This is a genomic window from Enterocloster aldenensis (assembly GCF_003434055.1).
In the GTDB taxonomy this organism is placed as follows: Bacteria; Bacillota; Clostridia; order Lachnospirales; family Lachnospiraceae; genus Enterocloster; species Enterocloster aldenensis.
The window spans coordinates 115,344-173,014 of the sequence record NZ_QVEX01000006.1 but is presented as its reverse complement, the minus strand read 5'-3'; the positions used below and the strand labels follow the sequence as shown (position 1 = coordinate 173,014).

The window sequence follows — 57,671 nt, the reverse complement described above, 5'->3', positions numbered from 1 at the left end:
TGATTTTGTCAATGCACTTTTTAACGTACAGAAGAAGACAGCAGGGTAATGGTGCCCAATCAACCTTGAATTTAATGAATTGACGTGATATAGTAAAGGGTATTACTGGTACGGCACTGGGCAGGGGCACAGCAACAGGTACTAAGGGAAAGAAGGACTGATTATGGAAGAACTGACATTAGAGAAATTTGAGGAGGCGTCCGACCTTGTAAGGGAAGTGACGACAGAAACAAAGCTTGTATACAGTGAATATTTTTCATCCCAGACCGGCAATAAGGTATACTTTAAGCCGGAAAACATGCAGTATACCGGCGCATACAAGGTTAGGGGCGCTTATTATAAAATCAGTACCCTGAGCGGGGATGAGAAGGCCAAGGGCCTGATTACCGCCTCAGCCGGCAACCACGCGCAGGGTGTTGCATACGCGGCCAAGCTGGCCGGCGTCAAGGCAACGGTGGTGATGCCTACCACAACCCCCCTCATGAAGGTAAACCGCACCAAGAGCTACGGCGCGGAGGTGGTCCTGGAAGGGGATGTGTTTGATGAAGCTTGCGACTATGCATATAAGCTGGCAGATGAGCAGGGCCTGACCTTTGTGCATCCGTTTGATGACCTGGCCGTTGCCACGGGACAGGGCACCATTGCCATGGAAATCATAAAAGAACTGCCCACCGTGGATTACATATTAGTACCCATTGGCGGAGGCGGTCTGTGCACGGGCGTGTCCACCCTGGCCAAGCTTCTGAACCCCAAGATTAAGATTATCGGTGTGGAGCCCGCCGGTGCCAATTGCATGCAGGAGTCCCTGCGCCAGGGACAGGTGACCACGCTTTCCGAGGTCAATACCATTGCGGACGGCACAGCGGTCAAACGGCCGGGTGAAAAGCTGTTCCCTTATATCCAGGAAAATGTGGATGATATCATCACCATTGATGACAGCGAACTGATTGTGGCCTTCCTCGACATGGTTGAGAACCATAAGATGATAGTTGAGAACTCGGGGCTTCTTACCGTGGCTGCCCTTAAACATATGGATGTCCAGAAAAAGAAGATTGTCTCCATCTTAAGCGGCGGCAACATGGACGTCATCACCATGTCCTCCATTGTACAGCACGGCCTGATCCAGAGGGACCGTGTATTCACCGTATCGGTGCTGCTTCCGGATAAGCCGGGTGAGCTGGCAAGGGTTTCTGCCCTGCTTGCCAAGGAACAGGGCAACATCATCAAGCTGGAACATAACCAGTTCATCAGCATAAACAGGAACGCTGCCGTGGAGCTGCGCATTACCCTGGAGGCCTTCGGCACGGAGCACAAGAATCAGATTGTGGCTGCCCTTACAGGCGCAGGCTACCGTCCGAAGCTGGTTAAATTTAAAGGCACATACAGCGAGATGTGATTGATTTCAGGACGGATATACAGGGGGGAAATATTATGCAGCCGGAACAACATACGGTTACCCACACTATTAACCGGTACCGGAGTTTTCGTTATGAATTGATTTTGGAAGGAGTTGCGGTTGGAGCCATTGCGGGCGCCGTGGTAGTGGCGTTCAGGTATCTGATTGGATATGCGGATACTCTCTTAAATACCATATTGGATTATGGAAAGGCCAACACCTGGTTTATTCCCGTTTGGTTCCTCATCCTGGCAGCGGCAGCCTTTGCAGTGGCCGGTCTGCTTAAATGGGATTCATTGATTTCGGGAAGCGGTATACCGCAGGTGGAAGGCGAAATCATTGGGGAGATTGACGAGTGCTGGTGGCGGGTGCTGATTGCCAAGCTGGGCGGCGGCATCCTGTCCCTGGGATGCGGTCTCTCACTGGGACGGGAGGGCCCCAGCATCCAGCTGGGAGCCATGGCTGCCAAGGGATTTTCCAGACTGACCAGGCGTGTCAAGACCGAGGAAAAGCTGCTCATTACCTGCGGGGCCAGCGCCGGCCTTTCGGCTGCCTTTAACGCGCCCATTGCGGGTATCCTGTTCTCCCTGGAGGAAGTACATAAGCACTTTTCACCGGAACTGCTTTTATCTTCCATGGCAGCGTCCATTACTTCAGACTTTGTCTCCAGGAATGTATTCGGCCTGAAGCCGGTCTTTACCTTTACCATCACTCATATGATGCCCCTGAACACATACGGGCACGTGCTTCTTCTGGGCGTGCTGATCGGGACCATGGGAGTGGTGTACAACACGGTCCTGTCAAAGACCCAGGACCTGTACGGGAAGATTCCCTGGCCCGTGGTACGGGTGCTGATTCCATTCATGTTTGCGGGTGTGTTCGGCTTTTTGTACCGCGGCGTGCTGGGCGGGGGGCATGCGCTGGTGGAAGAGATGTCTGCCGGTGATTTTGTACTTGGTTCCCTTTGCCTGCTGTTGGTGGTCAAATTCTGCTTTTCCATGGTCAGCTTCGGTTCCGGGGCGCCGGGCGGCATATTCCTGCCGCTGCTGGTGCTGGGGGCCATCATCGGGAGTATCTATTACCGTGTGGCAGAACTGATAAGCCCATCGCTTTCAGGGCTTCTGGTCAACTTTATCATACTTGGCATGGCCGGGTATTTCTCAGCCATTGTGCGGGCCCCCATTACGGGAATCATCCTGATTAGTGAGATGTCCGGTTCCTTCTCCCATCTGCTGACCCTGTCCATGGTATCCCTGGCAGCCTATCTGGTGCCGGATATGCTGCGCTGTGCGCCTGTATACGACCAGCTGCTGCACCGTCTGCTGGCCAAACAGAACCCGGATAATAAGGCCACGCTCACAGGGGAAAAGGTACTGGTGGAAGGGATGATTTATCACGGGAGCGCTGCCGAGGGACAAAAGGTGGCTGCCATTGCGTGGCCCAGGACCTGTCTGGTGGTTTCCCTGATGCGTGGCGATGCTGAGTTCGTACCGCGGGGGGATACAATCCTGCGGGCCGGGGATAAGATAGTCGTATTGTGTGACGGGACTTCAGAAGGCCAGCTGCACCGGACCCTTCAGGAGTATTGTGAGACAGTTGGGCTAGAGCGTGTATGAAAATTCATTCCCGCCATCTGCACGTCCCACTTCGCGGTATATTTAGCCCAAATTCACTTAACGTAGCCCGCTACGCCGCGCTCATTTGGGCCAAATCTCCCACAAAGTGGGACGCACATCTGACGGAAAGCAATTTTCAGGCACACTCTGGAACGCGGTTAAGTTTGCATGGAAGGGAGAAATGTATATGGATTTTTATAGGAAGACCGGTAAATGGGCAGTCCTGCTCACAGCAGCCCTGACAGCGTGCATGATTGGCGGGTGTGGGGGAAAGGAACCTGCGCCAAGTGCAGCCACACCTGCTGAAACATCCGCCAAGGCTGAGGAATCCACTGGGAATCCGGGCATGCCCAACCCCATGGAAGAGGTGGATGATGTCCTTGCCTTTGAGAAAATCGGGGTTCATATGGTGCTGCCAGAAGAAGCAGTGGATTCCTCCTATTTTATTATTAATGGAGAGGTGGCTGATATTCATTTCACCTTCAATGATATAGGGTATACCTACCGTGCATCTGATACGGCAGAGGATTTTGCGGGAATATTTGAGCGTTTCAAAGACGGCGTCATAAACGAGACAGCGGGCAGCGGCGGACAGGTGGCTGAGATACAGATTAAGACCACGGAAAGCGGCGGACGCCTGGCTGCCTGGGAATGGGGCAGTACCAAATATACCCTGTACACGGCCAGCCAGGTGGAGGACGGGGAGATCAGCAGTCTGGCAGTCACCTTGGCAGAACTGGGTGAGAATGAGAAATAATCCCGATTACTTCAGACAGGCAGGTGTGTTATATGTTGGAATTGAAAGATTTCATGCCTATTAATTTCCTGAAAAAGGAAAAGTTTACGGGCAGCTATCAGGGAATGCGTTTCCGGATGGAAAAAACAGAAGCGGAAGGTGAGGAAAAACCTAAGCTGGGGGTCTGCGTGTGGCCGGAACCATATGGATACGACGCCACCCCGGAAGAGGAAAAAGAAAAAATCCTCCTGGAATTTGATGCGGATGGGATTGCCAAAGGCGTGGACTGGCTGAATGAACAGTTCGTGTCCCAGGCCGGCCGCTGGAAGGCAGTGAGCAGAAGATGATTTCCGCGTGTCTGGTTTCTGTGTATCTGATTTCTGCGTTTTGCTGAAAATAGGATATATTTTATAGGAATTTTATGATTTATTAACAAACTGGTAATTAATGGTTGACTTTTAAAACATGGAATACTATAATAAGCCACATAAGAAAAGCGCCGGTGCTTACGTCCGGCGCTTTTTCTGTTCTTACGTGAGTAACAGGCTGCACAAAGGGGTGTATTGCAATCGTCAGGTACCGGCGGCAATACACCCTTTTGTATTCCAGACATCCCCATCATCAAACATAAGGAGGAACATTATATGGAATTTTCAGCTGTAAACACAATCTGGGTCCTGCTGGGCGCAGCCCTTGTATTCTTCATGCAGGCAGGTTTTGCCATGGTAGAGACCGGCTTTACAAGAGCTAAGAATGCAGGCAACATCATCATGAAGAACCTGATGGATTTTGCCATCGGCACCCCGCTGTTCTGGCTTACGGGATTTGGCATCATGTTTGGCGGCGCGGGCGCCTTTTTTGGAGGATTTGACCCCTTGGTAAGGGGGGACTACAGCGGCATCCTTCCTGCAGGGGTCCCTCTTCCGGCTTTCCTGATTTTCCAGACGGTTTTCTGTGCAACGGCAGCAACCATTGTTTCAGGTGCAATGGCAGAGCGCACCAAATTCATATCATACTGCATCTACAGCGCAGTCATCAGCGCGGTTGTATATCCTATATCCGGACACTGGATCTGGGGCGGAGGCTGGCTGGCCCAGATGGGCTTCCATGATTTCGCAGGTTCAACCGCAGTCCATATGTGCGGCGGCGTGGCCGCGCTGGTGGGAGCCAAGATTCTTGGTCCCCGTATGGGAAAATATGATAAAGACGGAAAGCCCAAAGCCATCCTGGGCCACAGCCTTACACTCGGTGCCCTGGGCGTGTTCATCCTCTGGTTCTGCTGGTTTGGGTTTAACGGCTGTTCCACCGTATCCATGGATAGTGACGCATCTGTTTATTCAGCCGGAACTATTTTCGTGACAACCAACCTGGCTGCCGCAACCGCAACCGTCGCAACCATGATCATCACCTGGCTGCGCTATAAGAAGCCGGACATATCCATGACACTGAACGGTTCACTGGCAGGACTGGTAGCCATCACAGCCGGCTGTGACCTGGTAACGCCGGCCGGCGCGTTCTTTATCGGTCTGATTGCTGCTTTTGTGGTTGTATCCGGCATAGAGTTCATTGATAAGGTGTGCAGGATTGACGACCCGGTTGGCGCCATCGGGGTCCATGGGATGTGCGGCGCGGCAGGTACCCTGCTGACCGGGGTGTTTGCAGCGGACGGCGGCCTGGCGTACGGGGGAGGCTTTCATTTCCTGGGTGTACAGCTGATTGGCGTGGCGGCGGTGATTGTCTGGGTGGCAGTTACCATGACCTTTACCTTTACCGTGCTGAAAAAGACCATTGGGCTTCGCGCCAGCTGGGAAGAGGAGACAAAGGGGCTGGATGCAACCGAACACAATCTTTCCAGTTCTTATGCAGACTTCATGCCAATGGTATTCATGGGTAAGACAACGGAAGAAGGAAAAGGTGATGTGTCTGTTGAAAAGGCTATTACAGTGGAACATTTCCCTGACTCTGAACCAGTGCCTGCAAAAACAAAGCTGACCAAGATTGTGATGGTGTTTAACCAGGCCAGATTCATTTCACTTAAGGATGCCCTGTCGGAGTTGGGCGTCACCGGAATGACGGTGACCCAGGTCATGGGATGCGGCACCCAGAAAGGCCATATGAATTATTACAGGGGTGTTCAGGTGGAGGAGGTGGCCTTGCTGCCAAAGATAAAGCTGGAAGTGGTTGTCAGCAAGGTTCCCGTGGATCAGGTGGTTGAAACTGCCAAGAAAGCTCTTTATACGGGAAATATCGGAGATGGCAAGATTTTCGTATACGATGTTGAGAACGTGATTAAGGTGCGGACGGGAGAGCAGGGATTTGATGCGCTCCAGGGCGAATAGCGAATAGGAGATTGGCTTTGGGCAGGGCCGTACAATCGTCGGGTTGTACAGCCCTGCCTGTCCTGGCCTCCTCATTCATCGGATACCGACCAGAACATCCGGTTCCCTTCCACGTATGCAGTAAGCCTGCCTTCATCCTTCAGCCAGGAAAGGTAGGAGCGGATGGTGGAGCCTACCAATACATGCTGCTGGAAGGTCATGGTCAGGCCATAATCATCAAATACCGTCTTGAGGACGGATTCAAAGGTCTGGGGAGTGGTACAGATGTCAAGGAGCTTAAGGGCAATTTCATGGACACATTGCTTATTGTACATGGCAAGGTCCTTGATGCTGTCCGTTGCTTCGGCGTGGGCCGGGACAAAAAGCGGGGCGTCCATTTCCATGACCCGGTCCAGGGTCTGAAGATAGGAGGACACGTCATAGATAAAGGATACCTTGTATTTGTCAAGGGTGGCCCGGCTGCTGAGGCAGTCTGCCAGGAAGACGGTCTGGTCCGGCGTCCGCACCCCAATCATCTCAAAAAAGTGGCCTGGCAGCGGGATCAGTTCCAGTTCTGATAATGCAGCATCTTCCGCCATGGCGCTTATGTCACATACCTGGCTTTCCGGGGCCATGAGGAATTTGTGCCGCAGGTCCTTGAAGGGATAACCTCCGTACAGGAAAGCGGGTTCCAGTTGGGGATGGCTTGTGAATGCCGCCTCCACGCCTTTGGCGTAAATCTTACAGCCGGTCTGCTGCTGCAGGTATTTATTGCCGCCGATGTGGTCTGCATTGGAATGGGTGTTGATGATGGCGTGCAGGCTCCATCCTTCCCTGTCCATAATCTGACGTACTTTCCTTCCGGCGTCCTTGTCGCTGCCGCTGTCAATCAGACATATCCGTGAACCATCTATCCGGAATACGCCGATTTTGGCAGGACAGTTAATGTAGAAGCTTCTGTTGCCGGTCTGTATCAGTTCATACATACTATACCTCCTTGCTTTTATGGGTTAAATTAGCACTATGATATCACATAAAAGGGTAAAATGAAATACAGGTTTATATTTTACTTGAAATTCCCCACATTTCATGTATAATTGTGGGGAGAAATCGACAGGAGGGAATTTGTGTGCTTTTAAACGGAATCAGGGGGTTCTGTATGGCCATGGCGGACAGCGTGCCGGGCGTGTCAGGGGGGACCATTGCTTTTCTACTTGGATTTTATGATGAGTTCATTAACTCATTAAATGATTTGATGGGAAAGGACAATGCCAGAAGGAAACAGGCATTCTTCTTTCTTTTTAAATTAGGCGTTGGATGGGTGGCAGGATTCTGCCTGTCCGTGCTTGTGTTGTCAGGGCTGTTCCAGGAACATATATATGAGATTAGCTCCGTGTTCATGGGGCTTACCTTTTTTGCGGTGCCTATGGTCATACGGGAAGAGAAGGATTCCATCCGGGGAAGATATGGGAACCTGGTGTTCACGGTTCTTGGCATCGGGCTGGTGTTCTGTATCTCCTATTTTAATCCGGCGGGCGGGCAGGGCATGAATGTCTCGGTGGAACATTTGTCAATGGGCCTTGTGGCATATGTGTTCCTTACTGCCATGGTAGCCATCACCGCCATGGTGCTGCCCGGCATTTCCGGTTCCACGCTGCTTCTCATATTCGGTATCTATGTGCCCATTATCGGGGCCGTGAAGGAACTGCTTCACATGAACCTGAATTACGTACCCATACTGTTGGTGTTTGGCATGGGTGTCATCACCGGAATCGTGGGAATCATAAAAACCATTAAAATGTGCCTGGAGCGTTACCGCTCCCAGACCATCTATGCCATCCTGGGCCTGATGATCGGTTCGCTGTATGCCATCACCAAGGGACCGACTACCCTGGATGTTCCCATGGAGCCTTTGGGGCTTCAGACATTCAGCATCCTGTTCTTCCTTCTGGGCGGCCTGATACTGGCCGGGCTGGAAGTGCTGAAGACAAGGCTGGAGAAGTAAACAGATGTCCGTGTGATTGGAGGGGGATACATGGGAAAGATTGTCCTGCTGGTGCCAAGGGAAGAAATGCTTTACCAGGCCCATAATATTCTTCAGGAAAAAAAGTATGCGGTCAGCGACATGCGCGTCATCCAGACTGAAAATGCTGTGGTGGAGGCCAGGAATGCCATTGCGGCCGGAGCCACCATCCTGATTGCCAGAGGCCTTCAGGCCTCCGTCATCAAGCAGTACACGGACATACCCGTGGTTGAGATAGTTGTCACGGCCCAGGAGATGGCCCTGCTTGTGGTGAAGGCCAAACAGATTGTGGGAAAAGAAATGCCGGTCATCGCGGTGGTGGGCGTGAAGAACATGTTCTGCGACATGTCATACTTTGAGACTATCTATGATATCAGGCTGAGGACCTACTTTGCCTCCAACGGTGCAGGACTTAAGGAACAGTCCAGGCTGGCCATTGAGGAGGGCGCCGACCTGGTGATTGGAGGGGATGTGGCGGTGGGAACTGCAAAGGAGGCCGGATGCCCGTCCCTGTTCCTGTCCATGACAGAGGATTCCCTGCGCACCGCATTTGCCATGGCGGAGAACATGGACTTTGCCATGGGAGCGGAAAAGAGGAGCAATGCCCAGATTGAAACGCTGTTGGATTATTCCTTTAACGGCGTGGTCAACATGGACAAGGACGGCGTGATTACGGCCGTGAATCCTGTGATGAAGGATATCCTGGGGCAGGACGGGGAACAGGTGGCCGGCAGGAGGATGGAAGATGTATTTAAGGATATTGACCATGGAAGGCTGACAGAGGTCCTGGAAGGAAGGCAGGAGAGTTATTCCTCCTTCATGCAGGCCGGCAGTACGGCTGTTTTTGCCATCCTGGCACCGGTAAGGGTGGGGGATGAGACAGAAGGCGCCATCCTGACCTGCCATAAAGTCAAACGCCAGAGGTTGGCCGGGGAACGGCAGAACAGCGTGAAGGACAGTCAGTTAAAACCTCCTGGTCTGATTGCCAGGCGATGTTTCCAGTCCGTGCTTCAGCACTCAAAAGCAATGGAGGACTGTGTGCATCTGGCCAGACTGTATTCCCAGTCAGAACTGCCTGTACTGATCCTTGGTGAGACCGGCACGGAGCAGCGCCTGCTGGCAGAAAGCATGCACAATGCGGGATTATATAATGACGGGGCATTTTTCTCCCTTTCCTTAAGCGGGCTTTCAGGGACAGAGCAGCACAGCATGATATTCGGGGATAAGGGCGCCGTGTTCCTGGCTGGCCAGGGCACCATCTATATCGAGGACGTGGAACAGATGTCCCTTTCCAACCAGTTTAGCCTCTGCCAGCTGATACGGTATAAAACCAGCAGCAGGGATTTTGCCAGGACCGTGCGCTTTGATGTTCGTATCATGGCCTCCAGCACCATGGACCTGGAGGGATTATGGAACCTGGCCGGGGCAGGCAGGTTCAGGAAGGATCTGCTGTATCTGCTCAGCGGGCTGACACTGTGTATCCCACCCTTAAGGAAACGCCCGGAAGACATGGAATTCTTGGCAGATGCACTTCTGAAGGAATGCTGTGACAAATACGGCAGGTACCATGTGCTGACCAGGGGAGCCCTTAAGTGCCTCATGGAATATGACTGGCCCGGCAACCGGGTGCAGCTGGAAGCCTATATGAACCGGCTGGTGCTGACAGCGGAAAAGAGAAGCATTGATGAGATAATGGTGCGCAGCCTCCATGACCGGCTTTACCCGGAACAAAGCAGGATACAAGAGGACAGTGTGCCTTCCGGCCTGTCAGGACCCATCCGCGGAGAAGAGGAACGGCTGATACGCCAGGCCCTTGCAAGGTTTAATGGGAACCGGGAACGCACTGCTGACAGCCTGAACATAAGCAAGGCAACCCTCTGGAGGAAGATGAAGAAATACAATATCGATTCGTTTGAAACGAAAACGAAATAAATATTTCAACTATGAAATCATATTTGAAACAATGGGCGGCTTGTATAAAATAAGCCGCTTTTTTCATTGACAATGCCAATTGTGGGAACAGGCAGGCTCCGCTATAATGTGTTCATAGGTCACTGATAGTGTTAAGTCGCTAATAATTCAATCTGAAAGGTGAGGTAACGAGATGAAAGTAGGTTTTATCGGATTAGGCATCATGGGCAAGCCAATGAGCAAGAATTTATTAAAAGCTGGTTATGAACTGGTTGTTTTTGATTTTAATAAGGACGCTGTGGGCGAAGTGGTGGCATGCGGCGCCGCTGCCGTGAACAGCGGTAAGGAGGTTGCAAAGCAGTGTGAGGTCATCATCACCATGGTTCCCAACTCCCCACACGTGCGTGCGGCCGTATTAGGCGAGAACGGCGTTGCCGACGGCGCAAAGCCGGGCACGGTTGTAATCGATATGAGTTCCATCGACCCAACGGAGAGCAAGGCCATTGGCGCGGAGCTGGCCAAGAAGGGCATTGACATGCTGGATGCCCCTGTATCCGGCGGAGAGCCAAAGGCAATTGACGGAACCCTGTCCGTTATGGTGGGAGGCAAAAAGGAGCTGTTTGACAAGTATTATGACATGCTGATGGTAATGGCTGGCTCTGTTGTTTATGTAGGCGAGCTGGGAAGCGGCAATGTTGCCAAGCTGGCGAACCAGATTGTGGTTGCCGTCAATATCGCGGCTGTGTCTGAAGCGCTTACATTTGCCAAGAAGGCAGGCACTGACCCGGAACTGGTATACCAGGCCATCCGGGGCGGACTGGCTGGATCCACTGTCATGGACGCAAAGGCTCCCATGATGCTTAGCAGGAACTTTAAGCCGGGTTTCCGCATCGAGCTGCATATCAAGGACCTGAACAATGCCCTGAACGCTGCGCATGCAATCAGCTCACCGGTTCCGTTAACAGGACAGCTGATGGAAATCATGCAGGGATTAAAAGCGGACGGCTATGAGAAGGAAGACCATTCCAGCATTGTCAAATATTATGAGAAGATTGCCAATACCACAGTAGAGTCATAATCAGGCCTAAAAGGAGAAGCGTCATGAATACAGATTTTATCAAGGGTGTCATTGTCCCCATCCTCACCCCGATCAATGAGAACGAGTTCATTGATGAGGCCAAGTTAAGGGACCAGGTTAATTATGTGATTGACGGCGGCGTGCTGGGCATCCTGGCATTTGGCAGCAACGGCGAGTTCTATGTGATTGAAGAAGATGAGATGGAGCGCGGCCTTAAAATCATGATTGACCAGGCGGGCGGACGGGTCCCCGTGTACTTTGGAATCGGTGCGATCAGCACTAAGAAATGCTGCAGGCTTGCGAAAATGGCTGCTGCCTGCGGCGCTGCCGGTATCTCCGTACTCCAGCCCATGTTCCTAAAACCGACAGAGGCGGAGCTGTTCCTCCACTTTAAGACCATTGCAGAGGCCGTGCCGGAGACACCTGTGCTGCTTTACAATAACCCGGGCCGTGTTAACTATACCATGTCCGCCGGGCTGGTGGAGCGCCTTGCCCACGAGATTCCCAATATCGTGGGAATGAAGGACACCAGCGGCGATATCACCCAGACATCTGAATTCATCCGCAGGACACGTGACGTTGGATTTAAGGTATTTGGCGGAAAGGATACCCTGTTATATGCATCCATGTGCCACGGCGCTGTGGGCGGGGTATGTACCGCGGCCAACTTCATGCCCGAGCTGATTGTGGATGTGTACAACAAGTACGTTGCCGGTGACCTTGCCGGTTCACTGGAAGCCCAGTTCAAGCTGAATCCCGTAAGGCTTTCCATGGACGGGGCAAGCTTCCCTGTGGCGGCAAAGGACATGGCTAACTTAAGGGGCCGGAACATCGGGCTGCCCTATACGCCTAACCTGGCGACCCCGGAAGGTCCTGTATTGGACCGGATTAAGGCTGAGATGGAGAAGGCAGGCCTTATCTAACGGATTATTTACCGCCGCCTTGTGCGGATTCGATTACTCCATAGTTTAAAAGAATACAGGCCGTCAGCACTGGTTACGTAGCTGACGGCCTGTATTCTGTTCCTGTACCCATTAACAGATTGTTATTTTACGCCTTTTTGTACGAAATACTGGCATCCCCCCTGGTGCCATGTTATAATCTAGTTAATGATTTGCAGGAAAAATTATAACATGCTGGGTGGGTGGTATGAGGGAGCGCAGGAGATACATCAAATATATATGGATTACCGTTTTTTTGGCCCTGGCTGTCAGTGGGGCCTGTGCCTTTCCTGCCAGGGCCGCGGACAGGATACGCGTTGGCTGTGTGGATATAGGGAACTTTATCCAGATAGGCCCGGATGGGCGAGCTTATGGCTACGGGGCAGAGTACCTGGATAAGATAGCAGGGTACGCGGGATGGGAATACGAGTATGTACAGGCCTCATGGGATCAGTGCCTTAAGATGCTTAAGACAGGGGAGATTGAACTTCTCCTTCCCGCCGAGTACAGTGAGGAGCGGGCAAAGGATTATCTGTTCAGCAGCTATGAATGCTGCTTTGATTTTGTTGCCCTTATAGGACGCAGGTCGGATGAGCGCCTGTATTATGATGATTATGCAGGATTTGACGGTCTGCGGGTGGGTATGATAAAGGGCAACTACCTCAACGGCCTGTTTGAGGATTATGCAAAAACCCACGGCTTTACCTATGAAAGCGCACTGTATGACACGGGCACCCAGCTCATGGATGCCTTGGACAGTGAAAACGTAGATGCCATCATAAACGGCAACATGGAATTCAATGTCAATCAGAAGCTGCTGGCCAAGATTGACTATATGCCGGCGTATCTCATAACCTCGGTGAAGCGTCCGGACCTGATGGAACGGCTGGACCGGGCGCTCAAACAGGTCTTTATTGAAAATCCCTACTACTCAGCCACGCTCTACGACAAATATTACGGGGACATGGAGGCCCGGTTTGCGGAATTTACACGTGAGGAAATACAATTCATCCAGGGCAGCGGCCCCGTGACCGTGCTTATATCGCCGGACGATTATCCCTTTGAATGGTATGACAGGCAGGACAAGGCGTGCAGGGGCGCCTTTGTGGATTACATGAAATACCTTGGGAAGATAAGCGGCCTTCAGTTTGACTTCGTGCCCGGCGTTTTGGGCAGTTCCCTTAAGGACGGCGCTGCCATAGAAGACGCCCAGGCAATCATGGGCGTATTCAGGAACCGTCTGGACAATGAGGGGAAAGGCCTGTCCTATACTTCGCCGTATTACAGCTGCAGCTTCAGCCTGGTGGGCAAACGGGACGAGGCGCTGAACCTGTCCTCCCATCAGCGGATTGCCGTGGCGGAACAGGCGCAGGGCCTGCTGGAGCTGCTGCAGAAGAAATACCCCCTGTGGGAGGTGCTGACCTTTGAATCGCCGAAGGAATGCCTGAAGGCAGTGGAGGACGGGACCGCGGACTGCGCCATGATTTCCTCCATTAAGCTCTCAGCCGACCGGAACATGCTGGGGACCAGGCTCTTGGTGGTGGATGGAAACACGGTCAGCGCACCGGTGTACATGGCCGTGACAAAAAAGGCTGACCCGCTGCTGGTCCAGGTCCTCACAAAGACCATTGCCAAGGCCGGTTCCAGCCCCATTGATGAGGCAATCTACAGGACCGTCCTGTCTGCCGGGGAGCCCAAGGGATTCAGTTACTTTGTGCGCACCTATCCGGTACAGTTTGCTGTCACGGTGGTAGCCATATCGCTTATGGCCATGGGAATCATTTTCATAAGCTATGACAGCAGGCACCAGAAGCTGCAGAACCTGATCCTGCAGAAAAAGAATGAGGAGCTGAAGGCAGCCATTGCCATGCAGAAGTAGCTGCGCCGCAAAGCCCAGACAGACCTGCTGACAGGTCTGAAAAATAAAACCACCACAGAGGAGCTCTGCCGTGCCTGCATTGAGGATGCCGATGGAAAGGACCTTGCCCTTTTTGTCATGGACCTGGATGACTTTAAGCATATTAATGACGAACAGGGCCACCAGGCTGGCGACGCCGTGCTGAAAGCCTTTGGCGCAACCCTTCTGGGCTGCATCCGCCAGGACGATATAGCGGGACGGATTGGGGGCGATGAGTTCATGATGTTAATGTCAGGGGTAAAGGACAGGACCCAGGCGGCAGGGTCGGCTGCGCGGATTTATACGGCCCTTAAGGAGAATCCGGACTTTAACGCCACCTGCAGCATGGGGATTGTCCTTGCAAAAGGCGGGCAGATGTCCTATGAGGAATTGTTCCGGATAGCGGACGCGGCCCTGTATACTGCAAAAGACAGGGGAAAGAACCTGTACTATATCACAGAAACAGCATCAGAAGGGGTATCGTGACCAGGGACAGGATGGTGGTGGTGACAATGCACCGGGACGCATAGTCCTCATCGGCCCCGTATTTGGCTGCCAGAAGCGCGCTGGTGCTGCCTGCCGGCATGCCGGTAAGAATCAGCGAGACACCTGCCAGCATGGGTTCCACCTGGATGAGGTTAAGGATGAGAAGGGCCGCCATGGGCAGGGCGATGAGGCGGATGAAGGCCAGATAGAAAAGGCTGGGCTCCAGCAGCTGTTTCCATGGGACCCCGATCATCATGGTGCCGATTACCATCATGGAAAGCGGGGAGGTGACAGCGCCTATGTTGCCGATGGCAGTGTCCAGGAAACCGGGAACAGGAAAGCCGCTGATTCTTCGGGCCAGGCCCAGGAATACGGTGATGATACATGGATTCAGAAGGATATTCTTACATTTTGTCTTAAAGTCAGCGGTGGTGAACACGGCAAGCCCAGCGGTCCACATGAAGATACGGTTGGGGATGATAAAAATGGACGCTGCAAACAATCCGTCGGCCCCATATACCGAGGATACCATGGGCATTCCCAAAAAACCTGAATTATTCACCAGGGTGCAGTACTGGAGGATGCTTTTCTTGTCCTGGGGATACCTGTTATAGATTACCTTTCCAAGCACATAGGAAAGAATGGATATGCAGAAAGCCACTGCCAGTATCATGGCGGTCTGGATCAGGATCTGCGGGGTCAGGGGCTTGTTAAAGGAATTGAAGATCATGCAGGGAAGGGTTATCTTAAGAATCAGGTCCACCAGTTTCTTTTTGGTTTCCTGGTCAATGAGATGTATTTTCATGCAGTACATTCCGACTGCCATATAAACTAAAAGGATAAGCTGGGCATTCAGCATTTTTGTGAAACTTTCCATGATGCGGGTCCTCCGTGGTATCATTCATGGGCATGCCATGTCATTGCATACCTTACATGAGTATACCTCAGTTCATGCAGGAAAGCCAATTAGTTTTTTTGAGAGATAGGATAAGAAATTTTAATAGGACCTTTAATTGATTGACAGGGGACCCGGATTAAAATATAATCATGGGTAGGCTGTTTGATTCTGAAAAGATAGAAGAGGTACATATGCGTCGCTTATCATACATAATAGTAAGTTTAATCATGATATTAACAGTGTCTTCCATAACCGCTTTTGCAAGGCCTGACTGGCCCACGGACACAGGGGTACAGTCAGAAGCCGGCATTGTCATGGATATGGATTCAGGCGCAGTACTGTTTGCCCAGAACATACATGAGCAGAAAATCCCTGCCAGCATCACGAAACTGCTGACTGCCCTTGTGGTCATTGAGAACTGCGACAACCTGGATGCTAAGATTACCTTCTCCCATGATGCCGTATACAACGTGGAGTCAGGAAGCGGCAACAAGCTGGCCCTGGAAGAGGGGGATGTGCTGAGCGTCCGTGAATGCCTCTATGTGATGCTTCTCCAGTCCTCCAACCAGGCGGCCAATGCCCTGGCGGAATACATTGGCGGAAGCCGTTCCGGGTTTGTGGACATGATGAACCAGAAGGTGGCAGACCTGGGATGCCAGGAAAGCCATTTTGCCAATCCATCCGGCCTGAACGATGACACCCAGCGCACGTCAGCCTACGACATGGCCCTGATTGCAAGGGCCGCGTTCCAGAACCAGCAGCTTCTGGAAATCAGTTCCACCAGAAAGGCCTCCATCCCGCCCACCATCAACAATCCGGACGGAAGGACATTTTCCATGGAACATAAGCTGCTTATCACGGAGGACGGCAGCAGCGAGGAGTATTATCCGGATGCGGTGGCCGGCAAGACAGGCTGGACCTCCCAGGCTGGCCAGACCCTTGTGACCTATGCCAGACGCGGTGACAGGGGGGAGATTGCAGTCACCTTAAAAAGCACCCAGAAAACCCATTATTCCGATACGAAGACCATCCTGGATTTTGGCTTTGCCCGTTTCCGGAATGTGAACATAGCGGATAATGAGACAGAATACGTGACAGGCAATACGCCTGTTACCATTGGCAGTGAAACATATCAGCCCTCTGAGCTGTACATTGATAAGGCGGCCGTCATCACCATTCCCAATGAAGCCGGGTTCATGGATGCTGAAAAGGAACTGGTGACAGAACTGCCAAAGGACCATCCGGAAGGGGCTGTGGCCAAACTTGTCTATACCTATAACGAAAGGAAGATAGGCGAGGGATGGTTATTTACCACCAGGGCACAATCTGTGGACGCCGTTGCCCCTCCTTCTGAAGGGGAGGTCCCTGCCGGAACAGAGCCGTCCGGGGATGGAACGGGCCAGGATGCCCCTGATTCCAAACTGCCTGCTTCCTTTAAGCTGCCGGCACCCCTTCTGATGGCGGGAATTGGCGTCCTCTGTCTGGCAGCGGCTGTTGCCGGAGCCTGTTTCTGGTCTTTCAAACGCCGGAAAGCAGAGCTTGAGCGCCAGCGCCAGCTGCGGGAGAAACGCAGACAGCGTCTGGCTGACATCGGATTCACGGAAGAGGATTTTGAACGGATTCTGGAAGAGCGCAGACAGCAGCGCGACATGCGCTGACGGTAATCCGTTTTCAGACACACCCTGGGAATAAGGGGCAGGGCTGCGCTGAGAGACAGGAATATATGGACAGGATGCTGGATGACATGCTGGAATGAGACGCGGGCAGATGAAAATGGCTGCCTGGGTCTCATTCAGCGTCTTTGGCCGGATGGAGCACACCCAGGGTACGGACATGAATAGAAGGAGGTATGGATTTGGCTTATTTTCCGTTTTTTGCAGATATTGAGGGAAAGAAGTGGCTGATTGCAGGCGGAGGGGAGGTGGCCTGCCGCAAGGTGCGGGACCTGATTCCTTACGGGGCAGTTATCCAGGTGGTATCCCCCTGCCTTTCCCAGGGGCTTTTGGATATGGAACAGCGCAGCGTGTATGGGGACGCCCTGTCCGTGGCGCGGCGCGGTTTTGAAGACAGTGATGTTGAGGATGCTGATTTTGTGATTGCGGCAACCAGTGACACTGCATTGAACAGCCACATATCCTCCCTTTGCCGGATGAAACAGATTCCGGTCAACGTGGTGGACGTGAAGGAGGAATGTTCCTTTATCTTCCCCTCCATTGTCAGGGATGACCCTGTGGTCGTGGGCATATCCACCGGAGGGATGAGCCCTGTCATAGCCAGGTACCTGAAAGCCAGGATAAGGGAGGCAATCCCTGAGGGGCTGGGAGCACTGACAGCCAGGCTGGGCGGGTACAGGGCGCAGGTCAAGGCGCTGTTCCCCCATTCCCCTGCTGTCCGTTCTGCTGTTTTCTATGAACTGGCGCAGGAGGGCCTGGAACATGGCTGCTGCCTCACGGACACCCAGGCAGAGACTATCATAAACAGAAAGCGGGAACAAGAACATGAGTGAAATCATCCGTATCGGCACAAGGAAAAGCGCCCTGGCCCTGATACAGACCCATCTGATTGCAGATGAGCTGAAGCGGGCATGGCCTGACATAGAGGTGGAACTGGTCACCAAAGAAACGCTGGGAGATAAAATCCTGGATAAGCCGCTTCAGGAATTCGGCGGGAAAGGGGTATTTGTCTCTGAATTCGAACAGGCCATGAAGGAAGGCACCATTGACCTGGCTGTCCACAGCGCCAAGGACCTGCCCATGGACCTGGGCAAGGGACTGGCGATTGCAGCCGTATCCGGGCGCGGGGACCCCAGGGACGTGCTGGTGACCATGAAAGGCGCGCCTTGGGACAGGCAGCATATTGTGATCGGCACCTCCAGCCCCAGGAGACAGCTGGAAGCAGCGGAGTACCGCGGACAGCTGTGGCCTGGGGCCGGCAGCCTTACATGCGCCACCCTGCGGGGAAATGTCCACACACGGCTAAGGAAGCTGGAGCAAGGGCTTTATGACGGGATCATCCTGGCCGCGGCCGGTTTGGAACGTCTGGACCTTATGGAAAATCCTTCTTATGATTATAAATATCTGGACCCCCAGGTGTTCATTCCTGCCGGGGGACAGGGAATCATGGCGGTGGAGACCAGGGAGGGCAGCCATGCAGCCATGCTCTGCCAGGCCATTGACAACAGGGAAGGACGCCTGTGCCTGTGCCTGGAGCGCATGGTGCTGAAACTTCTGGACGCGGGCTGCCATGAACCCATCGGCATCTATTCCCAAATCACTGATGGAAGGATGAAGGTATGGGGAATCAGCAGGCCCGGAAACGTCACAAGGCAAATCAGCCTGGAGGGCGAAGTTACGGACAAAGGGCTGGAAATGCTTGCACAGCAGGCAGGAAGGGGACTGATGTAATATGGATAGATTGGGATGTGTGTATCTGGTAGGCGCCGGCCCGGGAGCCCCTGGGCTGATGACATTAAAGGGCAGGGAACTCCTGTCCCTCTGCGACGTGGTGGTTTACGACCATCTGGCCTCGGAGCGGTTCCTGGACTGGGTTCCTGAAAACTGCAGGAAGATTTATGTGGGGAAACAGGCAGGGCACCACTCCATGAAACAGGAGGAGATTAACGGCATCCTGGTTGAGCTGGCCCTGTCAGGCCGGACCGTGGTAAGGCTGAAAGGCGGGGACCCCTTTGTGTTCGGCCGCGGCGGGGAGGAAGTCCTGGCCTTGGAAAAACACGGGATTCCCTATGAGACAGTGCCCGGCGTGACCTCGGCAGTCGCTGTCCCGGAAAGCGCAGGGATACCGGTGACCCACCGGGCCGTGAGCAGGAGTTTTCATGTTATCACAGGACATACCCAGGCCGGCACAGAATGCCTTCCCCCTGATTTCGGGGTGTACGGCACCTTACCCGGCACCTTGGTATTCCTTATGGGGCTGGGGCAGCTGCCAAAGATTGTACAGCAGCTGATTGACAGCGGAAAGTCCCCCGACACACCGGCAGCTGTCATAGAAAACGGGACGCTGCCAGGCGAGCGGGTCATACGCGCCCCATTAGCCCAGATAAGCAACCGGGTCAGGGAAGCCGGGCTGGGAACCCCGGCTGTTATTGTGGTGGGGGATACGGCCGCATATGAGATGAAGTACAGGACCGAAGGCCCCCTTGCAGGCAAGCGGGTGGGGATTACCGGAACAGAGCAGTTTGCCGGGAAACTGGCAGCGGCCCTTTCGGAACAGGGGGCCCAGGTCTCCTGGCTGATAAATATGAAGGTGGAGGACCACATAGATGAAGCCCCCATGCAGACTGCATACAGGAACCTTTCTGACTATACATGGCTTGTGTTCACAAGCGCCAACGGTGTAAGGCTTTTTTTCCAGGGGCTTTTCAAAGACGGAAGGGATTACCGCTGCCTGGGCCATGTAAAGTTTGCGGTAATCGGGGACGGCACGGGCAGGGAACTGTCCGGGTATGGATTTAACGCAGACTATATGCCGGATACATACTGTGCGAAAGCCCTGGCAGACGGCCTGGTCCAGGTGGCTGGCCCTGGGGACCGGCTGCTGATTGCCAGGTCTGGAGGCGGTTCGCCTGTGCTTACACAGACACTTCATGACGCAGGAATCCGCTTTGATGACATTGTTCTCTACGAAGTGTCGGGCAGGCAGGCCAGTTCCTTTCGCCCGGAGCAGGAAATGCGCCTGGACTACATTACATTTGCCAGCGCGTCCGGGGTCAGGGCCTTTTTTGACTGTATGGATAAGGCAGGAACCGGGGATACGGCAGATAAAGCATTGGGGCCGGCAGGGAGTCTGAAGGATATACGGCTGGTCTGCATCGGCGCTGTCACTGCCCACGAACTGGAGCGTCAGGGATACAGGGCGGACATCACAGCGGGGCAGTACCATATTGAAGGCCTTGTCCAGGCAATCATAAAGGATTCATTTGTATGACCTGAAGTGATTTCTTTCATAACAAGGCCTACATTAAAACAATCGTCAAACAAATGAAATATTTTCCTAAGGAACATCTGCTAAAATAGTAAGAAACAGATTTAGAACAGGGAGGCAGAGGCTTGGGAGAGAGAAAAAGAAACCATAAGGCAAGACGGATTATCCTGGCAGGCATATTGGTCCTGTCCTGCATACTGACAGCGGCAGCTGTCTGGCTGACCAGAAAAGGGAAGGGGGCAAGCCAGGTCACCGGGGATGCCTATTATGAGGGCCGGTTCCCTCTGGAGGCATATTTTGATTACAACCAGGGGGACGACGACTGGGCCGGTAATTCCCTGGGCAGCGCCAGGGATACCATGGCGTCATCCGGCTGTCTGACCTGCTGCATTGCAGCGTCTTTAAAGGCCCAGGGGATATATGATCATACGCCGGGGGAACTGAACCGGATATTCAATGATAACGGGGTTTACAATGAAAACGGCGCCATCCTGTGGGCAGCCCTTGAGGAAGCCCTGCCAGGGGTTTATGTGGACCTGTCCGATGATACGTCCGCCGCTTCCATCAACCGCATGATAAGGGACGGCAGATACCCCATTGTCAAGGTAAGGCGCAAAAGCGGGGCCGTGCACTGGATCATGCTGACCGGTACCGAGGAGGAGGACTTTGACATCACGGCCATGGACCCCATTGACGGATATGTCCATCTGAGCGACTACTCGGACCTGATTTACGGGGTCAGGGTGGTATCCGCGAAAAAGGGCGCTGGGCGCCCGGACCATATAACGGCAGACAGTGACGAGGCCCATACCGCCATTCATCCGGAGGGGACATGCCTGGAGGAGCGTTTCCCCACTCCTGCCGGATACACAAGGGAAGCCGCGCCAGAAGGAAGCTTCCAGCAGTATCTGAGAAGGTATCCCCTGAAAGCGGATAAAAGCCCTGTGCTGCTTTATGACGGCAGCGAAAAGGGAAATCAGGGCGCGCATGAGGCCGTATTTGACCTGCCTGTCTTTGACAGCGACCTTCAGCAGTGCGCGGACAGCATCATCCGCATTTATGCGGAATACTTCTGGTCCACAGGGAATCAGGACAGGATTGCATTCCACCTGACCAATGGCTTCCTGATGGATTACCCCTCATGGCGGGAGGGGAACCGGCTTCAGGTGGATGGGAACCAGGTGTCATGGGTAAAGAAGGCATCCTATGATGATTCCTATGAAACCTTCCTCCTGTATCTGGAATATGTGATGATGTATGCAGGGACCCTATCCCTCAATGAGGAGTGTACCCCCATATCCCCGGACCAGCTTAAGGCCGGCGACATGTTCATCAAAGGCGGCAGCCCCGGGCACTGTGTCATGGTTGCCGACGTGGCCGTGGACGGGAATGGGGATGCCTGTTTCCTGCTGGCCCAGGGTTATATGCCTGCCCAGGAATTCCATATCCTCAAAAACCCGGCCAGCCCCGGGAATCCGTGGTATGATACCAGGGACCTGTCCTATCCCTTTTACACCCCTGAGTATGTGTTCCAGGAAGGAAGCCTGAAACGATGGGGAGGATTTTGATTTCTGATTGTCACATTTCCTGATTCCTGTTATAATAGTACGGAAAACCGCTGCCAAAAGCAGGTTGTTTCCGGAGGTTTAGGATGATACTTATGAATGAGATACCGGACCGGTTTTGGAGCTTGTTCCGCTCCATTAACCGGTCTACTTATATTGAGGCACTGTTAAAAATCAATGAGGAATACGAGTACAGCAACTATTTCCTGAGCAGGGAAATGTGTATCCAGCTTCTGGGCGAATATTTTTCCAGGAAGAAATATGTGCTCTGGCAGGATGAGACAGAAGATGACTGGGACACCCTTGAACCGCCCGCCACACGCGTCCTTAACTGGCTTCTAAGGAACGGCTGGCTCAGGAAAGTGGACGATTATGCCAATATGACCGTGAACATTGTCATACCCGATTACGCGGCCGTGATGATTGAAGCGTTTGCAAGGCTGACAAGCGATGAGGAAGATGAGACTGAAGTATACATCCAGAATGTCTATGCCATTCTATTTTCTCTTAAAAATGACCCCCGTTCCAGTATAACCCTCCTAAATACAGCCCTTGTCAATACAAAGAAACTGAACAAATCCCTGCAGGACATGCTGCACAATATGGATAAGTTTTTTGGAAGCCTGCTGGAGCAGAAAAATTACAGCAGTCTGTTAAAGGAGCATCTGGACCGCTATGTGGAGGAAATCGTCAACAAAAAATACCATATCCTGAAAACCTCGGACAATTTCTATCTGTACAAAACAGATATCAAGCGCTGGATTACCTCCATGCGCCAGGATGAGGAATGGACCAGGCACATGTGTTCCAGGGCCACGGGTTTCTTTGGCCGCAGACCGCCTGGTGTGACGGAGGCCCAGGTCATGGAGAAGCTGGACCAGCTGGAGCGGGGCTTCGATGATATTGAACACCGCATTGCCAATATGGATAAGGAACATACCCGGTATGTGAGGGCCACTGTCACACGGCTTAATTATCTCCTGAACCAGGAAGACAACATGAAGGGCCTTGTGATACAGCTGCTGAACCACCTTTCTGAATATGGCTGCACGGACCAGGACGTACAGGCAATCGGCAATAAGATGAACCTGTCCCAGCTGAATATCCTGTCGGAGAAATCCCTGTATAAGAAGCGCAGGACAAAATCAGATTTTAAGGAACAGCTCAGGGACGAGGACGTGTCCGAGGAGCTGTCCATGGAAGAGGTGCTGAACCTGAACAAGGTAAGAAACCGATACAGCAAAAAGGAAATCGAGGACTTTATCGAGGACAGGATGGAAAACGGGATCATGGAAGTTGACAAAGACACGGCGCGCAGCGATGAGGAGTTTGAGAAACTGATCCTGGCCTATGATTATTCCACCAGGCAGAAAAGCCGGTACACGGTGGAAAATCCGGAGCCTGAGATGATACATAACGGCAGGTACAGCTATCCGAGGTTTGTATTTGCAAGGAGGAAGAAGTAATGGCGCTTGAATACGGAATTGCCTATTATGATACTTTGATGCAGGAGGAGCAGACGCGGCTGACCGCGTCCATACGCCTTCTGCTTCACCAGACCTTTATCCTGGAACGCAAATTTGACCGCCGTTCCGGGCGGTTCCAGTATAACCCGGATTTCAGGGACTGCAATAAGCATCTGGAATTCATCCGCAGTTATTTTGCTGTCAGCGGGATTGAGGTCATGGAAAATACCCAGACAGGAATCATCTATATCCAGGGCGAGAACCTGATGGGGGATAAGCTGCCCAAACTGGCAACCCTGTACCTGCTGGTGCTGAAGCTGATTTATGATGAACAGATGGAAAGCGTGTCCACCAGCGTGAATGTGTATACCACCCTGAAGGAGATACACGAAAAGCTGGGGAACTACCGTCTTTTCAAAAAGCAGCCCTCGCCCACGGATATCCGGCGCGCCGTGACGCTGCTGAAGAAATACCAGATACTGGAACCCCTGGACCTGCTGGAGGATCTGAACAGTGAAAGCCGTATGATCATCTATCCCTGCATCAATGTGGTCCTGATGGGCGATGACGCGCGGCAGCTGCTGGCTTTCTTTGATGAAAGCGCGGAGGATGAGGGCGTACAGGTAAAAGCGGATTTGGATGAAGGGAGCCGGGAAAGACCGGCACAGTCCCTTGGATTGGACGACAGAGGAGGTGATGAGGATGGATCAGATGAAGATGGATCAGATGAAGATGGATCAGATGGAACCGGACCGTACGGAACCGACGGGGAACCGGACCGGGAATAAGGGCCGTTTCCTTGCCCTTTCCAGAATCTGCCTGAACAACTGGCATTATATCAGTAAGCGTATCCTTTCATTTAATGAGGACATTAATTTCTTCACCGGCCATTCGGGCAGCGGAAAATCCACTGTGATTGACGCCATGCAGGTCCTTTTATACGCTAATACGGACGGCAGGGGGTTCTTTAATAAAGCCGCGGCCGATGACTCGGACCGGAGCCTGATTGAATACCTGCGGGGCATGGTCAATATTGGTGAGAATAATGAATTTTCCTATCTCAGGAATCAGAATTTTTCATCCACCATTGTCCTGGAACTGAAGCGCAGCGACACCGGAGCATGCCAGTGCGTGGGGATTGTGTTCGATGTGGAGACATCTGCAAACGATATTTCCCGCCGCTTTTTCTGGCACAAAGGCCCCATGTGGGACAATGCATACCGCACCGGCAGACGCACCATGTCCATATCAGAGGTGGAAACCTATCTGCAGGAGCATTTCAACAAGGAGGAATACTTTGCAACCTCCCACAACGAACGGTTCCGCAGGGTGCTGTATGACACTTATCTGGGAGGACTGGATCCTGAGAAATTCCCCCTGCTGTTTAAGCGGGCCATCCCCTTCCGCATGAATATAAAACTGGAGGATTTTGTAAAAGAATACATCTGCATGGAGCAGGACATCCACATTGAGGACATGCAGGAAAGCGTCATGCAGTATGGGCGCATGCGCAGGAAGATAGAGGACACCTGCGCGGAGATTGAGGAACTGGCCGGTATCCAAAAGGCATATGACATTTACCAGGAAAAGGAACAGCAGCTGGAGAAATACGCTTATTTTGTGAAAAAGCTGGAAATCCTGAATCTTCAGTCCCAGGTAAAGACCCTGGCTGATAAACTGGCCATGGCAAAGGAAGACCTGAAACGCCAGGAGGACGCACGGACAGCAGTGGAAACACAGATTGCAGACCTGACCGGGCAGGGGGACAACCTGCTGCGGCGTATTGCCTCAACCGGTTATGAGGACCTGAAAAAACAGGCAGAAGCCCTGAACCAGCTTCTGGAGCGCCTGGGCAAAAGCGAGGCCAGATGGCAGCAGACCACCCAGGCCCTTAAGGCCTGGGAAGACGAGGATATCACCCCAAACCAGACCCTTTGGGATATTGAGGAATTTGAAAACCGCACCATTGACAATAAGACCCTTTGCCGCCTGAAGGAATCCATCGCCGACCTGTGCGCTGACACGGAAAAGCAGCGCCAGGAAGCCGCCGCACAAATCAGGGACCTGAAAAACAGGGAAAAGCAGACAAAAGACGAACTGGAAAAGCTGCGTTCCGGAAACAAGGCATACCCTAAATATCTGGAACATGCCAGAAGCTATCTGCAGCGGCGCCTGCTGGAAGAGACCGGTAAGGGCGTGGATGTCCATGTCCTTGCCGATCTGCTGGATATCAAAAAGGACCAGTGGCGCAACGCAGTGGAGGGTTACCTTGGCAGCCAGAAGCTGAGCCTTGTGGTCCCCCCAAAATATGCCAGGGCCGCCCTGGAAATATACGGGGAGCTGGACAAAAAAGAGTACTATAACGTAGCTGTCCTGGACACGGAAAAGCTGTCCCAAAGCCAGCCCGCGGTCCTTAAAGATGCCCTGTCCGGGGAGGTGTCGGTGCGCGAACCCTATATCCAGCCCTACATCGACCTTTTGCTTGGAAAAGTAATCAAATGCGCCACCACCCAGGAGCTTCGCCAGTGCAGGATTGGTATCACCGACAGCTGCCTGCTCTACCACGGTTTCCGGCTCCAGCACATCAATCCTGAAAATTACAGCAAATTTGCTTACATCGGCAAGGACAGTGTGAGAAAACGCATCCGGCTTCTGGAGCAGGAACTTAAATCCATGGATGAACAGAAAAGACCTCTGGAAGAAATCGTCCTCGGGTGCCAGCGCATCCTTAACCTGGAACGCCTTGGGTCTGAGCCGGAGGAATACCTGGAATGGTTAAAGGATATCGGGGCCTGGAATGAAAAGCAGCGTGAAAAAAAGCTGCTTCTGGCAAAGATTGAAAAGCTGAAGACGCGGGATGTGGACCAGCTGGAGCAGGAGAGGAAGGCGGTGGTAAGCCTTTGCGACGGCAAGAAGCGGGAGAGGGATGAGCTGCTCAACCGTATCCGGGACAAGGAAAATGAAATCAGCCGCTGCCAGAACGCGGCCATCAGCCTGAGCGGGACCCTGACGGACCAGGAACGGGACCTGGTGAAAAACAGCAGGCTGGACATGGAACTGGCCGGGTACCTGTCGGCCAAGGACCATCCCAGGTATGACAGGGAAAAGGAAAGCTATGTCACACGGTGCAGCCGGGTTTCAGAAAGCCGGGACACTGCGTTCCAGGACCTGATGACCATAAGGACCAACTACCTGCGCCGTTACCCCAACCGGAATTTCCCAGTCAACCATAAGGATAACGAGGCATATGCCCATCTCCTGTCCAGCCTGTCCTGCGACCATCTGGAAGAATACAGGCAGAAAGCAGCCGACCAGGCCCGGGCAGCCGTGGAGCATTTTAAAAATGACTTCATGTATAAAATCCGCAGCGCCATCCGGGAAGCCATGCTCCGGGGGGATGAGCTGAACCGTATCATCAGCCGCCTGGATTTCGGGAAGGATAAGTATCAGTTTGTCATCGGGCGCAGCAAGGGCGCGGACGGCAGGTACTATGATATGTTCATGGACGAATCCCTGGAAGTGAACCCGTCCGACCTGACGGATTCCTTTGATAACCAGCTGGACCTGTTCACCACCCAGCATGAAAACCAGTACGGGGTCCTGATTAATGACCTGATTAACATCTTCATACCGCCGGAAAACGCCACGCCCCAGGAGCTGGAGGAGGCTAAGCGCAATATGGATAAATACGCGGATTACCGCACCTATCTGTCCTTTGACATGCAGCAGCTGATCCAGAATGAGGATGAGGTGATTAAAATCCGCCTGAGCAGGATGATTAAGAAAAATTCAGGAGGAGAAGGACAGAATCCTCTGTACGTAGCCCTGCTGGCCAGCTTTGCCCAGGCGTACCGCATCAACCTCTCCCCCAAGCTGGAGCGCAATCCCACCATCCGCCTGGTGGTGCTGGACGAGGCATTTTCCAAAATGGATGCTGAAAAGGTGGCAAGCTGCATTGAGCTGATCCGCGGCCTTGGATTCCAGGCCATCATCAGCGCCACCAATGATAAGATACAGAACTATGTGGAGAACGTGGACAAGACATTCGTGTTTGCCAATCCCAATAAAAAGTCCATTTCCATTCAGGAATTTGAGCGGGACCGCTTCCAGGAACTGGTAAAAGATTTGGAAGAAGAATAGGAAAGTATTGCAATCATTGGAAAAATATATTAAAATAGTACCATTACTGATTTCATAGGAGGAAACTATATCGAAAACGGAAAGGAGCGATTTGCATGATTCAGACAAAGGAATTTATGGACAATGTAAGTCAGTGGGCAGATATCTGCCTGAATGATGAGAGGATTGATTTGGGGCTCTACGAGAAGTACGAGGTTAAACGGGGGCTCCGCGACAAGAATGGTAACGGTGTTGTGGCAGGACTGACGAAAGTGTCCAAAATTGAGTCCAACAAGGTTGTGGACGGGGTAAAGGTGCCCTGTGAAGGAAAACTATTCTACCGGGGTTATAACATTTATGATTTAATAGGCGGGGTAGTGAGGGACAACCGGTATGGGTTTGAAGAGATTGCGTATCTGCTTCTTTTTGGTGAATTACCTGGTGACAGCCAGCTCACGAAGTTCAGGGAAAGCCTGGCATTCAGCCGTACGCTTCCCACGAATTTTGTCAGGGACGTTGTGATGAAGGCCCCATCCAGGGATATGATGATATCCTTAAGCAAGAGTATCCTGACCCTGGCAAGCTATGATGACAAGGCATGGGATATCTCCATCCCCAATGTGCTCAGGCAGAGCATGATGTTGATCAGTGTCATGCCCATGCTGGCGGTTTACGGCTACCATGCTTACAACCACTATGAGAGGGATGCAAGTATGTATATCCACCGTCCGGATGAGAACCTGTCCACGGCAGAAAACCTTCTGAGGCTGCTGCGTCCGGATATGAAGTATTCCGAAGTGGAGGCACATGTGCTGGATCTTGCGCTGATCCTCCATATGGAGCATGGCGGCGGTAATAACTCCACCTTCACCACCCACGTGGTTTCATCTTCCGGAACCGATACATATTCCGTTGTGTCCGCGGCCCTGGCCTCCTTAAAGGGACCGAAACACGGCGGCGCCAACATCAAGGTGGTTGAGATGATGGCTGACTTAAGAAAGAATGTCAAGGATTTAAAGGACAGGGAGGAAGTGGAGGATTACCTGAAGAGGCTGCTTCACAAGGAGGCATTTGATAAAAAGGGCCTTATCTACGGTATGGGCCACGCCGTATACTCCAAGTCAGACCCCAGGGCTGAAATCTTCAAACGCTTTGTAAAACAGCTCTCAGAAGAAAAAGGCCGCGTGGAGGATTTTGAACTGTACTCCATGATTGAGGAACTGGGCCCCAAGGTCATCACCGAAGAGCGTAAAATCTACAAAGGTGTCAGTGCCAACGTGGATTTCTATAGCGGTTTCGTATACAGCATGCTGGATATCCCGGAAGAGATGTTCACACCAATCTTTGCAATTGCAAGGATTGTGGGCTGGAGCGCACACCGCATCGAAGAGTTAATCAATATGGATAAGATTATCCGTCCCGCATATACCAGCGTAATGCAGGAAGAAGTTTATAAGCCTTTGTCAGAGCGATGAGCAGAGGATAGCATGCCCTGGCACAGGGTGCGGTTTTTTGTGTAAAAAGCGTAAAAGGTCAGGGTCTGTCTGCTCCTGTGGGCGGAACCGGCCATGGATGAGGATATGGGAGAAGGATGTCCCGTATCCTCATTTTTTCTTCCAAAAAACAGGAATCATTCCTGAATCTATATACAATCTTTATACCCGCATCACAAATTCCAATGGTATCTTTATGAGCAATGCCATTATAATGAAGGCAAATATCATAAGAGAAAGAGCTGTTATTATGGGAAAATTTGATTATAAATTTGTGGAAGTCCCTTGTGACGGAAACTTGAAAAATGGTAATACGGAAACATTGGAACGGTGTAAGGAGATTATCATGAATGAGGCTGCCCAGGGATGGCGGCTGATTCAGATCATCAGCCCGGCCGGCGAGCGGAGGATGATAAGCGGCGGCTGCTATGAAATTGTATTGGAAAAGGAAAACTGAGGAGGTTTTCCTTTTTTTTGTTCTTATGAGGTTATATCTCCCCCTCCTTCCTATATTTTACAATCTCTTAATTTATGATTGACAAACCATAAAAAACATAATAATATTAGCTGTGTTAATAACAAGCGTGAATAATATGAGAAAAAAGAATAAGTACACAAAGGAGAAGAGAGGGGCATGAAAATGGATGCAAAAACAGCAAGGGTAAAAATCTGGGAAGAGTTACTTAAGGTGGCAAGGCCGGATTCCAAATTCAGCTGGCAGTTTTCAGAGTTTATCGCGGATTATGAAGGCAGTGACAAGGGCGCCGCACTGCTGGCGTCCACGGATATGTATAAGAACGCAAAGGTGATTTTCATAACGCCGGACAATAACCTGGAAAAGCTGCGTGAAACAGCATTCCGGGACAAGAAGACAGTTGTCATGACCAACTACGGGATTACCAGGGGATTTTTCCTCATCCGCCCTGAGTCCATCCCGGAGGGGAAGGAGGAGGTTGCCTCCCTGCTTGACGGTGTCTCCCGCTACTGGAAGCACCAGACCCTGGAGCAGTTAAAGGAGTCCGTGGGCCACATCGATATGCTGGTAACCGGCGCATCCGCCATCACGCCCAGCGGCATCCGTTTTGGCAAGGGACACGGGTACTTTGATTTGGAATGGGCCATGTTATACACCATGGGCATTGTGGATGGGACCTCTGTGATTGTAGGGGCGGGACATGACTGCCAGGTGGCTGATGTGGACGTGACGGTGGAAGAGTATGACACAGCCATTGACTATATCGTTACCCCCACCCGCATCATTGAGACGCGCCATGAGTTCCCAAGGCCCACCAAGGGAATCATCTGGTGCCGTCTTGCCCCCGGCATGAGGGAGCAGATTCCGCCGGTACAGGAACTGTGGTGTAAAGTACATTGCAAATAAGCAGGAGAGCATACATGGACAACCAGACTCCATTACTTGAATTAAAAGGAATAACAAAGACATTCGGCAGCTTTACCGCCAATGAGGATATCAACCTGACCGTATATCCTGGAGAAGTCCATGCCCTGCTTGGGGAGAACGGCGCCGGTAAAAGCACGCTGATGAATGTGATTTACGGTATCTATAAGCCGGACAGGGGCGAGGTATTCCTTTCCGGGAAGCCGGTCCGGATCCACTCGCCCAAGGATGCCCTCCGCCACGGAATCGGCATGGTCCACCAGCACTTCATGCTGGTGGATGTGTTCTCGGCCATTGAGAATATGGGCCTGATAGGGGATGTGAAGACATTTTCCATCACAAACCGCAGGAAGATTGAGGACACACTGGAGCAGCTGAAGCAGAAATACGGCATTGACGTGGACCTTCACAGCCCGGTGGGACAGCTGAGCATCGGCATGCAGCAGAAGGTGGAGATATTAAAGCTTCTGTATACGGGCGCGGATGTGCTGATTTTCGACGAACCCACAGCCGTACTCCTTCCCCAGGAATGTGACGGCCTGTTTGAAATCATAGCCAATCTGACCAGCGAGGGGAAAGGCGTCATCTTCATCAGCCATAAGCTGGATGAGGTGCTGAAAATCAGCCGCCGCATCACGGTCCTTACCAAGGGAAGGGTAACGGGCCAGATTGACACAAAGGATGCGGACAAGTCCACCATTGTACGGATGATGGTGGGAGAGGAAGTGACCCCGCCGGAATTCTCCAAAATCCGCAGGGACCGCAAAGATATGGTGCCTGTGCTCTGCGCCCGGGACCTTAAGGCAGAGGACGACCGTAAGGTCAGGACCTTAAACGGCGTGTCCCTGTCCGTGTATCCCGGCGAAGTGGTTGGGATTGCCAGTGTGGAAGGCAACGGACAGGTAGAGCTGGCCGAGGTGCTGGCCGGCGTGAGAAGGGCCTGCGGGGGCCAGGTCCTGATTGACGGCGCCCAGGTTTCCACAAAGAATGCCAAGGACTTCATTGACCGGGGTGTTTCCTATGTGCCGGCGGACCGGAATTACGTTGGCAGCGTGCCGGACTTCCCACTTTATGAAAACTGGATCCTGCGCAACCGCAGGCCTCCTAAAAAGGGGTGTTTCCTGGATTACCGCTTTATAAGGACACAGGCCGCAAAGGCCATGATTGATTTTGACGTAAGGGCCAGGGGCATCTCGGACCGAAGCGCCAACCTTTCTGGCGGAAACCTCCAGAAGTTCATACTGGCCAGGGCGCTGAGCAAACATCCAAAGGCCATGATATGTGCCTACCCCACCAGGGGGCTGGACATCAAGGCAACCTGGTTTATCCGTGAAAAAATCATCCAGGCAAGGGACGGGGGCATGGGGCTTCTCCTTTTATCCGGTGATTTTGAAGAACTATTTGCCCTTTCCGACCGGATTGTGGTGCTCTATAGGGGCCAGATTGTGGGGGAGGTCCTTCCGGAGGAAACAACGGTACGTGAGGTGGGAATGATGATGATGGGGGTGACTGCCAATGAAACTACTTGATTCCATCCATGAAGCAGGGGCAGGGGCCAAATGCCTCATTACCCTGGCAGCCGTGGCGGCAGCCCTCTTAATAGGAGGCGTCTTCATCAGCATACTCCATGTAAATCCCCTGGAGGCCTATTATTACCTTCTGATCCGCCCCTTCCGCTCCTTCCGGAGCATTGGGGAGATATCCGTAAAACTGGTGCCCATCCTGATAGTCGGCCTAGGTGTTTCCTTTACCTTCCAGGCAAAGCTCAGCAACCTGGGCGGAGAGGGGCAGATATGCCTGGGCGCCATCGGAATGACCATTGTGGGTATCTCGCCCTTTGCCAAGGCCATAGGCCCGGTGTGGATCCTTTTCGGGCTTCTTGCCGCAGCTGTTTTCGGCGCATTGTGGGCCGGGATCGCAGGCTTTTTCAAAACACAGTTCAAGGCCAGCGAAATCATAACCACACTGCTTTTAAATTACATAGCGGTCCAGTTCTTAAGTTATTGTGTTTACTATCCCCTGCGGGATTCCAAGGGAAACATCCCCCAGTCCGCAAAGGTGGCATCCACCCTTCCCAAGCTGTTTGAAGGTTCCAGGATGAACGCAGGCATCCTGATTGCCCTGGCCGGACTTCTCATTTACTGGATTGTGATTAAGAAGACCAGCTTCGGCTACCGTCTCCGGGTCCTTGGGGGAAGTATACGCGCAGCCGCGTTCGGGGGCATCAGTGAAAAGAAATACTATCTGTCAGCCATGCTTGTCAGCGGCGCATTTGCAGGCATTGCAGGCGCAGTGGAGATTGCAGGCACCCAGACCCGTCTTCTGGAAGGCCTGGCAGGTTCTTATGGTTTTGACGGTGTGGTTGCAGCCCTTCTCGGGATGCTCCATCCGGCAGGCGTCCTGGTGTCCTCCATTCTTTTGGCAGCCCTGTCCTCAGGCGCCGAGACCATGCAGGTAAAGACAGGCGTGTCGTCCCTGTTCCTCAATGTTTTACAGGCCCTCATCGTGCTGTTCATCCTTCTGGGCTTCAGCTTTTTTGGAACTGCCGGCAAAAAGAAACACCCTGATAAAAGAGAGGTGAAAAAATGAGTGAGATATTAACAGCCGCATTTTTAGTTCCTCTTTTTACAGCAGGCGTGCGCATGAGCGTACCCCTGATATTCGGCTCGGTGGGAGACGTTGTCTCTGAGCGCTCCGGCGTCATGAACATCGGGCTGGAAGGGGAAATGCTGGTCAGCGCCCTTATATCCTTCATGGCAGCCTATCACACGGGCAGCCTTTTCATCGGTATCCTGGCCGGAGGCATGGCCGGGCTTGCAGGCGCCCTGCTCATTGCTTTCTGGGGTGTCAGCAGGAAGCAGGACCAGTCCGTGGTGGGAATCATGTTCAATATATTTGCCCTTGGTTTCACCAACTTCCTGTACCGCGCTGTCTACGGTGTCAGCACGGATAAGATTAAGGTGGATATCCTTAAGAACATAGAAATCCCCCTGCTTTCAAAAATCCCCTTCATCGGCGACATTTTCTTTAAGCACAATCTCCTTGTGTACTGTGCTTTTGCAGCCGCTGCCGTGGTATGGTTCCTGTTAAGGTATACCAACCTGGGATTAAAGGTGAACGCGGCAGGGGAAAATCCCAAAGCAGCCGCTGCAGCGGGTATTGATGTTGTGAAAATCAGATATAAGACATATATGTTCAGCGGCTTCATGGCCGGTATCGGAGGCGCATTCCTGTCCTGCGGTATTGTGGGCACATTTACGGAAAACATGTCCTCGGGCCGCGGCTTCATCTGTCTGGCCATTACCATCCTTGCCAGATGGAATCCGGTGTTTGCGGTTTGCGCGGCCTTTATGTTTGGAACCGTGGAAGCCCTGCAGCTGCGGCTTCAGGCCCTGGGCTCCGCCCTTCCATATCAGTTTTTCGTGGCCCTGCCCTATGGGGTAACCCTGCTCAGCCTTGTGATATTTGGGCGCAACATCCACGCACCCGGATATCTGGGACAGATATATAATAAGGAAAGCAGATAACAAGCATTTCCATCACAAAAACAAAAGGAGAATAAAATCATGAAAAAAAACAGACGTATATTACCGATTCTTCTGTGCGGGGCCATGGCCGTATCTGTCATGACAGGCTGCAAAGCCAAGACAGAAGAGACCGCCAAGGCAGCAGAAGGGGCTAAAACAGGACAGTCAGAAGCAGCCGGCACAGAGGGGACGGGAGAAAAGGCGCCTGCCGGCGAGGTATCTAAGATAGCCATCCTTCTTCCAGGCTTTATCACGGACAAATCCTGGAACCAGGGCGCTTACGAGGGATTAAAGGAACTGGAATCCCAGGGCTATGGAATCGCATACACAGAAGACGTACAGGCCGCTGACATGGAGTCAACTTTCAGGAGCTACTGTGAGGAGGACTATGATTTTGTGATTGGGCACGGTGTGCAGTACGGGGACGCTTGTGTACGTGTGGCTGAAGATTATCCGGAGAAATATTTCTTCATCACCGGAAACCCGCCTGAAGGCGAGGAAACTCCCGGCAACATCGCATTCTATGATTATAAGGAATACGAAGGCGCCTATGTGTGCGGCGTCCTGGCGGCCGTGCAGAGTGAGAGCGGGGTCATCGGTTATATTGGAGGCGGCGACAATACAACACAGGCATCGGATAAAAATGCATTTGTTGAGGGAGCCAAGGCAGCAAGGCCTGACGTGGAAGTAAAGACGGTCATCACCGGAACCTTTAACGACTCCTCCAAGGGCAAGGAGACCGCCCTGGCAATGATTGAACAGGGCGTGGACGTAATCCTCCAGACCTGTGACGAGACAGGGCTTGGCGCGTTTGAGGCCTGTGAGGAAAATGGCGTATTCTGCATCGGATATACCTCAGACCAGGCATCCCTTGTAAAGGATGACCTTTGCCTGACTTCCCTTATGGTCAGCATACCGACCATGATTACCTCCCAGATTGACATCATCAAATCCGGTGAATTCGGCGGGCTTGAGAATCCCGGATTAAAGGAAGGCGTCATCAGCATCGCGCCATATAGCAGCAAGGTGACAAAAGAAGCTGCCGCCGCCGCGGACCAGGCCAGGGAGAAAATCATAAGCGGTGAGATTGTCCTGACACCGGATTATAACAGCAACTAATCCGGTTCATCCGCCAGGCAGATGAATCCGGGTAATACCGGCAATCAGCCATCAAAGCAGTTCCGGAAGGCGTTTTCCTTTCCGGCGCTGCTTTTTTTTGCGGATTCTGCAAAATATCCTGGGATTTCCTTGACTGTCCAGTTCCTGTATGGTTTAAAATGAAGACACGGAAAGAAAAGGAGGCATGATTTATGAAGATGAAGGAAGTGGAAGCCCGTACCGGGCTGGACCGCAAAAACATCCGGTACTATGAAAGCGAGGAACTTCTAACCCCAAGACGTGATGAGGGAAACCGGTACCGCAATTACAGCGTGGAAGATATAGACCGCCTCTTAAAGATTAAGCTGCTGCGGCAGCTTGGCATTCCAATCAAAGACATACGCGGGTATTTTGAAGGTTCAGTGGGATTAGGGGAAGTCATGGCCCGGCGGCGTTCCCAGATTGACCAGGAGCTGGAACAGCTGAAGAAAATGGGGCAGCTGTGTGACCGCCTGGAGGAACAGGAAGATTTACCCCCCGTGGATGTGGAGCAATGTCTGAAGGAAATCCGGGAAGAGGCGGACAGGGGCGCCCTATTCCAGAACATCCGGAAAGACTGGACCATGTACAGACAGGAACTCCATAAGACATTCATCTATATTGAAGCTGAGGGGGAACTATTAAAGCCTGAGGACTTTGCAAGGGAAACCGCGGTTTATGCCCTGAAACATAAGCTGGACTATGAAACCGTCCGTCTGGATAAGACCTATGCAATTGTAAAACTGGAGGGGATTGCGTACCAGGCCTCTTACACCACCATTGCTTACCGCTTTGCCCAGATGCCCATGGTTAAGCTGACCAGGTGCAGACCGCCGGAAAAGACAATATCCATATGGAAATATATATTTTTCAGCCTGCTGCCCATGCTGCTGATTGCTGGAGGCATCCTTTTCAATATCCTGGGGAGCAGATACTTTCCAGGCCATCCGCGCCTGTACCATTTTGTTACCATGGCCTGTTTTGCAGGCGCCTTCTTCCTGGCTGTCAGCAAAAAGAATGTCAATTACATTGAATGACATTGTTATTTTTTAATACCGTCAAGTAAAAATGCTTGACATTCATCCCGTTATCGTGTATGATAGCACAGGTGGTTAAAATGGAAAAGATTGTGGAACAAGGTTTGTTGTATGATTTTTATGGGGAACTGCTGACAGCGCACCAGCGCAGGGTATATGAAGACGTGGTGTTCAATGACCTTTCCCCCAGCGAGATAGCCGGGGAACTGGGAATCAGCCGTCAGGGTGTCCATGATCTGATGAAACGGTGCGATAAGATACTGGAAGAATACGAGGCCAAGCTTCATCTGGTGGCCAAGTTTGTGGAAATCCGCGATATGGCCAGGGAAGTAGAGCAGCTGGCAGACGAATGTGCCCGGACCAGGGATATGGCTCTTATTGAGCAGATTCATGAACTGGCGGGAAAAATCACCGGCACCCTGTAAGTTGACAGAGGTGCGCCCTTAGGAGGTTATCCATGGCTTTTGAAAGCTTATCCGATAAATTACAGAATGTTTTTAAGAACCTGCGCAGCAAAGGAAGACTGACCGAAGCAGATGTTAAGGCAGCGCTGAAGGAAGTCAAGATGGCCCTTCTGGAAGCGGACGTAAGCTTCCGCGTGGTGAAGCAGTTCATCAATGACCTTCAGGAACGTGCGGTCGGCGAGGATGTGTTCGGCAGCCTGACGCCGGGACAGACCGTGGTGAAGATTGTAACTGAGGAACTGGTCAAGCTTATGGGTTCCGAGACCACGGAGATTGCCCTTAAGCCCGGCAATGAGATTACCGTTATCATGATGGCTGGTCTTCAAGGTGCCGGTAAGACCACCACCACTGCCAAGATTGCTGGCAAGCTTAAGGCCAAAGGCAGGAAACCGCTGCTGGCAGCCTGCGATGTGTACCGTCCCGCGGCCATCAAACAGCTGCAGGTCAACGGAGAAAAGGTAGGAATCCCGGTTTTCTCCATGGGTGATAAGAACAAACCAGTGGACATTGCCAAGGCAGCCGTGGAACACGCGGCCAAAAACGGCATGAACGTGGTTATCCTTGATACGGCCGGCCGCCTTCATATTGATGAAGATATGATGGAAGAGCTGATTGGGATCAAGAGCAATGTGGATGTGCATCAGACCATTCTTGTGGTTGATGCCATGACGGGCCAGGATGCGGTTAACGTATCCGGTTCATTTAATGATAAAGTTGGTATTGACGGTGTCATCCTTACAAAACTGGATGGCGATACCCGTGGCGGCGCAGCCCTTTCCATCCGCGCAGTCACAGGCAAACCGATCCTATATGTTGGTATGGGCGAGAAATTGTCCGACCTGGAACAGTTCTATCCGGACCGTATGGCATCCAGGATCCTGGGCATGGGGGATATCCAGTCCCTGATTGAAAAGGCTGCGGCTGAAGTAGATGAAGAACAGGCAAAGGAACTGAGCCAGAAGCTGCGCAAGGCGGAATTTGATTACAACGATTTCCTGACCCAGATGCAGCAGATTAAGAAGATGGGCGGTATGGGCAGCATCCTCTCCATGATGCCGGGTATGGGCAGCCAGCTCTCCGGTGTGGATATGGATGAGGGGGAGAAGTCCATGCGCAGGGTGGAATCCATCATCCTTTCCATGACCAAGGAGGAACGGGCCAATCCAAACCTGATGAACCCCTCCAGAAAGCAGCGCATTGCCAGGGGCGCAGGCGTGGAAATCAGCGAGGTCAACCGTCTGGTTAAGCAGTTTGACCAGATGAAGAAAATGATGAAGCAGATGCCCGGACTGATGGGCGGAGGCAAAAAGCGGGGCGGTTTCGGCGGCCTTGGCGGCCTTATGGGCGGCAAGATGAAGCTGCCGTTCTAGGGCGTGTTTGAAAATTCATTCCCGCCATAGGACCTGCCGGAAAGCAGTTTTCAAACAGGCCCCAGGCTGTATTTAAGCTAGTCAAACAGGTTATCCTGTATGTCTAATATAAGAATAATCACAAGGAGGTGAAAATCACATGGCAGTAAAGATGAGATTAAGAAGAATGGGTCAGAAGAAGGCTCCTTTCTATAGAATCGTAGTTGCTGATTCCAAATCCCCGAGGGATGGAAGATTCATCGAAGAAGTTGGTTACTATGACCCAACCAAGGAACCAAGCGTAATCAAGTTCAACGAGGAAGCAGCTAAGAAGTGGTTAGCAACAGGCGCACAGCCCACTGAGACTGTTGGAAAGCTCTTAAAGATCGCCGGCATTCAGTAAGACGCAAATGAGGTGGAGAGATGAAGGAATTAGTCGAAGTGATTGCAAAAGCACTGGTCGATAACCCGGATGAAGTTGTCGTTACCGAATCAATGAAAGGCGAAGATACATTGATTGAACTAAAGGTGTCTCCTGCCGATATGGGCAAGGTCATTGGCAAACAGGGCAGGATAGCAAAAGCAATCCGTTCCGTAGTCAAGGCCGCTGCATCCAAAGAAGACAAGAAAGTAATTGTTGAGATTCAGTAATTGATAGACCGCTGGCCCCAAGGCTGGCGGTTTGTTTCTTGCCTGAGATTTTATGCAAATTTATGAGATTTTTTCTCACATTTTACAGGGAAAGGTTATAATATATGGAAGACATGCTGAGAGTAGGCGTCATCGCATCTACCCATGGGGTTCGCGGAGAAGTGAAGGTATTCCCCACCACAGATGACCCTGGCCGTTTTAAACAGTTAAAAGAGGTAATTCTTGACACGGGAAAAGAACATCTGCCCCTTGAAATCCAGCAGGTAAAATTCTTTAAGAACATGGTGATTCTTAAATTCAAGGGCTATGATAATATAAATGACATTGAAAAATACAAGTCCAAAGACCTGCTGATTCCCAGGGACCAGGCAGTAAAGCTGGAGCCGGATGAATACTTCATCACGGACCTGATTGGCCTTACAGTACGCTCGGATGACGGGGAAACCTTAGGCACCATGAAGGACGTCCTGGAGACAGGGGCCAATGACGTGTATGTGGTCCAAATGAAGGACGGGAAGGAAATCCTCCTGCCTGCCATTGGTGACTGCATCCTGGATGTGGACCTGGAGCAGGGAATCATGACCGTGCACATCCTGGATGGTTTGATGGATCTTTAAAAAGGGGCTTGTTTTTTACACATTTTTGTTGTATATAAAGAAGGGGGATTTGTCAGGCGGAAGGCCGCCTGTGTAGCAGGAAAAGGAAGCCTTAATGAGTGCAGAAGGAAAACCGGACAGAAATCAGCCGGCCTGTTATACCATTGACATGAAGATGACCCAGGAATCACTGTACCACATGGTATCAGTGGAAAAGCAGCTGAATCCCTCTGCTCCGCTGAGGGTGTGGACCACATTCGGTTTCCTGCTTTGCCTATGTTTTATATGCTTTCTGGCAACCTTGATCATGTGCGTTATCAAGATTTCCATGGGTGAATACAGGATACGCGGCAGCCTGACGGCGGCCTGCGTATTCTTAAGCCTTACTTTTTTCCTACGCACCCTTGCTCCGCGTTTTATACGCAGCGGTCTCTTTCATTCGGACCGTTCCGACCGGATGCAGCTGGACACGGCATGGAGGCGGTTCCTCATCAAGAACGGGGAGCCTCACACAGTGACCTATGAATTTTACCGGAATTACTTCAGTACCTCCGGTGGACGCGGCATACTTGAGTACAGCCAGATACAGCGTATCTGCGAGACAAACCAGTGCCTTGTGCTTTATACAAGGGACCACGGAGGTTATCTGCTGGATAAGAAGCAGATGGGCGCTGTCTGCTTAAGCGGCCTGCGGGCCTTGCTGACAGAGCGTTCAGGCAGGGCGGTCCGGTGGGTGCAGGTCAGGGAATTTACCCCAGAGAAGAACAATTAATCAAAAGCCGGCCCTGGCAGATGTTTGGGGCCGGCGTTTTTGGAGTTGGCAAGCCACATACAGAAAGGAAGGGTTTATGGCCAATATAACCGTATTAGACCAGAATACAATTAACAAGATAGCAGCAGGAGAAGTGATTGAACGCCCGGCCTCCGTGGTCAAGGAGCTTCTTGAAAATGCCATCGATGCCCAGGCCACCGCGGTAACCATAGAGATAAAGGATGGGGGCTGCAGCATGATAAGGGTGACGGATAATGGCAGCGGCATAGCAAAGGACCAGATTGCCCTGGCATTCCTGCGCCATGCAACCAGTAAGATTCAATCCGTGGAGGATCTTTTTACCGTATCCTCCCTGGGGTTCCGCGGTGAGGCCCTGGCAAGCATTGCGGCAGTTGCCCAGGTGGAACTGATTACCAAGACATCGGACAGCCTTACCGGAACCCGGTATCAGATAGAAGGCGGTACGGAAAAAGGGGCGGAGGAGATTGGCGCTCCGGAAGGCACCACCATCATTGTCAGGAATCTGTTTTATAACACCCCGGCCAGGAAGAAATTCCTCAAGACCCCCATGACAGAAGGCGCCCACGTGGCTGCGCTGGTGGAAAAGATAGCATTGTCCCATCCTGACATATCCATCCGTTTTATCCAGAACAACCAGAATAAGCTTTACACTTCAGGCAACCATAACCTGAAGGATTTAATCTATACCGTGTTCGGCAGGGAAATCGCAGCCAATCTTCTGGCAGTGGACTTCGGGCAGGCGGACATGCAGGTGACCGGATTCATCGGAAAGCCCGTAATCGCCCGCTCCAACCGCAACTATGAAAATTATTTCATCAATGGGCGTTATATCCGGAGCAACATCATTTCCAAAGCCATAGAGGAGGCATACAAGCCATTTATGATGCAGCACAAATATCCGTTCACCATGCTGCATTTTACCATACAGCCGGATACCCTGGATGTGAATGTCCATCCCACCAAGATGGAACTGCGTTTTAGTGATGGGGAAAGCGTATATAAGTCGGTGGTAAAAGCCGTAGGAGACGCCCTTTCACATAAGGAACTGATTCCCGAGGTAAGCCTGACGGAAAAAAGGGAAAAAGAAGCCGCTAAACTGGCAGAGCGCCTGGCCCCCAGACCAGAGCCATTCGAAGTCCGCAGGCGGCAGGCCATGTCGCCGGGACGGCCATCCCCACCCCCTGCATCAAGCGCCATGTCCCCGCAGTCCCTTCTGCAGCAGCCAGCCAGCCGGCCCTCTGGCGCGCAGGACAGTCCGGCCGTGTCCTACAGCCAGGCCCCGCCGCCAAAGCCGTCCTATGTAAATGACCTGATGCCGGACTGGCTGAAGGAGAGAAGAAAGGAACAGGCGGAAGCTGCCGCCAAAGCAGGGGCAGGACAGACCGGCAGACAGCCGGAACAGGAAGGACTGCCTGCAGGAGAAGGAACAGATGCAGTTGTGATGACGGAACGGACAGGTTATTTGGGAAGCCCTGATGTTTCAGGACAGGCAGCTATTTCGGAACAGCCGGCCGCATGGGAACAGCCGGGAATAACCGGTTCAAATCCCACAGCAGCAGGAAAATACGGCAATTTTGGAGATTTTTCCTCCACTAGAAACCTGTCCGCGGTGTCAGGGGGAGGTTTTTTCTCCACTTCCGTCCCAGATGCATCTCCAGGCCCCTCTGCCATGGCGGTGGAAAATCCTCAGCAGATGGACCTGTTTGACGGTAAACTTCTGGACCCCAAAGCCCGCCTGAAACACAAGCTCATCGGGCAGCTGTTTGATACATACTGGATGGTGGAGTATAATGAGCAGCTGTTTATCATTGACCAGCATGCCGCACATGAAAAGGTACTATATGAAAAGACCATCAAAACCCTGAAGACACGGCAGTATGATACACAGATGGTGGAACCTCCCATCATCCTTACCCTGAATATGAATGAGGAACTGCTGTTAAACAGATATATGGAGTATTTTACCGGTATGGGCTTTGAGATTGAACCCTTTGGCGGCAGGGAATATGCGGTGCGCGGGGTTCCTGCCAACCTGTTTTCCATTGCCAAGAAGGATCTGCTGATTGAGATGCTGGACGGGCTGTCTGACGATATAGCGGTACATAACCCGGATATCATCTATGAGAAGGTGGCCTCCATGTCCTGTAAGGCAGCGGTTAAGGGCCATCATTCCATGTCCGTTTCCGAGGCCAATGAACTCATTGACCAGCTGCTGGGACTGGACAACCCATATGCCTGCCCCCATGGCCGGCCAACCATCATTTCCATGAGCAAATATGAATTGGAAAAGAAATTCAAACGGATTGTGTAAACATGAACCAAGGAAATACCAAGACATGACTGAAAGGAGCAGCCCGCATATGAAGCAGCCGCTTATTGTACTGACCGGCCCAACGGCAGTCGGAAAAACATCCCTGTCCATCCAACTGGCAAAGGCCATAGGAGGTGAGATCATCAGCGCCGATTCCATGCAGGTATACCGGCACATGGATATTGGCTCGGCCAAGGTTACGGCTGATGAGATGGAGGGGGTCCCCCATCACCTCATTGATGTGCTGGAACCGGACCAGGATTTCAATGTGGTCACATTCCAGCACATGGCAAAGGAGGCGCTGCAGGGAATCTATAACCGCCGCCGTATCCCTATCATTGCAGGAGGCACCGGTTTCTATATACAGGCGCTTCTCTATGACATTGATTTCAAGGAAAATGAGGACGGGAGTCCTGTGCGGCGGGAACTGGAGGAACTGGCTGCCAGGGAGGGGGAAGCCGCGCCTGCCGTCCTGCACGCCATGCTGGAAGAAATTGACCCTGAATCCGCTGCACGGATTCATGCCAATAATGTGAAACGGGTCATCCGCGCCATTGAATACTACCGCCTGACAGGCAGGAAGATATCGGTCCATAATCAGGAGGAGCGGACCAAGGAGTCCCCCTATGATTTCTTATATTATGTGGTGAACACAGAACGCCCTGTTCTCTATGCAAGGATAGACCGGCGTGTGGACCAGATGATGGAAAACGGCTTGGTGGAGGAAGTACAGACCTTAAAGTCAATGGGCTGCCATCGTGGACAGACCTCCATGCAGGGCCTTGGCTATAAGGAAATCCTGGATTACCTGGATGGCAGGTGCACATTGGATGAGGCGGTCTATGTCCTCAAACGGGATACCCGGCATTTTGCCAAGCGGCAGCTGACCTGGTTTAAACGGGAACGGGATGTGCGCTGGCTGAACCTGCCTGATTTCGGGAATGATGTTTCATTGGTTTTGGACCGGATAATAGAGGATTGCGTTGGGGCAGGGATTGTGCTACAATAGTGAGTCGGCGAAGGTCCCGCGCCGGATGGTCCATACACCCTGTTCAGACACGCTCGCGCTCGGTTTTGTACGCAGCGGTACTAAGGCGCGTGAAAAACCGCGCCTAAGTGCCGGCGTACAAAGATGGTCTTCACAGGGTGTATGGACCATCCGGTGCTGGGCGTTCGCAGGAGGGAAGGATGGGGCGTGAAGGGCCAGGGGGCGGTTGGATGTATGGTTTGAAATGTTAGGTTTGCATGATTAAGTAGATGAATGGGAATGGAGATACGGAAGGGATATGGAGAATTTAGAGTTAGAAGGTATGTACAGGGAATTAGGGATTGGGGAGGAGGTCTTAAGGTTTGGGGCCGGGATAGAGGAGGAGCTTCGGGAACGGTTTGCGGGGATTGACGCGGTTGCGGAGTATAATCAGATGAAGGTTATACGGGGGATGCAGGTTAATAGGGTCAGTGATATACATTTTGCCGCCACTACGGGGTATGGGTATAATGATTTGGGAAGGGATACGCTGGAGGATGTGTATGCCAGCGTGTTTCATGGGGAGAGCGCCCTTGTGAGGCCCCAGCTGATCAGCGGGACCCATGCGCTTCATGTGGCGTTGTCCGGGAACCTCAGGCCGGGGGATGAGCTGCTTTCACCGGTGGGGAAGCCTTATGATACATTGGAGGAAGTCATTGGGATCCGGGATTCGGTTGGGTCCCTTAAGGAGTATGGGGTTACTTACAGGCAGGTGGATCTGCTTGAGGATGGGTCGTTTGATTATGAGGGGATTGAAAAGGCCCTGAATGACAGGACGAAGCTGGTTACAATCCAGCGGTCTAAAGGGTATGCTACACGGCCTACACTTTCCGTGGCACGGATTGGGGAACTGATTGCTTTTATCAAGAGAAGGAAGCCGGAGGTTATCTGTATGGTGGATAACTGTTATGGCGAGTTTGTGGAAAAGATGGAGCCAACGGATGTGGGGGCGGATATGATCGTGGGGTCGCTGATTAAGAATCCGGGAGGCGGCCTGGCTCCCATCGGCGGGTATATTGTGGGGAAAAGGGAGTGTGTGGATAAGGCTTCCTACCGGCTCAGCGCGCCGGGACTTGGCAAGGAGGTGGGGGCCAGCCTGGGGATTAACCAGCAGCTTTATCAGGGGCTGTTCCTTTCCCCCACGGTTGTGGCCGGAGCGCTAAAAGGCGCGGTTTTTGCGGCTAATGTTTATGAGCGGCTGGGATTTGGGGTGGTTCCGGATGGAAGGGAGCCGCGCCACGATATCATACAGGCCATTACCTTTGGCACGCCTGAAGGCGTGATTGCATTCTGTAAGGGGATTCAGGCCGCTGCGCCTGTGGACAGTTTTGTGACGCCGGAGCCATGGGACATGCCGGGATATGACAGCCCGGTCATCATGGCGGCAGGCGCTTTTGTACAGGGTTCTTCCATTGAACTGTCTGCGGATGGCCCGATAAAGCCACCCTATGCTGTTTATTTCCAGGGCGGGCTTACCTGGTATCATGCAAAACTTGGAATCCTTAAGTCCTTGCAGCAGCTTTTGGATGACGGTGTTTTGAAAATTTTAAGATGACACCTCAGATAACTTATGGTAATATATACTAATCCGGCAGGGGAGTCCATGCACTCGGTTGGCCTGCCGGTGGGACCGGAGGACAAGGCATTATGCATTACAGGAATTTCTGGATACTTTTAATCATGCTGCTGGCAGGTATTGTCCTGGGCGGCTTCATGGGACAGATGGCTGAAGGCATTCCATGGCTTGGATGGCTGAATTTCGGACAGTCCTTTGGACTGGATTCACCTCTTGTCGTTAATTTTGGTATCCTGGTCATCACCTTTGGGCTTACAATCAAAATCACCATGGCCAGTATCATAGGAGTGGCCATCGCCCTTATTATTTACCGGTTTATCTGATTTTCCTTATTTTCTTAACTTTGTGCTTGGAGAGGTGCGTAGTTAGGAGAGAGATGGAAAGAATAAGAATGAAGGATTTACCAAGTGTGGACCGCCCATATGAGAAGTGTCTCTGTTTTGGTCCAGGCGTCCTGTCGGACGCGGAACTTCTGGCGGTCATCATACGTACAGGCAGCAGGGATCATTCCTCCCTGGACCTGGCAGGCAAGCTTCTGGCCCTTGGCAGCCCGGGTGACGGTCTGCTGGGGCTTTTGCACCATTCCCTGAACGATTTCATGAAAATCAAAGGGGTGGGTAAGGTGAAAGGGATACAGCTCCTCTGCATCGGCGAGCTGTCCCGCCGCATCTGGAAGAAACAGACAGGCATCAACCGCATTTCCTTTGAACATCCAAGCCAGATATCTGACTATTATATGGAAGACATGCGTCATCTGGAGCAGGAGGAGATACGCGTCATGTTCCTGAATACAAAGCAGGGGCTGATAAAGGATCTGCTCATATCCAGAGGAACGGTCAATGCTTCCGTGATGACGCCCAGGGAGATACTGATAGAAGCCCTAAGGTGCTGCGCCGTATCCATGGTGCTGGTGCACAACCATCCCAGCGGGGACCCCAGCCCCAGCCGTGCAGACCTTATGCTCACGGAACGTGTAAAAGAAGCAGGCGTGCTTATCGGCATCACCCTCATTGACCATATCATCATCGGAGACAGGCAGTATCTCAGTTTCCGTGAACAGAAAATATTGTAAGAGGAAGTCAATCCATGGAATCTAAACACAGCAAATATATACTTACAGGCCTTACAGTACTGTGCGTACTGCTAATCTGCATCACTTCCCTGAAAGACGGCGTCATGGATCCGCTGCGCACCGGTGTGGGGTATTTCCTTATTCCAATCCAGTCAGGGGTCAATGCGGTGGGCACCGGTATCTACAACGAAATGAAAAATTACGGCACCCTGAAGGATGCCCTTGCCCAGAACCAGGAGTTAAAAGACCAGATTGCCCAACTGACAGAGGACAATAACCGCCTCCAGGCCGAGCAGTTTGAACTGGACCGCCTCAGACAGCTGTATGAGCTGGACCAGGAGTATATGCAGTATAACAAGATAGGGGCCCGCGTCATTGCCAGGGACTCTGAAAAATGGTTCCAGGTGTTCCGGATTAATAAGGGCTCTGCCGACGGTGTTGCTGTGGACATGAACGTGGTTGCTGACGGGGGCCTGGTAGGAATCGTGACGGATGTGGGCGCCAATTATGCCACGGTCCGTTCCATCATCGATGACTCCAACCGTGTAGGCGCCATGAAGCTGGATTCCTCCTATACCTGCATCGTGGCAGGGGACCTGACCCTTTATGAGGAGGGAAGGCTTAAGCTTACTGATTTTTCAAAGGACGCCCAGATACGGGACGGGGACCAGATTGTCACTTCCAATATCAGTTCCAAGTTCCTGCCAGGCATCTTAATCGGATATGCGTCGGATGTGACCATTGACCCGGACCATCTGACCCAGTCAGGGTACCTGATACCCATTGCGGATTTTGATAACCTGCAGGAGGTACTCATCATCACAGATATCAAAGATACAGGAGAGGCGGCTGCCCAGTGATTCAAGCAAAGGTAAAACAGGTCCTTATCAATATATTGTTCATCGTACTGGCGTTTACGGTGCAGAACTGTGTGTTCCCTTTACTGCCCTTCCTGTCAGCAACGCCCAATCTGCTTTTAATCCTCACGTTCTCCTTTGGTTTCATCCATGGGAAGAATGCGGGGATGCTTTATGGTTTTTTTTCCGGGCTGCTGCTGGACCTGTTCTACAGCGGACCCTTTGGGTTTTATACCCTGATTTATATTTACATCGGATATGTCAACGGAATATTCACCAAGTATTATTATGAGGACTATATCACGCTGCCGCTGATACTCAGCATTGTCAACGGACTGTGGTACAGCCTGTATGTTTATGTGTTCCGGTTCCTGATCCGCGGCAGGCTGGACCTTCCATATTATTTCAGGAATATCATTCTTCCGGAAATCATTTTTACGGCAGTGACAACCCTTCTGATTTACCGGCTGTTCTTATCCGCCAGCAGACGTGTGGAGGATATAGGAAAAAGGAGAGACAAGAACCTTGTTTGATGAACTTTTAGAGATAGTACGAGAATTTTTCAAAAAACTGTTCAGTTCCCGGCTCTTCGCCCTTTCTGTCATGTTTACCCTGATGTTCGCAGGCCTTGTGGGCAAACTGTTCCGCATGCAGATCCTGGACGGCAGCGATTATCAGGAAAAATACATGCAGAAAACAGAGCGCAGCGTGGATACACCGGGAACCAGGGGCAAGATATATGACTGCAACGGCTTTGAACTGGCTTACAACAAGCTGGCGTATTCCGTGGTAATCCAGGATACCGGGGATTATCCCAAAACAGCCGACCGCAACCAGATGCTGTACCGGCTGGTCACGATCCTGGAGCGGCGCGGCGAGAAGGTGGAGGGCAAGCTTGAGATAGGAATGGACCAGAATGGGGAAATGTTCTACACCTTTACCTCGGACGCGGCAAGGACAAGGTTTTTCCTGAACTTTTACGGCCGTTCCTCTTCCAGTGAACTGGATGATCCCAAGGGTAAATACCCGACCAATATCACGGCCAGGGAAGCATTTGAAATCAAAAAACACAGCTATAAGCTGGACGAGATGAAGGACGATAAGGGGAACCCCATCGTGCTTCCGGACAACATTGCCCTTGACATGGTCAATATCATCTTTACCATGAAGCTGACCGAATACCAGAAATACGAGACCACCACGGTTTCATCCAATGTCAGCGATGTGACCATGACTGAAATCAATGAGAACCTGGCTTATCTGAAAGGCGTGTCCGTGGAACAGTCCTATATCCGGGAATATGCGGACAGCCTGTATTTTGCCCCAATCATCGGTTATACGGGCAAGGTGCAGGAGGACCAGCTGGACGAACTGAACAATCAGTGGCGTGAGACAGAAGAAGCCGCAGGCTTTCCCGAGGATGCCGACAAATACGACCTCAACGACATTGTGGGCCGTACCGGTATTGAGAAATCCATGGAACTGGAGCTTCAGGGAGAAAAAGGACATTCCAGGATGTACGTGGACAATATGGGCCGTCCCCGTGAAATCATCGAAAAGACAGATGCCAGGGCAGGAGATGACGTATACCTTACCATTGACCATGACCTGCAGATTGCCATCTATAAGCTGATAGAACAGCAGCTGGCTGGCATCATAAGCTATAACCTTCAGATAGACGACCTGGACCCGGACAAGACTTATGACTCGTCCAAAATCCCGATTCCGGTCAAGGACGCCTATTACCAGTTAATCAACAACAATGTACTGTCCTTGCCGGATATGGCCAGGGAGGATGCCACGGACATTGAAAAGGAGATTTACAGCACTTATATGGCCTCCAGGGAACAAATCCTCAATTCCATCCGCAATGAACTTATGAGCGGACATGCCATGGCCATGAACGACCTGCCGGATGATATGTCCACTTATATGAATTATATCTACAGCTTCTTATCAGAGTCCTCTGTCGGTATCATCCAGAAGGATAAGATTGACCAGTCCTCCCCCCAGTACCAGGCGTGGCGGGACGGTACCATCAGCCTCAGAGATTATATCTACAGCGGAATTGCCGGCAACTGGGTGGATACCACACGGCTGGATGTATCCAGTAAGTATTCGGATGCAGATGATATATTCGGACAGCTGGTGGATTATGTGATAGAATCCCTGAAAAATGACAACAAGTTTACCAAGCGTATGTTCCGCTATCTGGTAAATGACGAGGTCATTACCGGGAACCAGCTGTGCCTGGCCCTGTTTGCCCAGGGGGTGCTGGATGATAATCCCCAGGAAATCGCCGCCCTCAGGACAGGGGGCAGCGCCTATGCGTTCCAGTTCATCCGTGAAAAGATATCCAACCTGGAACTGACGCCCGCCCAGCTGGCCCTGGATCCATGTACGGCCGGCGTGGTTGTGACGGACATCCGCACAGGCGAGGTAAAGGCCCTTGTGACCTATCCGAGCTATGATAATAACCAGATGTCGGGAAGCGTGGACGCAGCCTACTTTGCCCAGCTTCAGGACGATCTTTCAAAACCGCTGTACAACAATGCCACCCAGGCATTAAAAGCTCCTGGCTCCACCTTCAAGCCAATCACTGCCGTGGCAGCGCTGGAAGAAGGGGTAATCGGGCTCACGGATACCATCGAATGTACGGGTATTTACGACCAGGTATCCAATCCCATCAAGTGCTGGATATGGCCCGGACGCCATAACGCTGAAAATATAGAGGAAGGCATACAGAATTCCTGTAACTACTTTTTTGCGGAACTGGCCCACAGGCTGTGCAGCAAGCCGGACGGCACCTATTCGCCGGACCAGGGCCTTGCCACCCTCCGCAAATACGCGTCCATGTTTGGACTGGACCATACCTCGGGGGTGGAGATTCCTGAAAACGACCCGCAGATCTCATCGGAGGACCCGGAGCGTTCCGCCATGGGACAGGGCACCCACTCCTATACCAATGTACAGCTTTCCCGTTATGTGGCAGCCCTTGCCAACCGGGGAACCGTATTTGAACTGAGCCTTTTAGACAAACTCACTGACTCGGACGGCAATCTGATAACCGATTACTCGCCGGAAGCCAGTTCCCATATTGAAGCCGCCGACACCACGTGGAATGCGGTGCAGACCGGTATGCGCCGTGTGATAACGGACAGCTCGGCCAAAAAGATTTTTTCAGACCTGCCGGTGGAAGTGGCGGGCAAGACTGGTACGGCACAGGAGAACAGGAACCGTGCCAACCATGCCTTTTTCATATCCTTTGCGCCTTACAGCCATCCGGAGGTTGCCGTTACCGTGAACATACCTTATGGTTATGCGGGAACCAACGCTGCAACCCTTGGCAAAAAGGTATATGAGTATTATTATGGATATACGACACTGGACCAGATCATGGGTTCCGGCGCCTTAGGTGTATCAAATGTAACTATTGGTGATTAAGCCAGCAAAAGAGGTGATTGTATGCACAATGCGGTAGTAATCAAAAGCAGTAAAGCGGGAATGACCGTAATCCTGGACCCGGGGCTTCCCTTTGATGAGCTCCTGGAAGCCATTGCTAAGAAGTTCAGTGAAAGCGCCAGGTTCTGGGGTTCCGTACAGATGACCCTTACATTGGAAGGGAGAAGCCTTACTGCGGCCGAGGAATTCGAGATTGTTGATACGATTACGAGAAATTCACAGATTGAAATCCTCTGTCTCCTGGATACGGATGCAGAGCGGATTGAACGCTGTGAAAAAGCACTGAATGATAAGCTGATGGAACTGAGCTCCCAGACAGGGCAGTTCTACCGGGGGACGCTCCGCCGGGGGGACTGCCTGGAGTCAGAGGCCAGTATCATCATCATAGGGGATGTGGAGCATGGCGCCCGGGTGACGGCCAAAGGCAATGTCATCATACTGGGTGACCTCAAAGGCACGGTCACGGCCGGTGTTGCCGGCAACATGGACGCGGTCATCATGGCCTCCCTGATGGCTCCCCTGCAGCTCCGGATCGGCAGCAGGAGCAGCCGGTTCAATGAGCGGAACAAGCGTCTGGGAAGAGGTCCCATGCTTGCTTTTGTGGAGGATGGAGAAATCCAGGTCCGCCCGCTCAAAAAGACATTCCTAAACAATATGTTAAATTTTGCTTAATGCCAAAAAAATACTGGTAAATTTACGAAATTTAATGTACAATAGGAAGGTAAAGTATTTTTCAGGAGGATTTCATTATGAGTGAGGTCATTGTGGTTACTTCTGGAAAAGGCGGGGTAGGCAAAACGACTACTTCTGCTAATGTGGGAACAGGACTGGCTATACTGGGTAAACGTGTAGTGCTGATTGATACGGATATCGGCCTGCGCAACCTGGATGTGGTCATGGGACTGGAAAACCGCATTGTCTACAATCTTGTGGACGTGGTGGAAGGCAACTGCCGTATGAAGCAGGCCCTGATAAGAGACAAAAGATATCCAAACCTTTATTTACTGCCGTCCGCACAGACGCGGGACAAGACTGCGGTGAATCCGGAACAGATGGTTAAGCTGGTGGAGGATCTGCGGGAAGAATTTGACTACATACTGCTGGATTGCCCTGCAGGCATTGAACAGGGATTTTACAATGCCATTGCCGGAGCAGACCGTGCCCTAGTGGTTACCACGCCTGAGGTTTCGGCCATCCGGGACGCGGACCGTATCATCGGCCTTCTGGAACATGCGGAGATTGACGAGGTGGACCTTATCGTTAACCGTATCCGGGCTGACATGGTGCGCAGGGGAGACATGATGTCCCTCAGTGACGTCACGGACATTCTGGCAGTAAACATTATCGGAGCAGTCCCCGATGACGAGTACATCGTCGTATCGACCAACCAGGGCGAACCGTTAGTGGGTATGGGTTCCCCGGCCGGACAGGCTTACCTGGACATCTGCCGGAGGCTGTTAGGGGAGAGTGTTCCCATGGCTAATCCCGGACAGTCTGAGACTTTGTTCGCCAGACTGCGCAGCATATTACGGCGCGCTTAGAAGGGATGGTGTCAAGGTGAGATGGTTTTTAAGGTTTCATACCCGGCGTTCCGGAGAGACAGCTAAGATGCGGCTTAAACTTTTGCTGGTATCCGACAAGGCAGGCTGCTCACCGGAGATGATACTGATGATAAGGGATGACATGATTCATGCCATTTCAAAATACATGGAGATAGAAAAGGACAAGGTCCAGATACAGATGGAAACAGACAGTCCTCTATCCGGCAACAGCCGGGCCCTGCCTGTGCTTCATGCCAACATACCGATTCGTTCCATATCGAACAAGGGGCTATATTAAATGTTTTTGGATTATGATTTTAGACATTTTAACTTCCGGCTGGTTTTTTATATGATTGCACTCAACATCATCGGCGTATTGGTCATACGGAGCGCCACCAACATGAATGCGGATGCAGTCAACAAACAGCTGTTGGGTGTTTTAGTTGGACTCGCAGTGGCGATAGGGTTGTCACTTATTGATTATCACAGGATCCTGAACTTCAGCATGGCCATATACGGCTTATGTATTGCCAGTCTGGTGGCCGTGCTGATATGGGGGAATGTGGTCAATAATGCGAAACGCTGGATTGAGGTGCCGGTAATCGGACAGCTTCAGCCGTCCGAATTTGTAAAGATTGGCCTGATTGTGACTTTTTCCTGGTATTTCATGAAGTATCAGGAAAGAATCAATCAGGTCAGCACGGTAGCAATTGCAGCCGCCCTGTTCGCAGCTCCGGCCGCCCTGATATTTGAGCAGCCGAATCTGTCCACCTGTCTCGTCATCATGGTGATGGTCCTTGGAATCGTATTTGCCAGCGGCATCAGCTACAGATGGATCATGGGTACCCTGGCAGTTACCATACCGGTGGTCACCACGTTCGTCTACCTGCTGCTCCATGGTATGATTCCTTTTATCAAGGAATACCAGGCAGGCCGTATCCTGGCATGGTTTTATCCGGATCAGTACGGTGAGGCCCGCTACCAGCAGAATAACTCCATCATAGCCATTGGCTCCGGCCAGTTAAAGGGCAAGGGGTTGTTCAACACTACGATTGCTTCTGTAAAAAACGGTAATTTCCTTTCCGAAGAGCAGACTGATTTCATCTTTGCCGTGATTGGCGAGGAGTTAGGGTTTATCGGCTGCGTGGTGGTGATTACCCTGTTTTTACTGATAGTATATGAATGTCTTATGATGGCCGCCCGGGCCAGGGATCTGTCCGGCAGGCTCCTGTGTGTCGGCATGGCTACCCTGGTAGCGTTCCAGTCCTTTGCCAATATCGCGGTTGCCACAGGTATTTTCCCCAACACGGGACTTCCGCTTCCTTTCATCAGTTTCGGAAGCAGTTCCCTGATCAGTATATTCATCGGGATGGGGCTGGTGCTGAACGTAGGACTTCAAAGAGAGACAAGACATTTCTAATCCAAGGAGGGTTATATAATATGACAATTGGTTTGATTGCACATGACGCAAAGAAAAAGCTGATGCAGAACTTCTGTATCGCATACAGGGGGATTTTGAGCAAGAACACACTGTATGCCACAGGAACAACCGGACGCCTGATTGAGGAGGTTGCCAACCTGAATATCCACAAATATCTGGCCGGCCATTTGGGCGGTATGCAGCAGATGGCTGCCCAGATTGAACACAATGAGATGGATCTGGTCATCTTCTTAAGGGATCCCAACAATCCCAAGCCGCATGAACCGGATGTGAACAATGTGGTCCGTCTGTGTGATATCTATAATATACCGCTTGCCACCAACCTGGCGTCTGCAGAGCTTTTAATCAAGGCTCTGGACAGGGGCGACATGGAATGGCGGGAGGTTGCCAGATAATGGCTGTCAAGGGCAGGGTGAAGGGCATGAAACGGGCATCTGCCCTTTTGTGCGCGCTTTTATTCACTGCGTCCATGGGTCTGACCGGGTGTTTTGGAGGCCTTAAGGAGGCCTACGTTGCATCGGAGCGGATTCCGGCGCTGGAAGAGGAGACTGCGGCCACACGTTTTTCAGATGCTTTTGCATCTGATTTGTGCGTTGTCACGGATGAGGCTTCATATGACCCTGATTTTGTCACATCGCAGGCAGCAGCGCTTTTTGATATGGACGACAGGGAGGTCCTTTACAGCAAGGATGTCTTTGAGCGCATGTATCCTGCCAGCATCACAAAGATAATGACTGCCCTGGTGGCAATCAAGGAAGGGGACCTTAAGTCCCGTGTCCTTGTGACGGATGACGCTGTCATCACGGAACCGGGGGCAACGCTGTGCGGTATTGAACCAGGAGACACGCTGACGCTGGAGCAGCTTCTTTATGGTCTTATGCTTCCTTCGGGCAATGATGCCGGGGCTGCCATTGCAGTCCATATTGCGGGCAGCATTGAAGCGTTTTCGGATATGATGAATGAAGAGGCGGTGCGTCTGGGCGCCACAGGCACCCATTTTGTGAACCCTCATGGTTTAAATGATCCGGATCACTATACCACGGCTTATGATTTATACCTTATTTTTAATGAAGCCCTTAAGTATCCTGTTTTCCGCCAGATTGTGGGGACAACGGCATACACGGCCAATTACCACAACAAAAACAGCGAACCGGTGTCAAAGACCTGGAAGGGCAGTAACTGGTTCATGACAGGGGAAAGGGAGACGCCGGATGGCTTAAAAGTATTCGGAGGAAAGACAGGCACCACCAAGGCAGCGGGCTATTGCCTGATTATGGCTTCCAGGGATGACTCTGATAAGGAGTATATATCGGTTGTATTGAAGGCGGACAGCCGTCCCCATCTCTATGACAATATGACAAATATAATTTCTAAAATCGTCAAATAGTGATTGCGCTTTCTATGAAGTTATACTATAATTAGAGTAATCTTAATTGATTTTTTATACAACATATATAACTCAAGGAGGAGATTCATATGGTTCAGATTATTGCGGGAAAAAAGGGTAAGGGCAAGACCAAACATCTGTTAGATATGGCCAATGCAGCAATTAAGGGGGCCAACGGCACTGTCGTATATCTGGATAAGAGTGCCCAGCATATGTATGAGTTAAATAATAAGATCCGTCTCATTAATGTCAATGAATTCCCAATTAAAAGCAGTGAAGGATTTTTAGGATTTATCTGTGGTATCATTTCCCAGGATCACGACCTGGAGACAATGTACCTGGATAGCTTTTTAAAGCTGTCATGCTTGGAAGGCGAGGAAATTTCCGATACATATATGACATTGAAAAATATCGGTGAAAAGTATCATGTAACCTTTGTCCTGAGTATTTCCATGGATGCCGCCGAGCTTCCGGATTGTGCTAGGGGCGATGTGATTATTTCATTGTAATGATACATTTTTTGTGATAAGATAGGTGACAGGAGTGATAGGGCTGCCTGCCGTGCCGGGATTTGGATGCCTGGCGCGGCGGGCAGTTATTTGTTGGTCCATCGTTCCATTTCAGTAAAAGGAGAGGCCTTGTTCCATGGCTAAAAAGAAGAACAAGAAGGTTATCCGCTACAGGCGGCCGCTCAATATTAATGTGGGAATGATTATCTTTGCAATCATTTTCCTCTATCTCATATTCAGCGTATATACATATTTGAAAAGGGAGAAAATACAATTCTACGAAGTGGTGGACGGGGGAATTGTGAATAACAGGACATATAACGGTCTGATCCTCAGGGAAGAGCAGGTAAAAACAGCGGACCGTTCAGGATATATTAACTATTATCTAAGGGAAGGGAAGCGGGCTTCCGTGGGAAGCAGGATATATTCCCTGGATGAAACCGGTAATCTGGAGGAATTATTAAAAGACAGCGCCGAAGACGGCAGCGGCCTTACGGATGAAAGCCTGTCTGACTTGAGGAAGCAGCTTACATCCTATGTGCTCGCTTTTAAGGACCAGGACTTTTCCTCCATCTATGATGCAAGATATTCCCTGGAGGCAGCGGTAATGGAGTATTCCAGTTTCAGCGCGCTGGACCAGTTGGACAAGCTGGCCCAGGAGTCGGGAGCTGTCTTTGAGCAGGTCCGCACAGATGTATCAGGCGTTGTCTCCTATGGATTTGACTCCTATGAGGACATAACCACAGCCGACATTGAAGCCGAAAGCTTTAACCGGGAAAAGTACAGCAAGACCATCAAAAAATCCGGGGACCTGATTGACAGCGGCATGCCGGCCTACAAAATCATAACCTCGGAGAACTGGTCCATCGTGTTCCAGCTGACCGAGGAGGATGCCAGCCTTTATGCGGGCAAGGACAGGCTGAGGGTCATGTTCAGCGATTATTCCATGGACACGCCGGCCGCCTACTCCACATTTACGGGAAAGGACGGGGCCACTTACGGCAAGCTGGATTTCACCAAATATATGGAGCAGTTCATATCAGACCGCTTCGTCAATTTTGAAATCGTGACGGAACAGTCTGACGGGTTAAAGATACCGGTCAGCGCCGTGACGGAAAAGAGCTTTTACCTGGTTCCGCTGGAGTACCTGACCCAGGGCGGGGATACGTCGGAAAATGGTTTCAACAAGGAAGTGTACACGGAAAACGGGCCTTCGGTGGTATTTGTCCCGGCGGACATCTATTCCTCTGACGATGAATTCTATTACGTGGACATGGGGGAGGAAAATGGCTTTAAGGCAGGGGATTATATTGTAAAGCCCGACTCATCGGACCGTTACCAGATTGGGCGGACCGCGTCACTAAAAGGCGTTTATAATATCAATAAGGGATACACGATTTTTAAACGGATTGAGATACTTGATTCCAACAATGAGTTTTATACGGTACGCCGTAATTCAACTTACGGTCTTTCTGTTTATGACCACATTGTGCTGGATGCTTCCATGGTGGAAGAGGGACAGCTGTTATACCAATAATAATACTGGACTTTATACGGAGGGATAGGATTATGATAAAAGAACATTTAACCGAGGTAAAAGAACGGATTGAACAGGCCTGCATCCGGTCAGGCAGGAATCCCGGGGAAGTCACGCTGATTGCTGTCAGCAAGACCAAGCCCGTTCCCATGCTGGAAGAAGCATATGCCGCAGGCGCCAGGGATTTCGGGGAAAATAAGGTACAGGAAATCGCGGCCAAGAAGCCGGAACTTCCTGAGGATATACGCTGGCATATGATTGGCCATCTGCAGCGCAACAAGGTGGGCCAGGTCCTTGGGAAGGCAGTGCTGATCCACTCCGTGGATTCCCTGCGGCTGGCGCGGCAGATTGAAACCGATGCAGCCAAAGCCGGCCTGGACGTGGATATCCTTCTGGAAGTCAATGTTGCAAGGGAGGAGAGCAAATATGGCTTCATGCTGGAAGAAGTAGAAGATGCAATTATGACAATTAAGGATTTCCCCCATGTCCATATCAAGGGACTTATGACAATTGCGCCATTTGTAGAGAATCCAGAAGAAAATCGCGGAATTTTTAAAAAATTATTTGAATTTGCTGTTGACATAGATAAGAAAAACATTGATAATGTTACTATGGGTGTGCTCTCAATGGGAATGACTGGGGATTATGAAGTCGCTGTTGAGGAAGGCGCCACCATGGTTAGGGTCGGCACCGGGATTTTTGGTGTACGATAAGGTGTCTGGCCAGGACATGCTGTTTTGATACGCAAACCAGCCCATATGTCCGGCAGATACTTCATATAGAGATTGGAGAGTGTAAAATGAGTCTGTTAGGTAAGTTAATGGATACCATGAGATTAAGTCCTGAAGAGGAAGAGGATGATTACTACCTGGACGATGACTTTGAAGAGGAAGCTCCCCGCAAGGGGCTGTTTACAAAGAAGGGTACTGAATATGAGGACGAGGAGGAATCGGACAAGCCGCGGTTTTTAGGAAGATCCAATCCCAAAGTAGTGCCTATGAGACGCAGCATGGAGGTAACCATGATCAAGCCGACCTCTATGGAAGACTCCAGGGATATCAGCGACTATCTCCTGGCCGGCAAGGCAGTGGTACTTAATATGGAGGGTATACAT

Annotated in this window: 54 protein-coding genes and 2 pseudogenes (2 of these 56 cut by a window edge); 53 read left to right on the top strand and 3 right to left on the bottom strand. The window is 51.6% G+C overall.

The annotated features are described in order from the left end of the window. The 3 genes from ftsY to DWX59_RS14275 form a co-directional block, all read left to right on the top strand. A protein-coding gene (gene ftsY / locus DWX59_RS14285) for a signal recognition particle-docking protein FtsY (protein WP_117559893.1) crosses the window boundary here: on the top strand, positions 1-49 show its end. 896 nt of this gene lie to the left of the window's left edge; 49 of the gene's 945 nt are visible here — the last part of the coding sequence; the start codon falls outside the window, past its left edge; the stop codon is at positions 47-49. 114 nt (positions 50-163) lie between these two features. Next, entirely contained in the window at positions 164-1,396 is a 1,233-nt protein-coding gene (ilvA, locus tag DWX59_RS14280) for a threonine ammonia-lyase (protein WP_117559892.1), read from the top strand. Positions 1,397-1,431: 35 nt separating this feature from the next. Continuing rightward, positions 1,432-3,012, top strand: a complete 1,581-nt coding sequence (locus tag DWX59_RS14275) for a ClC family H(+)/Cl(-) exchange transporter (RefSeq protein ID WP_117559891.1) — start codon at positions 1,432-1,434, stop codon at positions 3,010-3,012. Here DWX59_RS14275 and DWX59_RS30005 read toward each other — a convergent pair. After that, positions 2,973-3,131, bottom strand: a pseudogene (locus DWX59_RS30005) (DUF6783 domain-containing protein). The gene DWX59_RS14275 and the pseudogene DWX59_RS30005 sit on opposite strands and share 40 nt — an antisense overlap. Between DWX59_RS30005 and DWX59_RS30000 the strand changes: the two are divergent. The 4 genes and pseudogenes from DWX59_RS30000 to DWX59_RS14255 form a co-directional block, all read left to right on the top strand. Next, a pseudogene (locus DWX59_RS30000) lies at positions 3,069-3,254 on the top strand (DUF6783 domain-containing protein); the annotation flags it as partial. The pseudogenes DWX59_RS30005 and DWX59_RS30000 overlap by 63 nt on opposite strands. Then, entirely contained in the window at positions 3,200-3,769 is a 570-nt protein-coding gene (locus DWX59_RS14265; protein ID WP_165641479.1) for a hypothetical protein, read from the top strand. The pseudogene DWX59_RS30000 and the gene DWX59_RS14265, both read left to right, overlap by 55 nt. A gap of 32 nt (positions 3,770-3,801) precedes the next feature. Continuing rightward, positions 3,802-4,095, top strand: coding sequence for a hypothetical protein (locus tag DWX59_RS14260; RefSeq protein WP_117559888.1), 294 nt, complete (start codon positions 3,802-3,804; stop codon positions 4,093-4,095). A gap of 297 nt (positions 4,096-4,392) precedes the next feature. Then, entirely contained in the window at positions 4,393-6,087 is a 1,695-nt protein-coding gene (locus tag DWX59_RS14255) for an ammonium transporter (RefSeq protein WP_117559887.1), read from the top strand. 71 nt (positions 6,088-6,158) lie between these two features. On the opposite strand, the gene DWX59_RS14250 is transcribed toward DWX59_RS14255, so the two are convergent. Then, positions 6,159-7,052 carry an MBL fold metallo-hydrolase gene (locus tag DWX59_RS14250; protein WP_117559886.1) on the bottom strand — a complete coding sequence of 298 codons (894 nt, stop codon included), beginning with the start codon at positions 7,050-7,052 and terminating at the stop codon, positions 6,159-6,161. 143 nt (positions 7,053-7,195) lie between these two features. On the opposite strand from DWX59_RS14250, the gene DWX59_RS14245 reads away from it, so the two are divergent. The 6 genes from DWX59_RS14245 to DWX59_RS29315 all read left to right on the top strand — a co-directional run bounded on the left by DWX59_RS14245 (position 7,196) and on the right by DWX59_RS29315 (position 14,402). Continuing rightward, positions 7,196-8,071: a DUF368 domain-containing protein gene (locus tag DWX59_RS14245; RefSeq protein ID WP_319638799.1), complete on the top strand. Its 876-nt coding sequence runs from the start codon at positions 7,196-7,198 to the stop codon at positions 8,069-8,071. A 30-nt stretch (positions 8,072-8,101) separates the two neighbouring features. Then, positions 8,102-10,021, top strand: a complete 1,920-nt coding sequence (locus DWX59_RS14240) for a PrpR N-terminal domain-containing protein (RefSeq protein ID WP_117559885.1) — start codon at positions 8,102-8,104, stop codon at positions 10,019-10,021. 172 nt (positions 10,022-10,193) lie between these two features. After that, positions 10,194-11,078 (top strand): 2-hydroxy-3-oxopropionate reductase, encoded by an 885-nt coding sequence (gene garR / locus DWX59_RS14235; protein WP_117559884.1) that lies wholly within the window; start codon positions 10,194-10,196, stop codon positions 11,076-11,078. Between the two features lie 23 nt (positions 11,079-11,101). Further along, positions 11,102-12,001 carry a dihydrodipicolinate synthase family protein gene (locus DWX59_RS14230; RefSeq protein WP_117559883.1) on the top strand — a complete coding sequence of 300 codons (900 nt, stop codon included), beginning with the start codon at positions 11,102-11,104 and terminating at the stop codon, positions 11,999-12,001. A gap of 226 nt (positions 12,002-12,227) precedes the next feature. Further along, on the top strand, positions 12,228-13,898 hold the full coding sequence (locus tag DWX59_RS14225) for a transporter substrate-binding domain-containing protein (protein ID WP_235845066.1): 1,671 nt from the start codon (positions 12,228-12,230) through the stop codon (positions 13,896-13,898). After that, positions 13,899-14,402 carry a GGDEF domain-containing protein gene (locus DWX59_RS29315; protein ID WP_353626768.1) on the top strand — a complete coding sequence of 168 codons (504 nt, stop codon included), beginning with the start codon at positions 13,899-13,901 and terminating at the stop codon, positions 14,400-14,402. It abuts the gene before it with no gap. On the opposite strand, the gene DWX59_RS14220 is transcribed toward DWX59_RS29315, so the two are convergent. Continuing rightward, the gene (locus DWX59_RS14220; RefSeq protein ID WP_117559882.1) at positions 14,371-15,279 is read right to left on the bottom strand and encodes an AEC family transporter; all 909 of its coding nucleotides are present in this window, start codon (positions 15,277-15,279) and stop codon (positions 14,371-14,373) included. The two genes, DWX59_RS29315 and DWX59_RS14220, sit on opposite strands and share 32 nt — an antisense overlap. Before the next feature lie 212 nt (positions 15,280-15,491). Between DWX59_RS14220 and DWX59_RS14215 the strand changes: the two genes are divergently transcribed. The 40 genes from DWX59_RS14215 to DWX59_RS14020 form a co-directional block, all read left to right on the top strand. Further along, positions 15,492-16,958 carry a D-alanyl-D-alanine carboxypeptidase family protein gene (locus DWX59_RS14215; RefSeq protein WP_117559881.1) on the top strand — a complete coding sequence of 489 codons (1,467 nt, stop codon included), beginning with the start codon at positions 15,492-15,494 and terminating at the stop codon, positions 16,956-16,958. 191 nt (positions 16,959-17,149) lie between these two features. Next, positions 17,150-17,806 carry a precorrin-2 dehydrogenase/sirohydrochlorin ferrochelatase family protein gene (locus DWX59_RS14210; protein ID WP_117559880.1) on the top strand — a complete coding sequence of 219 codons (657 nt, stop codon included), beginning with the start codon at positions 17,150-17,152 and terminating at the stop codon, positions 17,804-17,806. Further along, positions 17,799-18,704, top strand: coding sequence for a hydroxymethylbilane synthase (gene hemC / locus DWX59_RS14205; RefSeq protein WP_117559879.1), 906 nt, complete (start codon positions 17,799-17,801; stop codon positions 18,702-18,704). The genes DWX59_RS14210 and hemC overlap by 8 nt, the downstream gene beginning before the upstream one ends. Before the next feature lies 1 nt (position 18,705). Then, positions 18,706-20,244: a uroporphyrinogen-III C-methyltransferase gene (gene cobA, locus DWX59_RS14200; protein ID WP_117559878.1), complete on the top strand. Its 1,539-nt coding sequence runs from the start codon at positions 18,706-18,708 to the stop codon at positions 20,242-20,244. 122 nt (positions 20,245-20,366) lie between these two features. Further along, positions 20,367-21,809, top strand: coding sequence for a DUF4846 domain-containing protein (locus tag DWX59_RS29310; protein WP_235845056.1), 1,443 nt, complete (start codon positions 20,367-20,369; stop codon positions 21,807-21,809). An 83-nt stretch (positions 21,810-21,892) separates the two neighbouring features. Then, positions 21,893-23,272 carry a Wadjet anti-phage system protein JetA family protein gene (locus tag DWX59_RS14190; protein ID WP_117559877.1) on the top strand — a complete coding sequence of 460 codons (1,380 nt, stop codon included), beginning with the start codon at positions 21,893-21,895 and terminating at the stop codon, positions 23,270-23,272. Next, complete coding sequence (locus DWX59_RS14185) at positions 23,272-24,060, top strand: DUF4194 domain-containing protein (protein WP_117559876.1); 789 nt, start codon at positions 23,272-23,274, stop codon at positions 24,058-24,060. The genes DWX59_RS14190 and DWX59_RS14185 overlap by 1 nt, the downstream gene beginning before the upstream one ends. Continuing rightward, entirely contained in the window at positions 24,014-27,412 is a 3,399-nt protein-coding gene (locus DWX59_RS14180; protein ID WP_117560054.1) for an ATP-binding protein, read from the top strand. Before DWX59_RS14185 ends, DWX59_RS14180 begins: the two co-directional genes overlap by 47 nt. Before the next feature lie 95 nt (positions 27,413-27,507). Continuing rightward, positions 27,508-28,866 carry a citrate/2-methylcitrate synthase gene (locus DWX59_RS14175; protein ID WP_117559875.1) on the top strand — a complete coding sequence of 453 codons (1,359 nt, stop codon included), beginning with the start codon at positions 27,508-27,510 and terminating at the stop codon, positions 28,864-28,866. A 268-nt stretch (positions 28,867-29,134) separates the two neighbouring features. Further along, positions 29,135-29,341: a DUF4177 domain-containing protein gene (locus DWX59_RS14170; protein WP_117560053.1), complete on the top strand. Its 207-nt coding sequence runs from the start codon at positions 29,135-29,137 to the stop codon at positions 29,339-29,341. 177 nt (positions 29,342-29,518) lie between these two features. Next, positions 29,519-30,265 carry a 5-formyltetrahydrofolate cyclo-ligase gene (locus DWX59_RS14165; RefSeq protein ID WP_117559874.1) on the top strand — a complete coding sequence of 249 codons (747 nt, stop codon included), beginning with the start codon at positions 29,519-29,521 and terminating at the stop codon, positions 30,263-30,265. A 14-nt stretch (positions 30,266-30,279) separates the two neighbouring features. After that, positions 30,280-31,812, top strand: a complete 1,533-nt coding sequence (locus tag DWX59_RS14160; RefSeq protein WP_117559873.1) for an ABC transporter ATP-binding protein — start codon at positions 30,280-30,282, stop codon at positions 31,810-31,812. Further along, a complete protein-coding gene (locus DWX59_RS14155) occupies positions 31,799-32,872 on the top strand; it encodes an ABC transporter permease (protein ID WP_117559872.1) in 1,074 nt (357 codons plus the stop codon). Before DWX59_RS14160 ends, DWX59_RS14155 begins: the two co-directional genes overlap by 14 nt. Then, positions 32,869-33,810: an ABC transporter permease gene (locus DWX59_RS14150; protein ID WP_117559871.1), complete on the top strand. Its 942-nt coding sequence runs from the start codon at positions 32,869-32,871 to the stop codon at positions 33,808-33,810. Before DWX59_RS14155 ends, DWX59_RS14150 begins: the two co-directional genes overlap by 4 nt. 39 nt (positions 33,811-33,849) lie before the next feature. After that, positions 33,850-34,929 (top strand): BMP family protein, encoded by a 1,080-nt coding sequence (locus DWX59_RS14145; RefSeq protein WP_117559870.1) that lies wholly within the window; start codon positions 33,850-33,852, stop codon positions 34,927-34,929. A gap of 191 nt (positions 34,930-35,120) precedes the next feature. After that, entirely contained in the window at positions 35,121-35,984 is an 864-nt protein-coding gene (locus tag DWX59_RS29625) for a MerR family transcriptional regulator (RefSeq protein WP_117559869.1), read from the top strand. A gap of 80 nt (positions 35,985-36,064) precedes the next feature. Continuing rightward, a complete protein-coding gene (gene ylxM, locus DWX59_RS14135; protein WP_117559868.1) occupies positions 36,065-36,409 on the top strand; it encodes a YlxM family DNA-binding protein in 345 nt (114 codons plus the stop codon). A 32-nt stretch (positions 36,410-36,441) separates the two neighbouring features. Continuing rightward, on the top strand, positions 36,442-37,818 hold the full coding sequence (gene ffh / locus DWX59_RS14130; RefSeq protein ID WP_117559867.1) for a signal recognition particle protein: 1,377 nt from the start codon (positions 36,442-36,444) through the stop codon (positions 37,816-37,818). 139 nt (positions 37,819-37,957) lie between these two features. Further along, positions 37,958-38,200, top strand: coding sequence for a 30S ribosomal protein S16 (rpsP, locus tag DWX59_RS14125; RefSeq protein WP_117559866.1), 243 nt, complete (start codon positions 37,958-37,960; stop codon positions 38,198-38,200). A 20-nt stretch (positions 38,201-38,220) separates the two neighbouring features. After that, positions 38,221-38,448: a KH domain-containing protein gene (locus DWX59_RS14120; RefSeq protein WP_007864899.1), complete on the top strand. Its 228-nt coding sequence runs from the start codon at positions 38,221-38,223 to the stop codon at positions 38,446-38,448. A gap of 104 nt (positions 38,449-38,552) precedes the next feature. Beyond that, on the top strand, positions 38,553-39,065 hold the full coding sequence (gene rimM / locus DWX59_RS14115) for a ribosome maturation factor RimM (RefSeq protein WP_117559865.1): 513 nt from the start codon (positions 38,553-38,555) through the stop codon (positions 39,063-39,065). A 94-nt stretch (positions 39,066-39,159) separates the two neighbouring features. After that, the gene (locus tag DWX59_RS14110) at positions 39,160-39,816 is read left to right on the top strand and encodes a YcxB family protein (RefSeq protein WP_117559864.1); all 657 of its coding nucleotides are present in this window, start codon (positions 39,160-39,162) and stop codon (positions 39,814-39,816) included. A gap of 76 nt (positions 39,817-39,892) precedes the next feature. Further along, positions 39,893-42,148: a DNA mismatch repair endonuclease MutL gene (gene mutL, locus DWX59_RS14105; RefSeq protein ID WP_117559863.1), complete on the top strand. Its 2,256-nt coding sequence runs from the start codon at positions 39,893-39,895 to the stop codon at positions 42,146-42,148. Positions 42,149-42,197: 49 nt separating this feature from the next. Continuing rightward, positions 42,198-43,157, top strand: a complete 960-nt coding sequence (gene miaA / locus DWX59_RS14100; RefSeq protein ID WP_117560052.1) for a tRNA (adenosine(37)-N6)-dimethylallyltransferase MiaA — start codon at positions 42,198-42,200, stop codon at positions 43,155-43,157. A gap of 277 nt (positions 43,158-43,434) precedes the next feature. Beyond that, entirely contained in the window at positions 43,435-44,730 is a 1,296-nt protein-coding gene (locus DWX59_RS14095) for a methionine gamma-lyase family protein (protein WP_117559862.1), read from the top strand. A 92-nt stretch (positions 44,731-44,822) separates the two neighbouring features. Continuing rightward, positions 44,823-45,074, top strand: coding sequence for a DUF4321 domain-containing protein (locus DWX59_RS14090; RefSeq protein ID WP_117559861.1), 252 nt, complete (start codon positions 44,823-44,825; stop codon positions 45,072-45,074). Between the two features lie 53 nt (positions 45,075-45,127). Continuing rightward, positions 45,128-45,823 (top strand): RadC family protein, encoded by a 696-nt coding sequence (gene radC / locus DWX59_RS14085; RefSeq protein WP_117559860.1) that lies wholly within the window; start codon positions 45,128-45,130, stop codon positions 45,821-45,823. Between the two features lie 14 nt (positions 45,824-45,837). Next, on the top strand, positions 45,838-46,683 hold the full coding sequence (gene mreC / locus DWX59_RS14080; RefSeq protein ID WP_117559859.1) for a rod shape-determining protein MreC: 846 nt from the start codon (positions 45,838-45,840) through the stop codon (positions 46,681-46,683). Continuing rightward, positions 46,680-47,213 carry a rod shape-determining protein MreD gene (mreD, locus tag DWX59_RS14075; RefSeq protein ID WP_117559858.1) on the top strand — a complete coding sequence of 178 codons (534 nt, stop codon included), beginning with the start codon at positions 46,680-46,682 and terminating at the stop codon, positions 47,211-47,213. The genes mreC and mreD overlap by 4 nt, the downstream gene beginning before the upstream one ends. Beyond that, positions 47,206-50,124, top strand: a complete 2,919-nt coding sequence (locus DWX59_RS14070) for a penicillin-binding transpeptidase domain-containing protein (protein WP_117559857.1) — start codon at positions 47,206-47,208, stop codon at positions 50,122-50,124. The genes mreD and DWX59_RS14070 overlap by 8 nt, the downstream gene beginning before the upstream one ends. Positions 50,125-50,145: 21 nt before the next feature. After that, on the top strand, positions 50,146-50,814 hold the full coding sequence (locus tag DWX59_RS14065) for a septum site-determining protein MinC (protein ID WP_117559856.1): 669 nt from the start codon (positions 50,146-50,148) through the stop codon (positions 50,812-50,814). A gap of 77 nt (positions 50,815-50,891) precedes the next feature. Further along, positions 50,892-51,683: a septum site-determining protein MinD gene (gene minD, locus DWX59_RS14060; RefSeq protein ID WP_008725882.1), complete on the top strand. Its 792-nt coding sequence runs from the start codon at positions 50,892-50,894 to the stop codon at positions 51,681-51,683. A gap of 16 nt (positions 51,684-51,699) precedes the next feature. Then, a complete protein-coding gene (gene minE / locus DWX59_RS14055) occupies positions 51,700-51,981 on the top strand; it encodes a cell division topological specificity factor MinE (protein WP_008725880.1) in 282 nt (93 codons plus the stop codon). After that, positions 51,982-53,103: an FtsW/RodA/SpoVE family cell cycle protein gene (locus tag DWX59_RS14050; protein ID WP_117559855.1), complete on the top strand. Its 1,122-nt coding sequence runs from the start codon at positions 51,982-51,984 to the stop codon at positions 53,101-53,103. A gap of 20 nt (positions 53,104-53,123) precedes the next feature. Continuing rightward, on the top strand, positions 53,124-53,519 hold the full coding sequence (gene mgsA / locus DWX59_RS14045; RefSeq protein WP_007864855.1) for a methylglyoxal synthase: 396 nt from the start codon (positions 53,124-53,126) through the stop codon (positions 53,517-53,519). Positions 53,520-53,545: 26 nt separating this feature from the next. Next, positions 53,546-54,511 carry a D-alanyl-D-alanine carboxypeptidase family protein gene (locus tag DWX59_RS14040; RefSeq protein ID WP_117560051.1) on the top strand — a complete coding sequence of 322 codons (966 nt, stop codon included), beginning with the start codon at positions 53,546-53,548 and terminating at the stop codon, positions 54,509-54,511. An 89-nt stretch (positions 54,512-54,600) separates the two neighbouring features. After that, positions 54,601-55,020, top strand: coding sequence for a twitching motility protein PilT (locus DWX59_RS14035; protein WP_117559854.1), 420 nt, complete (start codon positions 54,601-54,603; stop codon positions 55,018-55,020). A gap of 136 nt (positions 55,021-55,156) precedes the next feature. Then, positions 55,157-56,557: a biotin/lipoyl attachment domain-containing protein gene (locus DWX59_RS14030; RefSeq protein WP_117559853.1), complete on the top strand. Its 1,401-nt coding sequence runs from the start codon at positions 55,157-55,159 to the stop codon at positions 56,555-56,557. A 32-nt stretch (positions 56,558-56,589) separates the two neighbouring features. Further along, entirely contained in the window at positions 56,590-57,270 is a 681-nt protein-coding gene (locus DWX59_RS14025) for a YggS family pyridoxal phosphate-dependent enzyme (RefSeq protein WP_117559852.1), read from the top strand. 86 nt (positions 57,271-57,356) lie between these two features. Then, positions 57,357-57,671: the 5' portion of a cell division protein SepF gene (locus tag DWX59_RS14020; RefSeq protein ID WP_117559851.1), read on the top strand. The gene runs 195 nt beyond the window's last position; only the first 315 of its 510 coding nucleotides appear in the window; the start codon lies at positions 57,357-57,359; its stop codon lies beyond the right edge, outside the window.

Coding starts and splice junctions, on each gene's coding strand:
- ilvA (WP_117559892.1), top strand. CDS start 164: ATGGAAGAACTGACATTAGAGAAATTTGAGGAGGCGTCCGACCTTGTA.
- DWX59_RS14275 (WP_117559891.1), top strand. CDS start 1,432: ATGCAGCCGGAACAACATACGGTTACCCACACTATTAACCGGTACCGG.
- DWX59_RS14265 (WP_165641479.1), top strand. CDS start 3,200: ATGGATTTTTATAGGAAGACCGGTAAATGGGCAGTCCTGCTCACAGCA.
- DWX59_RS14260 (WP_117559888.1), top strand. CDS start 3,802: ATGTTGGAATTGAAAGATTTCATGCCTATTAATTTCCTGAAAAAGGAA.
- DWX59_RS14255 (WP_117559887.1), top strand. CDS start 4,393: ATGGAATTTTCAGCTGTAAACACAATCTGGGTCCTGCTGGGCGCAGCC.
- DWX59_RS14250 (WP_117559886.1), bottom strand. CDS start 7,052: ATGTATGAACTGATACAGACCGGCAACAGAAGCTTCTACATTAACTGT.
- DWX59_RS14240 (WP_117559885.1), top strand. CDS start 8,102: ATGGGAAAGATTGTCCTGCTGGTGCCAAGGGAAGAAATGCTTTACCAG.
- garR (WP_117559884.1), top strand. CDS start 10,194: ATGAAAGTAGGTTTTATCGGATTAGGCATCATGGGCAAGCCAATGAGC.
- DWX59_RS14230 (WP_117559883.1), top strand. CDS start 11,102: ATGAATACAGATTTTATCAAGGGTGTCATTGTCCCCATCCTCACCCCG.
- DWX59_RS14225 (WP_235845066.1), top strand. CDS start 12,228: ATGAGGGAGCGCAGGAGATACATCAAATATATATGGATTACCGTTTTT.
- DWX59_RS14220 (WP_117559882.1), bottom strand. CDS start 15,279: ATGGAAAGTTTCACAAAAATGCTGAATGCCCAGCTTATCCTTTTAGTT.
- DWX59_RS14215 (WP_117559881.1), top strand. CDS start 15,492: ATGCGTCGCTTATCATACATAATAGTAAGTTTAATCATGATATTAACA.
- DWX59_RS14210 (WP_117559880.1), top strand. CDS start 17,150: ATGGATTTGGCTTATTTTCCGTTTTTTGCAGATATTGAGGGAAAGAAG.
- hemC (WP_117559879.1), top strand. CDS start 17,799: ATGAGTGAAATCATCCGTATCGGCACAAGGAAAAGCGCCCTGGCCCTG.
- cobA (WP_117559878.1), top strand. CDS start 18,706: ATGGATAGATTGGGATGTGTGTATCTGGTAGGCGCCGGCCCGGGAGCC.
- DWX59_RS14190 (WP_117559877.1), top strand. CDS start 21,893: ATGATACTTATGAATGAGATACCGGACCGGTTTTGGAGCTTGTTCCGC.
- DWX59_RS14185 (WP_117559876.1), top strand. CDS start 23,272: ATGGCGCTTGAATACGGAATTGCCTATTATGATACTTTGATGCAGGAG.
- DWX59_RS14180 (WP_117560054.1), top strand. CDS start 24,014: ATGGAACCGGACCGTACGGAACCGACGGGGAACCGGACCGGGAATAAG.
- DWX59_RS14175 (WP_117559875.1), top strand. CDS start 27,508: ATGATTCAGACAAAGGAATTTATGGACAATGTAAGTCAGTGGGCAGAT.
- DWX59_RS14170 (WP_117560053.1), top strand. CDS start 29,135: ATGGGAAAATTTGATTATAAATTTGTGGAAGTCCCTTGTGACGGAAAC.
- DWX59_RS14165 (WP_117559874.1), top strand. CDS start 29,519: ATGAAAATGGATGCAAAAACAGCAAGGGTAAAAATCTGGGAAGAGTTA.
- DWX59_RS14160 (WP_117559873.1), top strand. CDS start 30,280: ATGGACAACCAGACTCCATTACTTGAATTAAAAGGAATAACAAAGACA.
- DWX59_RS14155 (WP_117559872.1), top strand. CDS start 31,799: ATGAAACTACTTGATTCCATCCATGAAGCAGGGGCAGGGGCCAAATGC.
- DWX59_RS14150 (WP_117559871.1), top strand. CDS start 32,869: ATGAGTGAGATATTAACAGCCGCATTTTTAGTTCCTCTTTTTACAGCA.
- DWX59_RS14145 (WP_117559870.1), top strand. CDS start 33,850: ATGAAAAAAAACAGACGTATATTACCGATTCTTCTGTGCGGGGCCATG.
- DWX59_RS29625 (WP_117559869.1), top strand. CDS start 35,121: ATGAAGATGAAGGAAGTGGAAGCCCGTACCGGGCTGGACCGCAAAAAC.
- ylxM (WP_117559868.1), top strand. CDS start 36,065: ATGGAAAAGATTGTGGAACAAGGTTTGTTGTATGATTTTTATGGGGAA.
- ffh (WP_117559867.1), top strand. CDS start 36,442: ATGGCTTTTGAAAGCTTATCCGATAAATTACAGAATGTTTTTAAGAAC.
- rpsP (WP_117559866.1), top strand. CDS start 37,958: ATGGCAGTAAAGATGAGATTAAGAAGAATGGGTCAGAAGAAGGCTCCT.
- DWX59_RS14120 (WP_007864899.1), top strand. CDS start 38,221: ATGAAGGAATTAGTCGAAGTGATTGCAAAAGCACTGGTCGATAACCCG.
- rimM (WP_117559865.1), top strand. CDS start 38,553: ATGGAAGACATGCTGAGAGTAGGCGTCATCGCATCTACCCATGGGGTT.
- DWX59_RS14110 (WP_117559864.1), top strand. CDS start 39,160: ATGAGTGCAGAAGGAAAACCGGACAGAAATCAGCCGGCCTGTTATACC.
- mutL (WP_117559863.1), top strand. CDS start 39,893: ATGGCCAATATAACCGTATTAGACCAGAATACAATTAACAAGATAGCA.
- miaA (WP_117560052.1), top strand. CDS start 42,198: ATGAAGCAGCCGCTTATTGTACTGACCGGCCCAACGGCAGTCGGAAAA.
- DWX59_RS14095 (WP_117559862.1), top strand. CDS start 43,435: ATGGAGAATTTAGAGTTAGAAGGTATGTACAGGGAATTAGGGATTGGG.
- DWX59_RS14090 (WP_117559861.1), top strand. CDS start 44,823: ATGCATTACAGGAATTTCTGGATACTTTTAATCATGCTGCTGGCAGGT.
- radC (WP_117559860.1), top strand. CDS start 45,128: ATGGAAAGAATAAGAATGAAGGATTTACCAAGTGTGGACCGCCCATAT.
- mreC (WP_117559859.1), top strand. CDS start 45,838: ATGGAATCTAAACACAGCAAATATATACTTACAGGCCTTACAGTACTG.
- DWX59_RS14065 (WP_117559856.1), top strand. CDS start 50,146: ATGCACAATGCGGTAGTAATCAAAAGCAGTAAAGCGGGAATGACCGTA.
- minD (WP_008725882.1), top strand. CDS start 50,892: ATGAGTGAGGTCATTGTGGTTACTTCTGGAAAAGGCGGGGTAGGCAAA.
- DWX59_RS14050 (WP_117559855.1), top strand. CDS start 51,982: ATGTTTTTGGATTATGATTTTAGACATTTTAACTTCCGGCTGGTTTTT.
- mgsA (WP_007864855.1), top strand. CDS start 53,124: ATGACAATTGGTTTGATTGCACATGACGCAAAGAAAAAGCTGATGCAG.
- DWX59_RS14040 (WP_117560051.1), top strand. CDS start 53,546: ATGAAACGGGCATCTGCCCTTTTGTGCGCGCTTTTATTCACTGCGTCC.
- DWX59_RS14035 (WP_117559854.1), top strand. CDS start 54,601: ATGGTTCAGATTATTGCGGGAAAAAAGGGTAAGGGCAAGACCAAACAT.
- DWX59_RS14030 (WP_117559853.1), top strand. CDS start 55,157: ATGGCTAAAAAGAAGAACAAGAAGGTTATCCGCTACAGGCGGCCGCTC.
- DWX59_RS14025 (WP_117559852.1), top strand. CDS start 56,590: ATGATAAAAGAACATTTAACCGAGGTAAAAGAACGGATTGAACAGGCC.